Below are 56,128 nucleotides of genomic sequence, written 5' to 3'. Positions count from 1 at the left end.
GCAGACGACCCGGTCGGCCGGGAGCAGGGCCAGCGCCGCCCCGCCCGCGCCCTCCCCCAGCAGCAGGCACACGGTCGGCGCGTCGAGCATGACGAGGTCGGCCAGGCAGCGGGCGATCTCGGCGGCGAGGCCGCCCTCCTCGGCCGCCCTCGACAGCGCCGCCCCGGCCGTGTCGACGACCGTGACCAGGGGAAGGCCCAGTTCGCTGGCCAGGCGCATGCCGCGCCGGGCCACCCGCAGACCGGCGGGGCCGAGCCCGCTGCCCCCGCGCCGCCGCCGGTCCTGGCCCAGGACGACGGCGGGCGCCGAGCCGAACCTGGCCAGCGCGAGCAGCAGGCCGGGGTCGCGCTCGCCGGTGCCGGTGCCCTGCAGCGGGGTCACGTCGCGCGCCCCGTGTCTCAGCAGTTCGCGGATGCCGGGCCGGTCGTCGCGGCGGGAGCGGGTCACCGCCTCCCACGCCGGGACCGGCTCGGCCGCCTCCTCGGGCTCCGGGCCCGGCGACAGCCCCGAGCGGGGCGCGCAGAGCACGGCCAGCGCCCTGATGGCGATCTCCCGGGCGTCCCCGGCCGAGACCACGGCGTCGACCAGCCCGTGGGCGTGGAGGTTCTCCGCGACCTGGACGCCCTCGGGGAACGGGTAGCCGTGCAGCGACTCGAACACTCTTGGCCCGAGGAAGCCGATCAGCGCGCCAGGCTCGGCCGCGGTCACGTGCCCGAGCGACCCCCACGACGCGAACACCCCGCCCGTGGTCGGGTGGCGCAGGTAGACGACGTACGGCAGCCCCGCGGCCCGGTGCGCGCCGACCGCGGCGGTGATCTTCACCATCTGGGTGAAGGCCAGGGCGCCCTCCTGCATCCGGGTGCCGCCGCTGGCCGGGGCGGCGAGCAGCGGCAGCCGTTCGGAGGTGGCCCGCTCGACGGCCCGGACGAGCCGTTCGGCCGCCGCCACCCCGATCGAACCGGCCAGGAAGGAGAACTCGCAGGCCATCACGGCGACCCGGCGGCCGTCGAGGGTCCCCTCCCCGGTGACGACCGACTCGTCGTATCCCGTCCTGGCCCGCACCCGGGCGAGTTCGGCCGCGTACTCCGAGCCCGGCGCGGCCCGGTCGAGCGGCGGCCCGTCCCACGACTTCCACGAGTGCGGGTCGAGCACCCGCGCGATCAGGGCGCGCGCGCCCGGCCTGGTCACGACGGCCGCCGCCCCGGCGCCACGCGCCGGTGCCCGTGCGCCGCAGGCGGCTTCTCCATCTCGGCGATCAGCTCTTCCCGATACGCGAACTATCCCTTGTGCCGCATATTTTCGGTACTAGGGGGCCGGTGTCCAGCTGATCATCCCCACCGGCCCCGCCGCTCCGCCGTACGGGCCGCGCCGCCGGGGCCGGGGAGCCCCGCGCCCGCCGTACGGCCGGGACGCCTCAGCGCGGCGTACGGTGACCGCGCACCTGGTCCATCAGGCGGCGCAGCCGCTGCCGGTTCTCGGGATCGCGGGCCATCGTCTTGGCCTTCTCCATGTTCTCGCGGCCCTTGGGGGTCTGCAGGTACTCCCTGATGCGCTGGACGATATTCGCCATTTCGAACTCACCATCCTGTTTGTGCCGTCACTGAACGGCTACCCAACGGCACCGCCGCCAATCCCGGACGGCTCCGGGCGTCGCCGGCGTTCACACGATGTCGACCTCGGCGTGCGGGAGGCCGCCGGAGAGCCGGGGATAGCCGGGGCCGCGGTCGAAGAAGGCCGCGGGCGGCGCCTCCCGCAGCCGCTCCCGCAGGCGCGCGGTCGCCTCGGCGTCCACGACGACGTCGTCCCGGGTGCCGGTCAGGACGACGCCGTAGTCGTCGCGCGCGCCCTCGAAGGAGACCTTCCCGTCGCGGACGTCGTCGGCCACACGCTCGGCCGGCCGGTCGTACGGCGAGCCCCAGCCGCCTCCCCCGGTCGTTCGAATGCGGATGACCTGCCCGGCGCGCACGGGGAAGTCGTCGACCAGGCCCTCCATCTCCACCCCGTCGACCGTGACCTGGAAGGGACGGCCCGCCCGGCCACCGTTGACGCCCCAGCACGACAGGATCGAGCGGTCGGCGATCGACATGAAGGAGGCGTCCCGCAGCATCCGGATGTGCTTGTCGTAGCCGAGGCCGCCGCGGAACTCCCCCGGCCCGCCGCTGTCCACGGCCAGGCCCAGCCGCTCGACCCGGAACGGCCAGCGTGCCTCGGCGAACTCCGCGGGGATGTTGCGGCTGTCGGGCACGACGTGGATGGTGTCCTCCCCGTCGGCGTACCAGCGCCCGCCCGACCCGCCGCCGAGCACCTCGCGCATGAGGTACGGCCCGTCGTCCGACTCGCCGTACACGCCGGTGTAGCGGATCGTCTCCTGGTCGGCCGGCATCCGGCCGCCGGTGGCCTTGGCCAGCACGCCCGCCAGCACGCCGAGCAGGCGGAGGATCACGAACGTGCGGGCGTTGGTGGGCGCGGGAAAGATCGGCGTGAGCAGGGTGCCCTTCTCCGGGAAGACCATCCTGATCAGCGGTACGACGCCCTCGTTGACGTCGAGCTCGGCCATCCGCTCGGGGGTGTCGGCGAGGTTGCGCAGGATCGGCGCCAGCCACTTCTTCAGGAAGACGCCCTCGGCGTAGTCGCCGGCGTGGTTGATCGGCCCCTTGGCCTGAGCCGAGGTGCCGGTGAAGTCGATGGTCAGCGGGGTGCCGGCGGAGTGGTCGACGGTCAGCGTGATGCGCTGGGTGTGCAGCCGCGGCTCGTCCACGCCGTCGTGCTCGGCGTAGTCCTCCCAGACGTGGACCCCCTCGGGGATCTTCGCGAGCAGCTCCCGCCGGAAGGTCTCGGTCGTTTTGGAGATGATCGCGTCGAAGCAGGCCTCGACCGCCTCCCGGCCGTACCGGCCGAACAGCTCGCCGAGCCGCCGGGCGCCCATGAGGCAGGCCGAGCACTCGGCGTCGAGGTCCCCGGCCAGCGAGTCGGGCATGCGCGAGTTGCGCGTCATGATCGTGAGGGCGGCCCGGTTGGGCACCCCCTCGTCCCACAACCTGATCGGCGGGACCATGAGGCCCTCCTCGAACGCGCTGCGCGCGTGCGACGGCATCGATCCCGGCACCGCGCCGCCGATGTCGTCGTGGTGGCCGAAGGCCTGGACGAACGCGACGACCTCACCCTCGTGGAAGACGGGGACCGTCACGCACAGGTCGGGCAGGTGGCCGATGCCGCCCTCGGAGAGGTAGACGTCGTTGTGGAAGAACACGTCGCCGGGCCGCATCGTCTCGATCGGGAAGTCGCGGACGACCGGCTGCACCAGCGCCGAATAGGAACGGCCGGTCAGCTTGCGCAGCCGCGCGTCGTGGATGCCGGCCCGGAAGTCGTGCGCGTCGCGGATCATCGGCGAGCGGGCGGTGCGCGCGATCGCCGTCTCCACCTCCGTCTCGACCGAGGCGAGCGTGCCCTCCACGATCTCCACGAGCACGGGGTCGGCGGTCCTACCGGTCATCGCTCACCACCACGAGGTTGCCGTAGTCGTCCATGGTCGCCGTGAAGCCGGGATGCACCGGCAGGGTCGAGCCGTACTCCTCGACGACGGCGGGGCCGCGCACCATGGCGCCCGCGCCGAGGTCGTCGCGGCGGTAGACCACGGTCCTGCCCCACCGCTCGTAGTACACGTCACGGGTCCCGACCGGGCTCGGCTCGTCCGCCTGGCACGGCCTGCGCGCGAGCTTCGGCCGGGTGATCGGGCCGATGCCGGACACCCGGAGGTTGACCCACTCGACGGCGTGACGGGGATCGTCGCGGTAGCCGTACCCGTAGAGCCTCTCGTGCTCGGCGTGGAACCGGTCCGCGACCACGGCGAGCCACGCCTCGTCCACCGGGCCGTCCGGCGCGGGCACCCGCACCTCGTACGCCTGGCCGTAGTAGCGCAGGTCGGCGGTGCGCGCGTACACGTGCTCGGCGAAGCCCTCGCGGCCGAGCGCGTCCGCCGCCTCGGCCTCCAGGCCGGCGAGGATCTCGCCGAGCGCCCGCGGCGACGGCTCACGGGTGACGTGCGTGCGGACGTAGTCGTTCTTCACGTCCACCGTGAGCAGGCCGAACGCGGACACGTTCCCCGGGTCGGGCGGGATGATCGCGGCGGGCAGCCCGAGGACGTCGATCAGCCTGCAGGCCAGCAGCGGGCCGGAGCCGCCGAACGCGACCAGCGGGAAGTCCCGCACGTCGAGGCCGCGCTGCACGGTGATCTGCCGGATCGCGTTCGACTGGTTGAACGCGCTGATCTCCAGGATCCCGGTGGCGCAGTGCTCGGGGGTCAGCCCGAGCCGGGCGGCGAGCGCCTCGACGCCCGCCCGCGCCGCGGCGACGTCGAGGCGGATCTCCCCGCCGAGCAGGTGCGGCGGCACCCGGCCGAGGAAGACGTGCGCGTCGGTCACCGTCACCTCGGCGCCGCCCGCCCCGTAACAGATCGGCCCGGGGTCCGCGCCCGCGGACCGGGGGCCCACCTTCAGCGTCCCCTCCGGGGAGACCCAGGCGATGGACCCGCCGCCCGCCCCGACCGTGACGATGTCGATCATCGGGATCTTGCAGGGATAGCGGCCGATCCTGCCCTCGGTCGTCAGCGAGGGCTCTCCGTCCACCACCACGGCCACGTCGGTCGAGGTGCCGCCGCCGTCGAGGGTGATCGCGCTCGGATGCCCGGCGGCGCCGGCCACCAGCGCGGCGCCGAGCGCGCCCGCCGCCGGGCCGGACAGGACGGTCGTGATCGGCTGGTGCACCACCTCGGCCGCCGACAGCACGCCGCCGTTGCTCTTCATGACGGAGAAGGGCCGGCCGAGCCGCTCGGACAGGTTCTCGATGTACCGCCGCATGATCGGCTTGACCGCCGCGTCCACCAGCGTGGTCACCGACCGCTCGTACTCCCGGTACTCCCGCAGCACGTCGCTCGACAGCGAGACGACGGCCTCCGGGTGCTCGCGCTCCAGCACCTCGCGCATCCGCCGCTCGTGGGCGGGGTTGGCGTAGGAGTGCAGGAAGCACACGCCGATCGCGGTGACGCCCCGCTCCCTGAACCACCGCGCGGCGGCCGCGGCCTGTTCCTCGTCGAACGGCCGGACCTCGCGGCCGAGGTGGTCGAGCCGTCCCCCCACGGCACGCACCCGGTGGACGGGCACGATCCGCGGCGGCTTCACCCAGAAGTAGGAGTTGCCGTAGCCGTCCGGCACGCTCTGCCGGGCGATCTCCAGTACGGACTCGAAGCCCTCGGTGGTGACGAACCCCAGATGGGCGGTGCCGTCCGGGCGGTCCTCCAGCAACTGGTTGGTGGCGACGGTCGTGCCGTGGACGAGGGCGGCGACGGCATCGAGGTCGCGGGACCCCCCATGGGTCTCCAGCACCTTGTGCACGCCTGCCATGAAACCATCGGCCGGGTTGGCAGGAGTGGAGGGAGTCTTGGTCGTGACGACGCGGCCGGACTCCTCGTCGACGAGAACGACGTCGGTGAAGGTGCCGCCGGTGTCTACCCCGATGCGGATGGACATGCTCAGTGTCTATCGAGCGCCGCCACCGGGAAGAACCGGCGCACTCTGCCGAAGAATCAGGACACCGTCGTCACACCCTGCCTACCCGGACCGCCTACGGGATCAGACCGCGCACGCGTCGCCGTCGCAGCCTTCACCCGCCTTCTCCTGGGTCGCCCTCTCCTGGGCCGTACGGGCCTCGACCTCCCGCAGCGCGGCCACGAGCGTCTCGACGGGCTGCGCGCCCGAGACGGCGTACTTCTCCTCGAACAGGAACAGCGGGACGGAGCGCACGCCCAGCGCGTGGGCGCGGGCCAGATCGGCGCGCACCTGCTCCGCGCCCTCCCCGGTGTCCTCGACGCCGGTCTCGGCGGCGAGCCCGGCCAGCGTGCCGGGGTCCCCCACGTCGAGGCCGTCGGTGAAGTGGGCCCGGAACAGCCGCTCGGCCATCGCCGCTCCGCGCCCGGCCCGCCCGGCCAGCGAGATCAGCCGGTGCGCCTCGAAGGTGCCGGCCTGCAGCGCCCGGTCGAAGCGGAGGTCCAGCCCGTCCTCCGCGGCCACACCCGCGACTCGGGCGGTCATCTGCGCCACCTGCCCGGCGCCGCCGAACTTGCGCTCCAGCGCGCGCAGCAGCGGCTCACCGGTGGAGACGCCGTCCGGGTCGAGCTGGAAGGGGCGGTGCGCCACCTCGACGTCCCCCTCGAAGAGGCGTACGGCCTGCTGGAGCCGGTGGTGCCCGATGTAGCACCAGGGACACACGACATCAGAGAAGATCTCGACTTTCACGACATGTCCCAACCGGCGCGCCCTCCGGCCGATTCCCCCGGACCCAGGAGAAGTCGCCTAGGGCGCGTATCGGGTTGTGATCAAGAGGTGACCCGGGTGGGGTCTTTGATTCAGATCATGGCGGCGCGGAGGCCAAGACCGAGGTGACGGCCGCCAGGTTCGTCGAGCGCTGGGAGGAGCGCCGGGCACGCGCCGCGGCGGCACGCTGAGCCTTCCAGCGCGCCGCGGGCGGCGAGGTGGGGCGCCGTCGCCGTGGAATGATCCTCACCTATGGATCTCGCCGCGCAGCTACTTCTTGGCGTCTTCACGCTCCTGACGATCATGGTGCTGGCCACGGCCGCGCAGCGCCTGCTGAACGTCAGGTTCGGCAGGCTGCGCACGTTCCTGGCCGCGCTGGCCGCCTTCGGGCTGGCGCGGCCGGTGCTAGAGCCGATCCTGGGCTCGCTCGGCGGGGTCGACGCGCAGCACCCACCCGCCGCGGCGGCCCTGGCGCTCCTGCTGCTCATCGTCATGTGCGTGGTGCTCATCCCCATGGTGATCCTCGTGCTGGCCGAGGCGCTGGTGCCGCCCGGCTCGGTTCCGGGGCCGCTGGAGCTGATCAGGTCCGTCCGCGGCCGCGTCTCCCGATCCAGGCGCTACTCGCAGATCACCAGGATCGCGATCAGGCACGGCCTCGGCCCCTACCTGCGCGGCCGGGGCGAGCGGCTGGAAGACCGTTCGGGCAAGGTACGGCTGGCCAGGTCGCTGCGCGAGGCGCTCGAGGACGGCGGGGTCACGTTCGTCAAGCTCGGCCAGATCCTGTCCACCCGGCGTGACCTGCTGCCCGCCGAGTTCGTCGAGGAGCTGGGAGGGCTGCAGGACCAGGTCGCCCCGGCGCGCTGGGAGCATATCGAGCCGGTGCTCAGGGCCGAGTTGGGCGGGCCGGTGGAGGAGGTGTTCGCCGAGTTCGGCAGGACGCCGCTGGCCGCCGCCTCCATCGGGCAGGTCCACACCGCCCGCCTGCACACCGGCGAGAGCGTCGTGGTCAAGGTGCGGCGGCCGGGGATCCAGTCGGTCGTCGCGAAGGACCTCGACATCGTCAGGCGGCTGGCGGCCACACTGGAGTCGCGCACCCGCTGGGGCCGCTCGCTCGGCCTGGGCGACCTGGCCGAGGGGTTCGCGACCGCCATCCGCGAGGAGCTCGACTTCCGCGTGGAGGCGGCCAACATGGCGGCAGTCGCGGCCTCCGACGGCGGCGGCGTCACCTACCCCGCCCCGATCAGCGCCATGTGCACCGAACACGTGCTCGTCATGCGCCGCCTGTCGGGCAGTCCGGTCACCACGGCCACACCCGAGCAGGGGCCGCGGCTGGCCCGCGACCTGCTCGACTGCCTGCTCAGGCAGATCCTCGTCGAGGGCGTCTTCCACGCCGACCCGCATCCCGGCAATCTCATGCTGCTCGAGGACGGCACCCTAGGGCTGCTCGACTTCGGCTCCGTCGGCCGGCTCGACGGCTCGGTGCGCTCGGCGCTGCAGCGCTTCCTGCTCGCCATGAACCGGCAGGACCCCCTCGGCGTCACCGACGCGCTGCTGGAGGTGGTGCCCAGGCCGGAGGACATCGACGAGGCCGCGTTAGAGCGTGCGCTCGGCCAGTTCATGGCCAGGCATCTGGCGCCCGGCATGAACAGCGTGCAGCTGTTCACCGACCTGTTCAAGATCGTCTCCGCGTACGGGCTGTCGATCCCGCCGGAGGTCGCCGCCGTGTTCCGCGCGCTGGCCACGCTGGAGGGCACGCTCGTACGCCTCTCCCCCGGGTTCGACCTGATCGGCGAGGCGCGCGCGTTCGCGGGCCGTTACCTCGCCGAGCGGGTCGGCCCTGAGACGGTCAGGGAGACCGTCACCCAGGAGCTGGCCGCGCTGCTGCCGATGCTGCGCCGCCTGCCGCGCCGCGTCGAGCGCATCGCGAGCGCCGCGGAGCACGGCAGGTTCACCCTGAACGTCCGGCTGCTCGCCGACGACCGCGACCGCAGCTACGTGACGGGCCTGCTCCACCAGGTGCTCCTGACGGTGCTCGGCGCCACGGCCGGGGTGATGGCGGTCATCCTCCTCGGGACGGACGGCGGCCCGCAGGTGCTGTCGAACACCTCGTTGTTCCAGCTCATCGGCTACAACCTGCTGGGGATCTCCGCCATCCTGGTGCTGCGCGTCCTGGCCGTGATCTTCCGCCGCCCGCGCGCCTCGGACGATCATCACTCGTAGCCGAGCGGCTCGCGAGCTGGTAGGACGCCTCCAGCACGGCCGTTTCGCCGGCGGCCCACCTAGACCCCACCCGGGCCACCTCTTGATCACAACCCGATACGCGCCCTAACGGCGGCGGGAGTTGCGGCCTAGTAGCCAGCCGATGACGGCGCTGCCGAGGGCCACCCCGGCGCCCGTGCCGAAGGCCGCGAGCATCGTCCAGGCCGGCACGCCCTGGCGGGGCGCGGCCGGAGCCTCACGGGTGAACACGCGCGGCGCCGTCTCCCCGGCCGCGGCCGTCGCCGCCGGAACGGCCTCGGACACGGCGGGAGCGGTTCCGGACACGGCGACGGGAACGGCGGAGGCGGACAGCAGGTGCCGCTCGACGGCGGAGAAGAACTCCCCGGCGGTCTTCTTGGCCACCGAGGCGAGCATCCGCTGCCCCACGCCGCCGATCATGCCGCCGACCACGGCCTCGGCGTCGAAGTCGACCCGGGTGCCGCCCTCGGCGTCGCTCAGCCGTACGGCCACGGTGGCCTCGACGGTGCCGGGGGCGCCCTGGCCGCGCGCGCCGAGCGTGAACCGGTGCGGCTCCTCCTGGTCGCGCAGGGCCACCTCACCCTGGTAGACGCCCCTGACCGAGGCGACCCCCGCCGTGACCGTCATCGCGTACACGTTCTCGCCGACCGTCTCCAGGCGCTCGCAGCCGGGGATCGTCCGCACCAGGACGCCGGGGTCCTGGAGGGCGTCCCAGACCCGCTTGCGCTCCGCCGCGACCACCGCGCTGCCCGAGACCTTCATGGCCACCTCCGATGCCGAGCACCCTAGAGAATCACCCGTACGGCGGGAACGGCAAGACATGCCCGGCCACGGCGCGGCGGTACGGCCGGGCTACCGGGAGGCCGCGACCGTGGCGGGAGGATCCGCTTCACGAAGCCCCGTCCCGGGGAGCTCCGCCGCGGGAAGCGGGGACGGCGCGGTCTCACGGCAGACGTTGCGGCGGACCACCCCCAGCAGGGAGCGGAGGGTCTCGACCTGCTCCGGCGTCAGGCCGTCGGACAGCCGCCGGTGAAGCTCCTCCTCCACCCGGCGGACCTCGGCACGCAGCGTGTCGCCCTTCGGCGTCGTGCTCACCACGCTGATCCGCCGGTTGCGGGGGGACGGAGCGCGGCTCACGAACCCGCTGCGCTCCAGCCGTTGCAGGCTCTTGGTCATCGTCGACATGTCGATGCCCACCGCCGCGGCGAGCCTGTTCTGGGACATGGGGCCGTTGGCCCACAGCGCGTTGAGCACCCGGTCCTGACCGGGATAGAGGCCGATCTCCGCGAGCAGCGCGGCGAGCAGGACGCGGTGCCCCAGGGCCGCCTGGGCCATCAGGCAGCTCAGGCTGTCGGGGTCCTCTCCGGGCGCCCCTCCGCACCCCGCCCCGGCCGCGGACGTCGTCCCGCAGGCCTCCACGCCGTCCGTCCATGCTTCCCTCATCACGCCGCCTCCTCTGCGACGAGCCTACCGCTTGCATATTGGTCGGCCAAGTTGTATGAGTATCTATGGCCGACCAAGTTGGCCGACCAAGTAAATTCGGGAGGTCTTGACCATGCTGTTCACACCCCACACCCTGGGCTCCCTTCGCCTGCCGAACCGTCTCGTCATGGCACCCATGACGCGGTCACGTGCGTACGTCGCGGGGATCCCCTCGCCGTTGACCGCGCTCTACTACGCCCAGCGCGCCTCGGCCGGCCTGATCGTCACGGAGGGCGTCCAGCCCAGCGTGGTGGGACAGGGCTACATGAACACCCCGGGGCTGCACACCGACGAGCAGGTCGCCGGGTGGCGGGAGGTGACCGACGCCGTCCACGCGGCGGGCGGCCGGATCGTGGCCCAGATCATGCACACGGGCGGAGTGGGCCACCCCGACAACACGGGCCACCTCCCGGTCGCCCCCTCCGCCGTACGGCTCGGCGAGCAGATCTTCACGCCCGCGGGCCTTCAGGACACGCCGGTGGCCGTGGAGCTGTCCACCGCCGAGGTGGAGGCCACGGTCGGCGACTTCGCCGCCGCCGCCCGGCGCGCGGTGGACGCCGGGTTCGACGGCGTCGAGCTGCACGGCGCCAACGGCTACCTGATCCACCAGTTCCTGTCGCAGAACGCCAACCTCCGCGACGACCGGTACGGCGGGTCGGTGGAGGGCCGGATCCGGTTCGCGGTGGAGACGGCGAAGGCCGTCGCGGACGAGATCGGCCCCTCCCGGGTGGGAATCCGGCTGTCCCCCCGCAACGGCGCCCAGGGACTGGTGGAGGAGGACGCCCACGAGGTCTATCCCGCGCTGGTGTCCGAGCTCGCCGGTCTCGACCTGGTCTACCTGCACCTGCTGGCGACCGGCGGCGCCGAGCTGGACGCGCGCATCCGGGACCTGTGGCCGAACACCCTGATCGTCAACGACCCCACGGCGACCGACCCGGCGGCCTCCGCCGAGGAACGGCTGCGCTGGGGCGCCGATCTCGTCGCACTGGGCAAGTCCTTCCTGGCCAACCCCGACCTGCCGGTGCGTCTGCGCGTCGGCGCGCAGCTGAACGAGGCGGACCTGAGCACGGCCTTCGGCGGCGACCACCGCGGCTACACCGACTACCCCACCCTGGCCCTCCACCCCGCCGTCGCCTGACCCCGGGGAACCTGACCCCGGGGAAAGCGCCGGAAGGAGCGCGGGAAGGACCACGGAAGACCAGGCGAGGACCTCCGGTTCGCGGAACCGGAGGTCCTCGCCGTTCCCACGCGCGTCTCCGCGACGGCCGGAGGGCTCGCGACGTCAACCGCGCGGCGTACGGGGGAATCAGCCGCACGGCGGACGCCGCCCGTGCCGCCGTCGGGCCACTCTTGGTCATGTGCCCGAGCCGGGCACGCCCGGCGGGACGGGACACCTGTCCCTGTTCACCGGGACCGTCCGACCGGCATCGTCCGTACTGCAAGGAACGGGGATCCGGCACCGCGAACCGGGCCGCTTCGGCGTGCCTCCCGGCTGTGACGAAGATCGCACCTCGCGGGGCCCTAATGCTCTACAGCTTGTAGTACTACTGAATATAGAACTACAAGTCGTAGAGCTCGGCGTGAGGAAGACATGGACGCGCTTGACCTGGCACGGTGGCAGTTCGGGGTGACCACCGTCTACCACTTTCTCTTCGTGCCCCTGACGATCGGGCTCGGCGTCTACGTGGCCGGCCTGCAGACCGCCTGGCACCGTACGGGCCGGGAGCACTACCTGCGGCTCACCAGGTTCTTCGGCAAGCTCTTCCTGATCAACTTCGCCATGGGCGTGGTCACCGGCATCGTGCAGGAGTTCCAGTTCGGGATGAACTGGAGCGAGTACTCGACCTTCGTCGGCGACGTGTTCGGCGCGCCGCTGGCGCTGGAGGCGCTGCTCGCCTTCTTCCTGGAGTCGACGTTCCTCGGCCTGTGGATCTTCGGCTGGGACCGGCTGCCCAAGCGGGTCCACCTCGCCTGCCTGTGGGCGGCGGTCATCGGCTCCAACCTGTCGGCCTACTTCATCCTCGCGGCCAACGCCTGGATGAAGCACCCGGTCGGCTACGAGGTCGTGGACGGCCGGGCCCGGATGACCGACCTCTGGGCCGTGCTGACCAACTCGACCGCGCTCGCCCAGGTGCCGCACGTCGTGGCCGCCTCGTTCGTCGTGGCCGGCGGGTTCGTCCTCGCCGTCATCGGCTACCGCGTCCTGCGCGAGCGCGGCCTCGGCGTGCTGCCCGGCCGCCGGGCCCGCACGGTCACCGCGGAGGACGCCACGACGCCGATGCGCCGCCTCCCGGACATGTGGCGTACCGCCCTGCGCGCCGCCCTCGTGATGACCGCGATCGCGGGAGCCGTGGTCGCGGGCACCGGCGACCTGTCCGGCCGGCTCCTGCACGAGCAGCAGCCGATGAAGCTGGCCGCGGCCGAGGGCCTGCGTCACGACACGGCCGGCGCGCCGTTCTCGATCGCGCCCGGCGTCGAGGTGCCCGGCCTGCTCAGCCTGCTCGCCGCGCACGACCCCGCCGCGACCGTCCAGGGCGTGGACGACATCCAGGCGAGGTACGAGAAGGCCTTTGGCCCGGCCGACTACACCCCGAACCTGCCGGTCGTCTTCTGGTCGTTCCGCGTGATGATCAACTTCGGCATGGCCACGGTGGGCCTCTCCGTGCTCGGCCTCTGGCTGACCAGGAAGCGCCGCGGGCGGCGGGCCGGCCGGCGCGCCGGGCAGAGCGAGCCCCTGCCCGCCTGGTTCGCGCGCCTCTGCGTGCTGGCGCTCCCGCTCCCGGCCACCGCGATCATCGCCGGCTGGCTGCTCAGCGAGATCGGCCGCCAGCCGTGGACCGTGCAGGGCGAGCTCATGACGGCCGCGAGCGTGTCGCCCGGCGTCTCGCTCACCGAGGTCGCGATCACGCTGGCCGTCTTCACGGTCCTGTACGGCGTGCTCGCGCTGGCCGAGGGCGCCCTGCTGCTGCGGCACGTCAAGGCCGGCCCCGAACTGCCCGCCCCGGCCCCCGGGCCCGCCGCCGCGGTTCCGCCGGCGCGGGCGGAGGAGACCCGGCTCACCCCGACCCTCATGTACTGAGGAGCCACGAGATGACGACCTTCTGGTTCATCGTGATCGCCTTCCTCTGGACGGGCTACTTCGTCCTGGAGGGGTTCGACTTCGGCGTGGGCGCGCTGCTGCCGCTGCTGTCGCGCTCGGAGGCGGACCGCAGGCAGGTGCTCGGCACGATCGGCCCGGTGTGGGACGGCAACGAGGTCTGGCTGATCACCGCGATCGGGGCGATGTTCGCCGCCTTCCCCGCGTGGTACTCCGGCCTGCTGAGCGGCTTCTACCTGCCGGTCTTCCTGGTGATCACCGGCCTGATCGTGCGCGGCGTCGGCCTGGAGTGGCGCGGCAAGGTCCACTCCCGGCGCGAGGTCGCCCTGTGCGACGCCGGGATCGTCACCGGCAGCGTGCTGCCCGCGTTCCTGTGGGGCGCGATCTTCGGCAACCTGCTGTTCGGCACGGCCCTCGCGACCGTGCTCGGCGGGGCCCTGTCCCTGTCGGTGGCCGTGCTGCACGGCGCGGTGTTCGTGGCACTCAAGACGACCGGCGGGGTGCGGGCCCGCGCCCGCCGCGCCGCCCTGCTGGCGGCGGTCGGCGCGATGCCGGTCGCGCTCAGCACGCTGCCGTCCGTGCCCGGCAGGGGGCCGCTGTGGACGCTGGGGACGGCCCTGCTCGCCGCCGCCGCGCTCGCGGCCGGGGTCACGCTGGTGTGGGGCCGCCGGGAGGGCTGGGCCTTCGCGGCGACCGCCACGGCGATCACCGCGACGACCGCCACCGTCTTCGGCGTGCTGTCGGCGGCGCCGCTGCCCGGCCTGACCCTGGCCGAGGCGGCCTCCGCGCCGTACACGCTGACGCTCCTCACCTGGATCGGCCTGATCGCCCTGCCGGGCGTCCTCGCCTACCAGGCGTGGACCTACTGGGTGTTCCGCAAGCGCCTCACCGCCGAGGCCTCCTGAGTTTCTCCAAGCCGACGAACAGACGAATACGCAGAGCAGTCAATCTTTCACGGATCGTCGCGAAGGCCTGCGGGAGACCGTGTCGTACGCTGAGAATATGAGCGTGGTTACCTTTCAGGCCGATCCGCGCACCGAAGCCGCGCTGGCCGAACTCACCGCCGACGGTCAGGCTACCGACGAGGTGATCCGCGAGGCGATCGTGATGGCTTGGCGGCTACGGCGCGCGGAAACGGCGCGGCGCGAGGCCCTCGCTCTCGCGGATGATCCAGAGGACCGCGAGGAAGCCCGTGCGATCATGCCTGACATGGAATCCCTCCGTGCGTGGTGATGTCTACCGTCTCCGCTCTCCCCGGGACGGAGCGACTCGGTTCCTTCACCGGTCGGCTCTCCCCCGCCGAACTGCTCGAAATCGACGAAGCGCTCCATCTCCTGCTCGGTCTGGTTCGCTGAAGGCGCCCGGCTCTCGGGCCGCCGCCGTACTCAGCGCGTGAGGCGCAGGGTGTGGAGGTCGGAGGGGGAGATGGGCATCCGGTCGATCGGGATGCCCTCGGCGTCCTCGATCGCGGCGGCGACGACGGCGGAGACCGGGATGACCCCGGCCTCCCCGGCGCCCTTGATCCCCAGGGGGTTGAGCGGCGAGGGGGTCTCCAGGTGGGCCGTCTCGATGCGCGGCACCTCCGTGGCGTACGGCATCAGGAAGTCCATGAACGAGGCGTTCAGCAACTGGCCGTGCTCGTCGTAGACCATCTTCTCGTACAGCGCGCCGCCGACGCCCTGGGCGACCCCGCCGTGGATCTGCCCCTCGACGATCATCGGGTTGATCAGCCTGCCGCAGTCGTGCACGACGGCGTACCGCAGGATCCTGATCTCGGCGGTGTCCGGGTCGGTCTCCACGATCGCGGCGTGCATGCCGGCCGCGAAGGTCGACCTGACCGGCGAGTAGTAGTCGCGGCCCTCCAGGCCGGGCTCCTCCCCCTCCGCCACCGGCGGCCGGTCGTCCGAGGCCGGCCCGGCGAACTGGGTGGCCCGCTTGGCCTCCTCGTCGAAGGCGTACCGCAGCGGGTTGGACAGCACGGCGACGGTCGCCAGCGGGATCGACGCCGACGGCGCGCCCGCCACGTGGACCATCCCGTCGGTGATCTCCAGGTCGCGCGGGTCGGCCTCCAGCGCCTCGGCCGCGATCCGCAGCGCCTTCTCCCTGACCTTGCGGCAGGCCAGCGCGATCGCGTTGCCGCTCATCACGGCCGCGCGTGAGGCGAAGGTGCCCACGGCGTAGCCGAAGCGCCGGGTGTCGCCGGTGACGACCGACACCTTCTCGATCGGCACGCCGAGCTCGGTCGCCGCGATCTGCGCGAACACCGTCTCGTGGCCCTGCCCCTGGGAGGTGAGGCCGGTCGACACGTGCACCCGGCCGTCGGAGGTGATCTGCACGTGACCGCCCTCGTACGGCCCGACGCCGGTGCCCTCGACGTAGCAGCCGACGCCGATGCCGATCCTGCGGCCCTCGGCCGCCGCCCGCGCCTTCTCCTCCGGGAAGGAGTCCCAGCCGATCAGCTCCTTGAGCATGCGCAGGGCCTCGGGGTAGTCGCCGCTGTCGTAGATCAGCGGGCGCCCGTCCTGGAACGTCAGGCCCTGGTCGTAGGGGAACTCGTCCGGCTGGATGAAGTTGGCCGCCCTGACCTCCGTACGGTCCCGGCCGAGGTAGGCGGCGATCTTGTCCATGGTGCGCTCCATGCAGAAGACGCCCTGCGGGCGGCCCGCGCCCCGGTACGGCGTGACCTGCACGGTGTTGGTGTAGACCGAGGAGAACTCGACCCGGTAGGCGCCCACCCGGTACGGCCCGAGCAGCTGGGTCGAGGTGATGATCGGCACGATGATCCCGTACGGCGTGTACGCGCCGTGGTCGTGCAGGATCTCCACCTCCAGCCCGAGGAGGCGGCCGTCGTCGTCGAAGCCCACCCGGACGTGCTGCACCTGCCCGCGCTCGTGGGAGGAGGAGACGAAGTGCTCGCGCCGGTCCTCGGTCCACTTCACCTCCCGGTTCAGCAGCCGGGCCGCCCACGGGACGAGGATCTCCTCGGGCCAGGGATGGACGATCTTGACGCCGAAGCCGCCGCCGACGTCGGGCGCGACGACCTCCACCTTGGGCAGCGGCAGCCCCAGCTTGGCCGCGATGGCCATCCGGACGCTGGTGGAGGTCTGTGTGGAGGAGTAGACGCGCAGCGACTCGTCGTCGGCGTCCCAGCGGGCGTACACGCCCTTCCCCTCCAGCGGCGTGCAGGCGCTGCGCTCGACGTCGAGGCGGAACTCCAGCCGGTGGGGGGCCGCGTCGACCGCCTCCCGCGCCGTCACGCCGCCGGGGCCGGGCACCTCCTGCACGAGGTGCGCGCCGATGTTGCCCGGCACGTCCTCGTGCACCAGGTGCGCGCCTCCGGCGGCCTCCTCCAGGCTCACGACCGGCTTGAGGACCTCGTAGTCCACCCGGATCAGCGCGCACGCGTCCTCGGCGAGGTATCGGTCGCGGGCGACGACCATCACGACCGGCTCCCCCACGTGCCGCACGACCTCCCGGGCCAGCGCGTACGCCGTGCGGCCGTGGGTGAGGGCCGGGTGCGGGATCAGCAGCGGCAGCGGCTCGGCCAGCGCGCCCGGCAGGTCCTCCCACGTGTAGATCGCGACCAGGCCGTCCACGTCGAGCGCGCCGGACACGTCGACGTCGAGGATCCGCGCGTGGGCGTGCGGCGACCTGACGAAGGCGGCGGCCAGCGCGCCCGCGCCCAGGTCGTCGAGGTAGCGCCCCTGACCGGTTATCAGCCGGGGGTCCTCGCGCCGCCGGACCGGCTCGCCGAACAGCCTGGTCGTCATGCCCCGCCCTCTTCCGCCTGGATCTCGGCGGCGCGGTGGACCGCCTTGAGGATGTTCTGGTAGCCGGTGCACCGGCACAGGTTGCCCGCCACGGCCTCCAGCGCCTCCTCCTCCGTCGGCGCGGGGTTGTCCCGCAGGAACGCGGTGACCGTGCACAGGAACCCCGGCGTGCAGAACCCGCACTGCAGGGCGTGGCACTCGGTGAAGGCCCGCTGGACCGGGGACAGCGCGCCGTCGCGGGCCAGCCCCTCCACCGTCGTGATCTCCTGACCGTCCACCGTGACGGCGAACGTCAGGCACGACCGCACCGGCTCGCCGTCCAGCAGCACCGTGCACGCGCCGCAGACGCCGTGCTCGCAGCCGACGTGAGTGCCGGTGAGGCCGAGATCGTGGCGCAGGCAGTCGGACAGCAGCCGCCGCCCGGGCACCGTCGCCTCCCGCACGACCCCGTTGACCGTCAGCGTCACGTGATGGTGTGTCTCGTTCACGATTCCTCCCCGTGGGCCGCGGAAGCGGCGTCCCGCAGCGCCCGTACGGCGAGCACGCCCGTGAGGTGGCGGCGGTAGTCCGCCGTCGCGTGGATGTCGCCCTCCGGCTCGACCAGGTCCCGTACGGCCGCCGCCACCGCGTCCCAGGCCACCGAGGCCGCCGGGCGCGGGCCGCAGGCGGCGGTCACGTCCGCGACCACCGGAACCGGTCCCACGCTCACGCAGGCGACGCGGGCGGCGGCGATCCGGAGGTCCTCGTCCAGGGTGACGGCGGCGGCGACCCCGGCCACCGCGTAGTCGCCGTGCCGCCGGGCCACCTCGTGGAAGGCCGTGCCCGACCGCGCCGGCAGCGCCGGGAAGAACGCCGACACGGCCAGCTCGCCGGGCCGCACCGCCGACTCCATCGGGCCGGTGAAGAACGCCGCGGCCGGCACCTCCCGCTCCCCGCCCCGGCTCGCCAGCCGTACGGACCCGCCGAGCAGGGCGAGAACGGCGGGCATCTCGGCGGCGGGGTCGGCGTGGACGAGGCTGCCCACCACGGTGCCCCGGTTGCGGATCACGGGGTGGGCCACCAGGCGCAGCGCCTGCCGCAGCAGCGGCTGGGCCGCCGCGGCCCCGGGCGAGCGCTCGACGGCGGCGTGGCGGGCGAGGGCCCCGACGCGTACGCCGGACGGCCCGGCCTCGATCCCGTCCAGGCCGGGCACGCGGTTGACGTCCACGACGCGGGCGGGCGCGGCGAGGCGCATGTTGAGCAGCGGGATCAGGCTCTGGCCGCCCGCCAGGACCTTCCCGCCGGAGCCCGCCTCGGCGAGGAGGCCGAGCGCCTCGCCGAGGGTGGCCGGGCGGCGGTAGTCGAACGGAGGCGGCTTCACCGCGTCGTCCGGGACACGCGCCGATCAGACGGCCGGGTCGCGTTCGAGCCCGATCTCCCCACCTGTGACCTCCTTCGCGGGCCTGCCCGCGATGGCGCGGAGCAGGTGATAGCCGGCGAGTACCACGATCGTGCCCAGCGCGATCCCGGCGAGCGAGAAGTCCCCGGTGATCTGGTGGGTGACCGGCCCGATCGCGAGGATGATCCCCGCGCCGATCGGCACCATGTTGACCGGATCGGCGAAGTCCACCCGGTTCTCCACCCAGATCTTCGCGCCGAGCAGCCCGATCATGCCGTACAGGATGACCGTGACGCCGCCGAGCACGCCACCGGGCGTGGCGGCGACCAGCGCGCCGAACTTCGGGCACAGGCCGAACAGGATCGCGATGACCGCGGCGATGTAGTACGCCGCCGTCGAGTAGACCCTGGTTGCCGCCATGACGCCGATGTTCTCCGCGTACGTCGTGGTGGGCGAGCCGCCGACGGCGGTCGCGACCGCGGTGCCGACGCCGTCGGCGGCGATCGCCCGGCCCATCAGGGGGTCGACGTCGGCGCCGGTCATCTGTCCGACCGCCTTGACGTGGCCGACGTTCTCCGCGATCAGGGCGATCACGGCGGGCAGCACGACCAGCACGGCCGACGCCTGGAACGACGGCGCGTGGAAGTGCGGCAGCCCGATCCAGCCGGCGTCGGCGACGGCCTGGAAGCTCACCCGGGGATGGGTGTCGACCGCCCCGGTGCCCGCGTTGTAGGCGGTGATGTTCCCGAACACCCTGTCGGCGAGCCAGGACAGGACGAACCCGAAGACCAGCCCCAGCAGCACGCCGATCCGGCCGAGGAAGCCGCGGAACAGCACGATGAACACGAACGTCGCGATCATGGTGATCAGCGCGATCCACGGGTCCTGCGGCCAGTACACGTCGGCCACGACGTACGCCAGGCCGAACCCGATCAGCATGACCACCGCTCCGGTCACGACCGGCGGGAAGATCCGGTGGATCACCCGCACGCCGAGGACGTGGACGACCACGCCGCACACCGCGAGCACGAGACCCGCGACGAGGATCGCCCCGGTGACGACCCGGTCGGCCCCCGGGGTGTCGCCGCCGAACGCCGCGCGCACCGCCACCACGCCGCCGACGAACGACGCCGAGGTGCCGAGATAGCTGGGCACCCTGCCGCGGGTGATCAGCAGGAACAGGATCGTCGCGACGCCGGACATCATCACCGCGGTGTTCGGGTCGAGCCCCATCACGAGGGGGAACACGAAGGTCGCGCCGAACATGGCGATCACGTGCTGCGCGCCGATGCCGGCCATCCGCGGCCAGCTCAGCCTCTCATCGGGTTTGACGACCTCGCCGGGTGCCAGCCCTCTGCCGTCTCCGTGCACCGTCCATCTGAAAGCCATGTACGTCCCTCCAGCTGGGCCGTGGGCTCGGCCACCCCGCAGGCGTCCCGCGTACTTCCTTGACCGTTTGGGGCACTTTAGGACCGGCGTGCGCGACAGACATGGGCATGATCTGCCAAAACGACGACCACCGGGGCGTCTACACCACGCGGATCGTGTAGTCGTCGCCGGTGACGACCTGGCCCGCCCTGATTTTGCAGGCCTTGCGCAGTTCCACCTGCCCGTCCACGCGGACCAGGCCCTCGGCGACGAGGTGTTTGGCCGCGCCGCCGCTGTCGGCGATCTGGCAGAACTTGAGGAGATCGCAGAGCGGGATGTGGTCGCCGTCGAGCTCGAAGGTTATGGCCTCGTTCACGGCGCCAGCTTAAGGACTCAGATGCCCCGCATGCGCAGCACGTGCAGGGCGAGGGTGAGGTTGAGCCGCAGATGCGCGTCCTCGGTGAAGTTGCCGAGCAGGCGCTCCAGCTTGCCGATGCGGTAGCGCAGGGTGTTGTAGTGGAAGTGCAGCCGCCTCGCGGTCTCGGCGACGTTGAGGTTGGTCTCCAGCAGCGCCTGCAGGGTGCGGCGCAGGTCGGCGTTCTCGGCGTCGTCGTCCCCCGCGAGCGGGCCCAGGGTCTCCCGTACGAAGGAGTGCAGCTCGTCGGTGTCGCTGACGAGCGACAGCAGCCGGTAGACCCCCAGCTCGTCGAAGTGGGCGACCGCGCCCGCCCCGTGCAGCTGGCGGCCCACCCGGGCGGCCTTCAGCGCCTGGTTGTACGCGCCGGGCAGGGCGTCCACCCCGGAGGCGACCCGGCTGAGCCCGGTGGAGAACGTTCCGTCGGAGATCCCCGCGAGCGCGTCCCGCGCCACCCGCGCGGGGTCCGCGGACGCCCCGACGATCGCCACCACCTCGTGCGAGAAACCCGCCACCGCGCCGCGCGGGTCGTGCTTGCGCACCGACGCCTGCCAGGCCGCGCACATGCGGTCCTGGAGGGGCCGCTCCTCGGCGTCCGGGTCGATCTCCGCCACCATCACGCTCACCGGGCGCTCCAGGTCCCAGCCGAACGCCCGGGCGCGCTCGGCCACCCGCAGCCCGCCCCGGCCGGTCAGCACGTCCCGCAGGAAGTCGGCCCGGTACTTGCTCTCGACGGCGGTGACCGCCTCCTGCTTGGTGATCACCAGCGCGGCCACGGTCGCGGCCCGCTCCAGGATGCCGACGTCGCTCGGGGTGAGCGTGCCGTGGGCGCTGTAGGCGGCGATCCTCCCGTGGTGGTGGCCGCCCGCGACGATCGGCACGCTCGCGTGGTGCCCGTTCCCGGCGGCCTTCCCGGGCGTCCGTCCCGGACCGGCGGGCGTCCGCACGGGGGCGGCGTCGATCTCCCGCAGCCGCGCCACCTGCGCCGCCTCCCCGGCCGCCGCGAGGAAGTGCCCGGAGGCGTCGATCGCGCCCACCGCCACCCGGAGCAGGCCGGCCACCTCCGCGGTGACCTCCCGCATCCCGCCCCCGGCCAGCACGATCTGCACGAGCGCCCGGTGGGCCTCCTCCGTCCTGGCGAGGATCGCGGCCTGCCGGTTGAGGATGTCGGTGAGCACCTGGTTGAGGATGTCGTCGAACCCCACGTCGTTGGGGAGCAGGATCAGCGGGAAGCCCAGCCGGTCGGCCTGCTCGACCATCTCCCCCGGCAGTTCGTCCAGGTAGCGCCCGAGTTTGATCGCCAGGGCGGCGAGGCCCCGCTCGTCCAGGTCGGTCACGAGCCGGTCCAGCGACTGCGGGGTGTTGCGCAGCGGGTAGCCCGTGGTGAGCAGCAGTTCGTGCGGCTTCACCCAGGCGAGGATGTCGGGGACCTCCATCACGTTGAGGCGCTGCACGATGCGGCCGAGCCCGTCCCCGCCGGCGATCAGGCGGGCGTCCGCGAGCGTGGACACGCCGAGCACCTCGCCCACCGACACCCCGTGCAGGATCGTGCCGGTGCTGGCCAGCCGCATCGCGGGCGGAGCCGGGTCGTTGCGCAAGGGCGTCTCCGGGGAGTGTCGACGTACTCGGGACGTCTCACGGAGATTCTGCCCGACGCCGGTCCTGTCAGGAAGAGCCAAGCATTCGGCCGACTGTTGGCATCTTTCTCCGTACGGAGGGGGGAAGGCGGGCCTTAGCGTCGGCAACGACTGGCGAGGGAGGTCCCGGTGAGTGTTGGCACGCGCCAGAAAGGGCGGCGGGCGGCGGCGCCCGCCCCTCGCCCCCCTGCGGCCCCGGCCTACGTGAGCGGCGCGGCGAGCGTCGCCGTACGCCCGGCCCTGGAGTCTCCCCGCCGCCCGGCACGGGTGCTCGCGGCCTTCCCGCTCGCGCTCTACCTGGAGGTCAGGAGCGAGTGCGAGCCGCACGTCATCGCCGTGGTCACGGGTGAGGGCGTCCGCCTGCCCAACGCGGTGGTGCTCGCCGAGTCCCTCGACGGGGTGTCGGCCGGCGACGACGGCTGGGTCGGCGACGGCTCCATCGAGATCGGCGGCCTGTGCGTCGGCGTCCGCCGCTGGTGGGACCCCGCTCCCCCGCTCGCGCCCGCCGACCCCGCGCGGCTGGCGTCCGCCCCCGCGGCGCTGGCCGGGATCCGCGCGGCGTCGCCCCGGCAGCCGGGGCTGGACGCGGCCGGGGCCCCGGCGCTGCTGGAGCGGGGCTGCCTGCGCGGCTCGCTGGTGGAGAGCATCACGGCGGCCGAGCGGCTCATCGGCCTCGGCCCCGGGCTCACGCCGAGCGGCGACGACATGCTGGCGGGGCTGCTGGTCGCGCTGCGCCACCTCGGCCGGGCCGCCGGGGTCCCGCGCGCGGTGTGGCTGGCGGACTGGCTGGCCGCCGCGGTCACCTTCGACGCCCGCACCAGGACCACCTCCATCTCGGCGACCCTGCTGCACTGCGCGGCCAGGGGCGAGGCGAGCCCGGAGGTCCTCGGCGTGCTGCGGGCGGCGGCCGGGCACCAGCCGCTGGAACCCGCGGTCAACCGCCTGCTCCGCCTCGGCCACACCTCCGGCGCCGACCTGGCGTGGGGGGTGCAGATCGGCGTGTCCGCGGTCCTGTCCCTCCTCGGCGCGGGTCCCGCCGTCGCGGGCGCCCCGTCCCGCCGGGAGCGGCCGTGACCGACCTCGTCGAGGTCCGCCCCGGCGTCTACCACGACTCGGTGACGCTGATGCGGGTGAGCCAGGCGCTCACCGCCCGGCCGGAGGTGGCCGTCGCCGTCGTCGCGATGGGCACGGACCTCAACGCCGGCCTCGCCCGCGATCTCGGCTTCGAGGTCCCGCCCACGACGCCCGGCGACCTGCTGGTGGCGATCAGGGCGGCCTCGGCCGCCGATCTCGGCGAGGCCGCCGCCGAACTGGAGCGGCAGCTCGCCACGACCGGGACGGCGGGCGGGACCACCCGCGACGAGGCGCCGCCCCGCACCGTCCGGTCGGCCGCGCGGTCGTGGGATGCGACCGTGGCGCTGGTGAGCGTGCCCGGCGAGCACGCCTTCGCCGAGGCGCTGGACGCCGTGGAGGCCGGGCTCTCCGTCATGATCTTCAGTGACAACGTGCCGGTCGAGCAGGAGATCCTGCTCAAGGACCGGGCGCGGGCCAGGGGCGTGCTCGTCATGGGGCCCGACTGCGGCACCGCCGTCGTGGGCGGGGCCGGTCTGGGCTTCGCCAACGTGCTGCGGCCGGGCCCGGTGGGGGTCGTGGCCGCCTCGGGGACCGGGGCCCAGCAGGTGACGTGCCTGCTCGACATCGCCGGCGTCGGCGTGTCGCACGTGCTCGGCGTGGGCGGCCGGGACCTGTCCGCCGAGGTGGGCGGGCGCTCGGCCGTGCAGGCGCTGCGCGCGCTGGACGAGGACCCGGCGACCGAACTGATCGTGCTGATCTCCAAGCCGCCCGCCCCCGAGGCGGCCCGGGCCGTACGGGACCTCGACCTGGCCACCCCGGTCGTCGCAGCGCTGCTCGGGCCGGGGCAGGACGACCTGACCGCCGTCGCGGAGAAGGCGCTGCGCGCCCTCGGCCGGGACGTGCCCGAGTGGCCGTCCTGGCCCGCCGGCGACGCGCCCGCGCGCGAGGGGCGGCGTCCGCTGCGGGGGCTCTACTCCGGGGGCACGCTGTGCGCCGAGGCGGCCCTGATCGCCGGCGCCGTGGAGCCGGGCGGCGAGGCGTGGTTCGTCGACTACGGGGACGACGCGTACACGCGGGGGCGGGCCCACCCCATGATCGACCCGTCGCTGCGCCGGGAGGCGCTGCGCGGCGTCGACTCGGGCGTCGTGCTGCTCGACGTGGTGCTCGGGCACGGCGCCGACCCCGATCCGTCCTCCTGGCTCGCGCCCGAGGTCCGCGACGCCACCGCCAGGGGCGTGGACGTGGTGGTCGCCCTGGTCGGCGCCGACGGCGACCCGCAGGGGCCGCGCGCCCAGGCCGCGCGCCTGAACGAGGCGGGCGCGGCCGTCTTCACCTCCAACGCGGCGGCGGCGCGGCACGCCCGCCGCCTGGCCGGCGGCTGACGGCTGTGCGGCCGAGTAGTCCCACCCGGCTCACCGGAGGCAGCCGATGACCCTCTCCATGCTGTACGGCGAACCGCGCGTCATCACCGTGGGCGCCGAGGTGCTCGCCGAGGCGCTGGACCGGCAGGCCGTGCCGCAGCGGCGGGTCGACTGGCGCCCGCCGGCCCCGGGCGTCTCCGCCGCGCTCGCCGGGATGCTCGCCAAGGTGCTCGCCGATCCCCGGCGTGAGCGGGCCAACGCGACGGCCGTGGGGAGGATGCTGTCCGCGCGGCCCATGCTCTCAGGCGTGCGGCCGGCCCGCGAGGCGCTGGGCCTGGAGGCCGGGTCGTTCTTCCACGCCGGCCCGCCGATCACGTGGGAGCGGGCGTCCGGGCCGATGCGGGGGGCGCTCGTCGGCGCCATGCTGTTCGAGGGCCTGGCCGCCACCCCGGAGGAGGCGGCGGAGCGCCTCGCCTCCGGCGCGGGGATCACCCTGGACTCCTGCCACCACCACCGCACGGTCGGCCCGATGGCGGGGGTGGTCAGCCCGTCCATGTGGATGCTGGAGGTCACCGACGCCGAGCACGGCGGCACGGCCTACTGCTCGCTCAACGAGGGGCTGGGCAAGGTCCTGCGGTACGGCGCGTACGGACCCGAGGTGATCGAGCGGCTGCGCTGGATGGGCGAGGTGCTCGGTCCGGTGCTCGCCGCGGCCCTGGAGCGGTGCGGGCCCCTCGACCTGCGCACCCTGATCGCGCAGGCCCTGCAGATGGGCGACGAGCTGCACAACCGGAACCGGGCGGCGACGTCCCTGCTGGTGCGGGAGATCGCCCCCGCGGTCGTGGAGGCCGCCCCGGGCCGCGCGGCCGAGGTGCTGCGTTTCATCAATGGGAACGATCATTTCTTCCTGAACGCGGGAATGGCGGCGGCGAAAGCCGCGGCCGACGCCGCGCGCGGCGTGCCGGGGTCGAGCCTGGTCGTGGCGATGGCCCGCAACGGAACGGATTTCGGAATACAGGTGTCGGGGCTCGGCGACCGGTGGTTCACCGGCCCGGCCGGGGTGCCCGACGGCCTCTACCTCGGCGGTTACGGTCCGGACGACGCCAATCCCGACATCGGCGACTCCACGATCACCGAGACCACCGGGCTCGGCGGCTTCGCGATGGCGGCGGCCCCGGCGATCGTCAGGTTCGTCGGCGGCGAGGTGGCCGACGCCGTCGCGGCCACGACCTCGATGTACGAGATCACGCTGGCCGAGCACCCGGCGTTCCAGATCCCGGGGCTGGGCTTCCGCGGCACGCCCGCCGGCATCGACGTCGCCCTCGTGGCGAGGACCGGTGTGCTGCCCGTCGTGAACACCGGCATCGCGGGCCGCGTCGCCGGAACGGGGCAGGTGGGGGCGGGGCTGGTCAGCCCGCCCGCCGGGGTCTTCACGGCCGCCCTCGACGCGCTGGCCGCCGCATGAATTCCCTTTGACCGTCATCAGACCGTAATATCGTCGTCAGTCTCAGATATCCGGAGCAATTCGCACGGTCCGGACGGGGGATCCTGCGGATCGAGCGTGAATTGGGGACCTTTTCTATGACGACCGATCGCCTGCTCGGTATGGTCCCCCCTATGCCAGAGGGTCAGGGACCCGCGGGGCGCCCCCCGGCCGGCGTTCCCGACGGGCAGGGCCGTCTCGTCGGGAGGCGTTACCGGCTGCTGTCCCCGGTGGGCCGCGGCGGCATGGGGATGGTGTGGCACGCCCACGACGTGCTGCTCGACCGCGACGTCGCGGTGAAGGAACTGCTCCTGCCGTTCGGGCTCGACCAGGCGGGCGCCCAGTCGGCGCACCGGCGCATGCTGCGCGAGGCGCGGTCGGCGGCCCGCCTCAGCCACCCCGGCATCGTCACCGTCCACGACGTGGTCGAGGAGGACGGGCGGCCGTGGATCGTCATGGAACTGGTCCGCGCCTGGTCCCTCGAACAGGCCGTGCGGCAGGGCGGGCCGCTGCCCGTCGTGCAGGCGGCCGAGATCGGCGTCCGGGTGCTCGACGCCCTGCGCCACGCCCACGCCGCCGGCATCCTGCACCGGGACGTGAAGCCCGGCAACGTGCTGCTCACCGCCGACCGGGTGGTGCTCACCGACTTCGGCATCGCCGCCATCGAGGGCGACGTCACGATCACCCAGACCGGCCTGCTGATGGGCTCGCCCGCCTACATCCCGCCGGAGCGCCTGCAGGGCCGCACGATCACCCACGCCGCCGACCTGTGGTCCTTCGGGGCCACCCTGTACGCCGCCGTGGAGGGCCGCCCGCCGTACGAGGGCCCCGACGCGGTCGCCGTCCTCGGCGCGGTGCTGACCCAGGAGCCCAGCCGGCCCCGCCGGGCGGGCGCGCTGCTGCCGGTCATCGAGGGACTGCTCCGCAAGAACCCGGCCGACCGCCTCCCGGCCGCGCAGGTCGCGGAGATGCTGGAGCGGATCCTGCACAGCCACGGGGCCGGGGTGCCGGGACGGGCGGGCACGCCGTCCTCGGTGCCGACCCCGCAGAACTCCATGCCGGCGGGGCTGCTGCCGCCGCTCGACATCCCCTCGGGGCCGCTGCCCTCGCGCATCGTCGAGACGCCCTCGGGCCCGGTCCGCGTGCCGCTCGCCCACAACGGGCTCCCCGGCGGCGCGCCGCCCGGTCCCACCGTCGAGCCCGCCGCGGAACCCGCATTCGAGCCTTTCGCCGCCTTCGGGCCCGTCACGCCCTTCGGCCAGGCCCCGGCGTTCGACCCGCTGTCGTCGCCGTCCGGGTCGTCGTACGCGCCGGAGCGGCGGAAGGAGGGCATGTGGCCGGCCCCCGCGCCGGGCGACATGCCCGGCGACCTGGGCGGCGGCCTCGGCACCGTTCAGGGCCCGGGATCGGGTCCGGCCTCGCCCGGCGCCGGTCCTGGCGCCGGTCCGCCCGAGACGGACACGCGGAACGGCCGGAGGTCCGGCCGGGCCGCGGACGCCGTCACCACGGGCCCGAACCGCCCCCGGGTGGGGCGCAGGCGCAAGGAGCAGACCCAGCGGGGGGCGGACCGCGACCCCCGCGCCAGGCTGCTGCTCGTCGTGGCCGGCGTCGCCGTCCTCGCGGTGATCGTCACGATCGCGCTCGTGCTGCTGCCGGGAGGCTCCGGCGACCAGGGGGAGACGACCTCCGGGGCACGTGGCCTGGCGACCGGAGCGGCCGGGGCGTCCACGGGCGGCGCCAGGGCGGCCGGGCGCTCCCTTCCCGCCGTACGCGTGCCCGAGGGCTACCGGCTCGTGACCGAGGGCGGGGTCTCGATCGCGGTGCCCCAGGCGTGGACCGCGACGACCGACGACGGCGGGGCCGTCAGGCTCCTCGGCCCCAAGGACAGCGGGCAGAGCATCACCGTCAGGAGGATCCCCGACGGCGGCCTGGAGGCGCTGCGGGCCGCGGAGCAGAACCTGAACATCAAGGACTACCCGGACTACACGCAGATCCAGTTGCGGGAGGCGGACTACCACTACCCCGCCGCCGACTGGGAGTACACCTACACCAACTCCAGCCAGGTCACCGTCCACGCGGTCATCCGCTACCTGGAGGCGGACGGGCGAGCGTACGCGGTCATGTTCGCCTCGCCCGACTTCGACTGGACCGAGGCCGCCGCGCCGGTGCGGCAGGCCCTCTGGAACACCTTCCGCCCCGCCTGAGCCGCCCGCCCGGCCGGCGCCGCCCGACCGGGCGCGTCACTTGGCGTCGGCGTAGCAGGCGACCGCGACCGCCTCCATCGGGAAGCGGACCGGGGTGTCGCCGAACAGCAGGCGGGTCGCCTCGTCCGCCGCCCGCCCGACCGCCTCCCGGACCTCGGCGGCCAGGCCGAGCGGGCAGTGCACCATCACCTCGTCGTGCTGGAAGAACACCAGACGCGCCGGGTCCGGAAGCAGCCCGCGCAGCACCGCGAGCAGCGTCAGCGCCCACTCGGCCGCGGTCGCCTGCACGACGAAGTTGCGGGTGAACCTCCCCCGGTCCCGGGCCGCCCGCGCGCCCTCCGGCCCGGCCACCAGGCGGCGCCACCGCTCCGACGGCGGCGGGCAGGTGCGGCCGAGCCACGACCGGACCAGCCGCCCCTCCTCCCCCGCGCGGGCGGCGTCCTCCACGAACGCGTACGCCTTCGGGAAGCGCCGCCGCATGACGGGCAGCAGCTTGGAGGCGTCGCCGCTGGTCCCGCCGTACATCGCGGACAGCATGGCCACCTTGGCCGAGTCGCGCACGCCGCCGAAGGCCCCGGCCAGCGCGGCGTACAGGTCGATCTCCCCGGCCGCCCGCGCGAGCCCCCGGTCGCCGGACAGCGCCGCCAGCACCCGGGGTTCGAGTTGCGCGGCGTCGGCGACCACGAGCGTCCAGCCGTCGTCGGCCACCACCACCCGGCGCATCACCTTGGGGATCTGCAGCGCGCCGCCGCCGCTGGTGGCCCACCGGCCGCTCACCACCCCGCCGACGACGTACTCGGGGCGCAGGCGGCCGCCGCCGACCCACTGCGCGGCCCAGGCCCAGCCGTGGGCGCTGTGCAGGCGGGCCAGTTCCTTGTACGCGAGCAGCGGCGCGACGGCCGGGTGATCGACCGCCTTGAGCACGTGCGACCGGGTCGACGGGACCTCGATCCCCACGGCCTTGAACGCCCGGACGATCTGCTGCGGGGAGTCGGGGTTCACCGGCTGGCCGAAGGCGGCCGCCACCTCGTCGGCCAGCGCCTGGAGCTTCCCGGGCCGCATGCCGTGGGCGGGGCGCGGCCCGAGCAGGCCGGTCAGCAACTCGTCGTGGACGTCCTCGCGCCACGGCATGCCGTCGTGCCGCATCTCGGCCGCGACCAGCGCCCCCGCCGACTCGGCGGCGACGAGCAGGCGGAACCGCCCCGGATCGGGCGTGCGGGCGACGCGGCGGAGCTGGTCCTCGAACACCTCGGCGACCATGCCGGCCTCGGACGCGGGGTCCTCGGCCGGCGCGGGCTCGAACAGGCTCGCCTGCGTGCCGCCCGGCTGGTGCCCCTCCGCGGCCTCGTGCGGGTCCTCGGGCACCGGGAGGCCGTGCAGGCGCGCGAAGGCCGCCCGCGCCTGCCTGGGCTCCCCGTAACGGGCGTCGGCCGCCAGCAGCAGGCCCTCGGTCAGCGCGACGTCGTGGCACCTCGACAGCCGTACACCGGCCGCGAGGAGGGCCGGGTAGACGCGGCGCGCGTCGGCCCAGACCCAGCGGGGCCGCTCGGCGGCCTCCAGCGACCGGACGGCCGCGGCGAGGTCGGGCACCCGGGCCGCCGTCCCGCCGAGCGGCCGGATCGTCCCGCCCCCCTCGGCGCCGGCCGCGACCACGACGTGCATCCCCCCAGCGTGCCAGCCCGCACCGACAATCCCGTCAGAGGGGGATCTCGACCTCGTCCTCCAGTGGGGGCTCCTGCTCCTGGGGGAGGCAGCCGGTGGCGGCGAAGCAGCGCAGCCGCAGCGTGTCCCCGGTCACCGACATGTGCAGGAAGCTCTTGAAGAAGGGCGGGGTGTCCCAGTCGGACAGCTCCGAGATGTACCGGTGGAAGACCCGCCCGACCGGCAGGCGGAACGGCATCGGCCAGCCGCCGAGCAGCCGGGCCGCCCACCTCACCCGCGCGCCGATCGGCGCCCCGGGCGTGGGCCGGGGCGGGGTGTTCCCGATCTGCCGGGACATCAGGGCCAGGCCCTCCTCCGGGGTGACGTACAGCCCGCGCAGCCGCAGCCGCCTGCTGTAGAGCAGGCTGTAGAACGACAGCGAGTCGCCGCGCAGCGGATAGCACTTGAAGTCGTCCTCGTGGACCCCCGCCACGTCCACCCGGGGGATGGTGTGCGTGGCGTGCATGAACGCCCCACCGCCCCCGGAGACCACGTACTGGATGAGCCGGCCGTCCACCCGTACGGGATAGCGCTGGTAGTTGTGGACGTCGCCGCCGACGGCGGCCACGTAGTTGTTCGCCGGGTCGCGGACGACGTCGTCCACCGTGCCGCCGCCCTCGATCTCGCACGGGTGGTAGGCGTTGTTGACGTAGATCGGCTTGCCGGTGACCAGGACCTTCGGCCTGGGGTCGGCGGAGACCCGGCGCAGCCACTCGCCCTGTTCGCGGTCGAGGGTGCCCTTGATCCCGGTGTCGATGCCGACCAGCAGCAGGCGGCCGGTGTCGATCACCCAGTACGGCCCCGGCAGGGCGGGCCCGGGGTCCGGGCGCATCTTCCTCGCCTCGGCCAGGGCGTTCTCGTCGATCGTCTCCGGCTTCTTCCACAGCAGCCCGCGCAGCCCGCCGGGCGACAGGCGGAAGCCGCGCCGTTCGGCGGACAGGGGGCGGGCGTCGCAGAAGACCCGCATGAAGCCGCCGAGCCCGTCGTACCAGTCGTGGTTGCCGGGAATCGCGAAGATCGGGGCCGGGTAGTCCTTGTAGGGCCGGAAGAACTTGTCGCAGTACTCGTTGCCCGAGCCGGTCGGGTAGATCACGTCGCTGGCGACGACGGCGAAGGACGTGCCCTCGCCGAGCCTGAGCAGCCCGGGCACCACCGCGTACTGCGAGGCGTCGCCCTCGCCGGTGTCGCCAAGCAGCAGGAACGAGAACTCCTCCCCGAGGTCGAGCCTGACCCGGAAGTCGGGGTCGGCGCCGCGGTCGCGCTGGGCCGCCACCCAGCGGCGGCGCACCTGGGGCGAGGGATCGCCGAAGAGCTGGGCGATCACCTCGTTGCGCGACCGCCAGAGCGTCGCCGGGCTCAGCCAGCTGAAGGAGTCCTGGTTGGGGCGCAGCGCCTGGAACGTGCCGATCTGCGAGCAGGCCCAGCCCGCTCCCGCCTCCGACACCCGTGACGAGACCTGCTTTCCCCGCGCCGCCGCCGCGCCCACATCGACCATGGGGACAATCTTGGCGTTTTCCGGGGATCAGTACACCGGGATCAGCACACCCGGGTTGAGGATCCCGGCCGGATCGAGCCGTTCCTTGATCCCGCGCAGGATCTCGCCGCCCAGGTCGCCGATCTCCGCGGCGTACGCCTCCAGGTGGTCGCGGCCGACGCCGTGGTGGTGCGAGATCGTGCCGCCCGCCGCGACGATCGCCTCCCCGGCGGCGCGCTTGGCCGCCGCCCACTGCGCCAGCGGGTCGCCGGTCTGCGCCGTCACCACCGTGAAGTACAGCGACGCCCCCGTGGCGTACACGTGGGAGATGTGGCACATGACCAGCGGTGCGCCCCCCGACGGCAAGCGCAGCGCGCCGAGCAGGGCCAGCCGTACGGCGTCGTACAGGCGCGGCAGGTCCGACCAGAAGCAGGCGGTCTCCAGCGTCTCCACGGTCGCCCCGGCGGCCAGCAGGGAGTCGCGCAGGTAAGGGGCCGAGAACCGGCCCCGCGCCCACTTCTCCCCCGGCTCCGGCCCGAGGTGCACCCCGCCGGCCTCCACGAGCAGCGCGGCGGCGTGCTCCCGGCGGTGGGCCACGTCGCCCGGGGCGCCCTCGAAGCCCGCCACGACCAGGCAGCCCGAGTCGCCCCCGGGCGTTCCGAGGTCCGTGGGCTTCGCCAGCCCGACCATCGTCTCGGTCTCGTCCGACAGGCGCAGCACGGTGGGCGGCGCGCCCTCCTGCGCGAGCCGCCGCAGGGCGGCCGTCCCCGCCGCGAAGGTCTCGAACCGCCAGCCCTCGTACGCCCGGACGGCCGGGGCCCGGTGGACCCGCAGCCGCAGCGAGGTGATCACCCCGAAGGCCCCCTCGGAGCCCAGGAACACCTGGCGCAGGTCGGGCCCGGCGGCCGACTTGGGGGCACGGCCGATCTCCAGCGTGCCGCGCGGCGTCGCCACGGTCATGCCCACGACCATGTCGTCGAACCTGCCGTAGCCGGCCGAGGCCTGCCCGCTGGACCGGGCCGCCGCGAACCCGCCGAGCGTCGCGTACTCGTACGACTGGGGGAAGTGCCCGAGCGTCAGCCCGTGCCCGGCGAGCAGCCGCTCCGCCTGCGGCGCGCGCAGTCCCGGCTCCAGGTCGGCGGTCATCGAGACGGGGTCGACGGACCGCAGGCGGTCGAGCCTGCCGAGGTCGAGGGCGACCACTCCCGCGTAGCCCCGCCGCGCGGGGGTGAGCCCGCCGACCACCGACGTGCCCCCGCCGAACGGCACCACCGCCACCCGGTGCTCCGCGCACAGGCGCAGCACCTCCACGACCTCCTCGTGCGAGCCGGGGAGCACGACGGCGTCGGGCGCGTCGGAGGCGTCCCCCGCGCGCATCAGCAGCAGGTCGGGCGTGGACTTGCCCCGGGTGTGCCGGATGCGGGCGTCGTCGTCGGCCCGCACGTGCTCCTCCCCGGTCACGGCGGCCAGCGCGGCGAGGACGGCCTGCGGCAGCGCCGCCGGGGGCAGCCGCACCTCGCCGAACGTCGCGGCCGGGGCGGCGGGCGGGCGCACGCCGAGAAGCTCCGTGAGCAGTTCGCGCACCGGCGCGGGCAGCTCGGCGGCCCTGGCGGGGTCGCCCCAGCCCGACCAGAGCATGGGTTCCGCGGGCAGGAGAGGGGATTCCATGACCGGTGCGCCTCCAGATAGGTTACTCAAGGGTAACGCGACCATAGAGGCGGGGTCATGGAATCCTCACTGAACGCCGCCCGGCGGGCCCGGGAACTCGACGAGGTGCGCACGGGCGTCGTCGACGTGCTCGTGGTGGGTCTGGGCGTGACCGGGGCCGGGGCCGCGCTCGACGCCGCCTCACGCGGGCTGTCGGTGGCCGCGGTGGACGCCCACGACCTGGCCTTCGGCACCTCCCGGTGGAGTTCCAAGCTGGTCCACGGCGGGCTGCGCTACCTCGCGAGCGGCCAGGTCGGCGTGGCCTGGGAGAGCGCCGTGGAACGCGGCGTCCTGCTCCGCCGCACCGCCCCCCACCTCGTGGCCGCGCACCCGTACCTGCTGCCGCTGACGTCCGATGTCGGCCCGGGTGAGGCCGCGACGGTGATGACCGGTTACCGGCTGGGCGACGCGCTGCGGGCCGCCGCGGGCACGCCGAGGAGCCTGCTGCCCGGGCCGTCCCGCCTGACCGCCGCGCGGGCGCTCGCCCTCGCCCCGTCCCTGCGCCCGCACGGCCTGCGCGGCGCGCTCCTGTCCTGGGACGGCCGGGTGGTGGACGACGCCCGCCTGGTGGTCGCGATCGCCCGTACGGCCGCCGCCCACGGCGCGCGGGTGCTCACCCGGTGCCGCGCGCTGGCGCTCGCCGGGGACGGCGCCCGGGTGCGCGACGAGCTGACCGGCGCGGAGTTCGACATCCGGGCACGGGCGGTGGTCAACGCGACCGGCGTGTGGGCCGGGGGGCTGGTGCCCTCGGTGGCGCTGCGGCCGTCGCGGGGCACCCACCTCGTGCTGCGGCCGGGAGCCCTGGGCGCGCTGCGCGCGGGGCTGCACGTGCCGATCCCGGGCGAGCGCGCCCGCTTCGCGCTGGTGCTCCCCCAGGCCGACGGGCGGATCTACGTGGGGCTGACGGACGAGCCGCTGGACGGCGCGGTCCCGGACGTCCCCGAGGCGCCCGAGAGCGACGTGGCCTTCCTGCTGGAGGTCCTCGGCGGCGTGCTGGACCGTCCCCTGGGCCGCGACCAGGTGGCGGGCGCCTTCGCCGGCCTGCGGCCGCTGGTCGACGGCCCGGGCGGGGCGGGCGGGGCGGGCCGGGTGGGCGGGGCCACCGCGGACCTGTCCCGCCGGCACGCCGTGCTGCGCTCGCCGGACGGCGTGGTCACCGTCGTCGGCGGCAAGCTCACCACCTACCGCCGGATGGCCGAGGACGCCGTCGGCGCCGCCTGCCCCCACGCGCCCGCGAGCCGTACGGCGCGGCTGCCGCTGGCCGGGGCCGGACCGGTGCGGCCGGGCCTCCCCCGGCGGCTGGTCCTGCGGTACGGCGCGGAGGCCGGGGCGGTGCTGGACCTGATGCGGCGCGAGCCGGAGCTGGCCGAGCCGGTGGCGGCGGGGATCACCCTGGCCGATTTGGTCTGGGCGGTCCGCCACGAGGGCGCGCTCGACGCCGGCGACCTGCTGGACCGGCGGACCAGGATCGGCCTGGTGGCGGAGGATTGGGCGGCCGCCCTTCCCGCCGCCGAGGCCGCCCTTTATCGCACCTGACCCCACCGCGAAGGCGTTTGTTCCTGATTCGTCGGGGAAGTCACCCGATTCTTGACTGCATTGGATAAGGTTAGTCTTACCTAAGAAACGTACGGGAGGGACGGGACCTGATGGCCAACGGGTGCGAGCACCCCGCCGCGTGCCACACGGGGGAGGCTCCCGTCCTGGCGAGCGCGACCAAGAAGGGCCGGTTCTGGCTGCTCATCGAGCACGCGGGGCCCTGGGCCGCGGAGATCGAGGAGTGCCGGCTGCCGGACGACGCCCGCACGCTGATCTCCCGCGCGCGCGAACTCGGGATCCGGCCGCAGCTCATCCGCCGCCCCGGCCGCAGGGAGGCCCGGAGCGGCCCGCTGCACGTCTACCTCGCCGCCGCCGCGGTGAACGAGCCGTGGCTCGCGGAGGCGTTCCCGGAGAGCCCGGACGATCTTGACCTGCGGTCTCTCGTGCACGGAGTGGTTCCGGAGTCCTGCATACTGGTGAACGAGCCGATGTTCCTGGTCTGCACCCACGGCAAGCACAACGCCTGCTGCGCTCGGCTCGGACTGCCGCTGGCCCGGTTCCTCAGCGAGAACCTGCCCGGCGAAGTGTGGGAAACCACACATGTTGGCGGCGATCGATACGCCGCCAACCTCGTATGCTTGCCACACGGGCTCTACTACGGCAGCATGTCTCAGGCTGCTGCGATCGCGGCGGCAAACGCGTACCGGCACGGCGAGGTCGTCCTCGACCGTTTCCGGGGACGCGCGGGTATCCCTGAGCCACTCCAGGCCGCCGAGCACTTCGTCCGCGCTCATACGGGCGAGATCTCGGTCGGCGGGGTGGCCGTGGAATCCTCCCGGTCGGTCGGCGACTCCACCGTCTGCGTCGTGCGGTGCACGACGGGGCGTGGGACGTCGCGATTCCGGGTCGTGGTCGAACCCACGGTGTTCTCGGCGCCGTGCGGGATGACCTGCGCCGACGGAATCCCGACCTACAGGTTGGCCGAACTGAGTCCGCTCATGCCGGTATCGACCTGAGGGCTTCGCGAGAAGCCGGGAACACCACGGCCTATCCCGGCGTTGGCACAAGGGACGCCACAAGCGTCCAAAGCGGCACAAACACTGAAATACCTCTCACCAAAGGTGGTTTCTCATGTCTCAGGTACGTCGGCAGCTCGCCCGCCCGCGCCCCAGCTGGGGTTGGCAGGATGATGCCGCGTGCCGGGGAGAGGACCTGGTGCTGTTCTTCGGTCCTGACGGCGAGCGTCAGCCCGAGCGCGACATCCGGGAGCGCAAGGCCAAGGCCATCTGTGCTCAGTGTCCTGTGCGCGCGGAGTGCCTCGACTACGCGCTCTCGCGGCCCGAGAAGTACGGCACCTGGGGCGGTCTCAACGAGGACGAGCGCGCTTCCGAGCGTCGCCGCCGCATGCGCCGCGCCGCCAGCGCCGGCATCAGCGCCGTCGCCTGAGCGATTTTCCCCTTCCCCGACACGCGTCACCACGGTTCCACCACAGCGTCATCACAGTGTCACCACAGGGCGTTCCACGTCCCGCCCCTGTCCCCCCGGACAGGCGGCAGGCGTGAAACGCCCTTCTGGTGTCCGGCCCGTTGTCGCGCGGGCCGCTACGGGCGGCCCATGCCGCGCATCTGCCGGTGGATCGACTTCCACTTACGGGTCTCCTCGGCGCGCAGCCGCGCGTCGGTGCGGCGGGCCATCCAGGCCGCCTCCCGCTGAAGCCGGCGCCAGCTCTCCAGCCGCCGCTCGGGCAGCTCGCCCGACTCCACCGCCGCGATCACGGCGCAGCCCGGCTCCTGGCCGTGCCCGCAGTCGGAGAACCGGCAGCCGCCGGCCAGTTCGTCGATCTCGGCGAAGACCAGGTCCACGCCCTCGCTCGTCTCGTACAGTCCCACCCGGCGGATGCCGGGGGTGTCGATGATCAGCCCGCCGCCGGGCAGCGGGATGAGCTGCCGGTGGACGGTCGTGTGCCTGCCCCGCCCGTCGCCGGCCCTGACGCGCTGGGTCTCCATCACCTCCGCGCCGGCGAGGGCGTTGACGAGCGTGGACTTGCCCGCGCCCGAGGGACCGAGGATCACCGCGGTGCCGGATTCGCCGAGATGGGCCCGCACCAGGTCCACACCGTCGCCGGTGAGCGAGCAGACCGGGTGGACCTCGACCCCGGGCACCGCCGCCTCGACGTCGGCGAGCAGGTCGCCGAGCACCCGGTCCTGCAGATCGGCGAACAGGTCGGCCTTGGTGACGAGCACGACCGGCCGGGCGCCGCTCTCCCAGGCCAGCGCCACGAGGCGCTCGATCCTGCCGAGATCGGCGAAGTCGTCGGCGTGCATGGACGGCTCGGCCACGAAGACGACGTCGACGTTCGCGGCCAGCACCTGCCCCTGGCCGTCGCCGGACAGGCCGCCGCGCGAGTCGCGGCTCACGCCGCCCCGGACGAAGGCCGTACGGCGCGGCAGCACCTCCGCCAGTTCGTGCCGGCCCTCGGCGAGGGGGGTGAGCGCGACCCAGTCCCCCACGCACGGAAGCGCGAGCGGGTCGGCCGCCGCGGCCCTCCGTACACGGGCGGACAGCCGCGCGTGGTGGGTCCCGCCGGCGGCGACGACCTCGGCGGCGCCGCGGTCGACCCGCGCGACCCGGCCGGGCACGGCCCCGCCGGGAAGGTCGGGAAGCGACTCGGCGAGGTCGTCGTGCCAGCCGAGAAGCGAGAGTTCGAACGACATTGCTGTGGACACCCTTCGGAAAGACCGGGTGTCCCCGCGGAAAAGGGTTATGCGGACACCCGGGAGATGACGGACGGCATGGTCGTCAGAAAGACCCGCATGGTCCTCACCTCCCCGGTGTCAGGCCGCCAACCGGCGGCCACCCTCATGACGCACGAGCGGCGTCGGATGCGGGAACGTTAGCAGCACCGCCGCCACCTCCCGCAACCCTTTTTTCCCAGGAATCAGGAAAGGCCGGGAGCCGGGAACCGGCTCGTCAGCTCCGTGACCTCGCCGTGCACCCGCGCGACGACGTCCTCCGCGTCGCCCTTGGCCACCGCGGTGACGACCTCGTCCATCCAGGCGGCGATCTGCCGCATCTCGGCCTCGCCCATCCCGCGCGATGTGACCGAGGGCGTGCCGATCCGGATGCCCGACGGGTCGAACGGCTTGCGCGGGTCGAACGGCACGGTGTTGTAGTTGGTCTCCAGGCCCGCCCGGTCGAGCGCCTGCGCCGCCGGCTTGCCCCCGACGCCCTTGGACGTGAGGTCCATCAGGATCAGGTGGTTGTCGGTGCCGCCGGAGACGAGGTCGAAGCCGCGGTTCAGGAGCTCGTCGGCGAGCGCCTGGGCGTTCTTCACGATCTGCGCGGCGTACGCCCTGAACTCCGGCCGGGCGGCCTCGTGCAGGGCGACGGCGATGGCGGCGGTGGTGTGGTTGTGCGGGCCGCCCTGGAGGCCGGGGAAGACGGCCTTGTTGAGCGCGGTGGCGACCTCGTCCGAGTTCGCCATGAGCATCGCGCCGCGGGGGCCGCGCAGGGTCTTGTGGGTGGTCGTGGAGATCACGTCCGCGTGCCCGACGGGCGAGGGGTGGGCGCCGCCCGCGACGAGGCCCGCGATGTGGGCGATGTCGGCCGCCAGCACGGCGCCGACCTCCCTGGCGATCTCGGCGAAGGCCGGGAAGTCGATCGTGCGCGGGATCGCGGTGCCGCCGCAGAAGATCAGCTTGGGCCGGTGCTCCAGCGCCAGGGCGCGCACCTCGTCCATGTCGATGCGGCCCGTGTCGCGGCGCACGCCGTACTTCACGGAGTTGAACCACTTGCCGGTGGCCGACACCGACCAGCCGTGGGTGAGGTGGCCGCCGAACGGCAGGCCCATGCCGAGGACGGTGTCGCCCGGGTTCAGGAACGCCAGGTAGACGGCGAGGTTCGCGGGCGAGCCCGAGTACGGCTGGACGTTGGCGTGGTTCACGCCGAAGACCGACTTCGCCCGCTCGACGGCCAGCGTCTCGATCTGGTCGATGACCTGCTGGCCCTCGTAGTAGCGCTTGCCCGGGTAGCCCTCGGAGTACTTGTTGGTGAGAACGGTGCCGGTCGCCTCCAGGACGGCCCTGGACACGTAGTTCTCGGACGCGATCAGCTTGACGGTGTCGGCCTGCCGCCGCTCCTCCGCCCTGATCAGTTCGGCGATCTCGGGATCGACGACGTTCAGCGAGTGCTCAGCCATGGCGCCTTCCTTCTCCACGTCGACAGCGGCGGCGACCCAGGCGCACGGCCTCCGCTGATTCGCTCCCCGGTGGTGCCCCACCTAGCGACGCTCCCCTGCCGGGCTCGTCAGCGCCAGTCGCGACCCTCCCCACCTTATCGGGACGCGGCGGTGCCCTCACTCATCGGCGATGGGGCCAGATCACGCCTTGCCGGACTTGCGGTGATGGTGCTCGTGCCGGGGGGCGCCGCCCAGCGGCCACAGCCGGTCGATCTCCGCGTTCAGGGTCGCCCCGATGAGCACGGCGAGCGCGGTGATGTAGAGCCACAGCAGCACGGCGATGGGCGCGGCCAGCGAGCCGTAGATCGACAGCGGGGTGAACCACGCGGCCAGCACCTCGCGCAGGAACGCCGCGCACACGATCCAGATCACCAGCGCGAGCACGGCCCCCGGCGTCTCCCGCCACCAGCGCGTACGGTGCGGCACGCTCACGTGGTAGAGCAGCGTGAGCATCAGCACCGAGCCGACGACGAGCACGGGCCAGTAGAGGATCGTCACCAGCGCGGCGTACCGGGGCAGAGCGTTGGACATCAGCGTGGGGCCGATCACCAGGACCGGCATGACGACCAGGCCCATCAGCAGCGCGGCGACATAGAGGCCGAACGACAGGACGCGGGTGCGGATGATCCCCCGGGTCTCCCCCAGCCCGTACGCGATGGAGATGAGGTCGACGTACACGAACAGGGCGCGCGAGCCCGACCACAGCGACAGCAGGAAACCGACGGAGATCAGCGAGACCTGGCCGCCGCTCAGCACGTCGGACAGCAGCGGCTGCACGACCCGTTCCACCGTGTTGTGCGTGAACAACAACTCGGACTGGTCCACCACCCAGCGCCTGATCTCGGCGACGCCGGCGTCGCCCAGCAGCCCGCTCAGATGACCCATGACCCCGAGCAACCCCAGCACGAACGGCGGCAGCGACAGCAGGGCGAAGAACGCCGCCTCGCCCGCCAGCCCGGTCACCCGGTAGTTGACCCCCGCCATCGTGGTCGCCTTGACCAGGGCCCATATAGTCGTCTCGCGTACCCAGCTCAGGCGCGCGCGGGCGACGGCCATGCCTTTGCGCGTGATGCGCCGCGGCCTGCGCGCCCGCGCGTCCGTGGAGGTCATGGCACCCAACCGGTCATGAGAACTGGGCTCTACCCGCCGGCGTGGCTCTTATCACGTGACGTGCGAGCGGATCGTCGCCGCCCAGAATAGGGGCCCCCGCCCCCCTCTCGCGATAATCACGACTCTCACCTGGGTCCGCGCGGGTGTCATCCGGCTGTCATGGGAGGGGAACAATGAAGACATGATCTGCCGGGCGTGCGGGGAACACAGGCACGAGGAGTGCCGTGGCGGGTCCTGGTGCGACTGCCAGCACAAGGAGCCGGCCGAGCAGGACCGCGAGGCGGAGCCGCCGGAGAACTGGGTCCGCAAGGGCTGACAACCTCCCGTCATTATGCCGTTACAATCCCGCATCCTGGACACGAACTTGGACATCCAGGATCTCGGGGGTATCGTTTGGGACATGCCAGCGGACCCGTTGCTCGTCGTGCGACGCCACGTCGATCTCCTGCGCGTCCGTAGCGCGATCTGTATCGACGCCGGCTGACCGTCGCCCTCCGTTACCCGGGCGCTCGGCCAGGCGTCGTTTTCGTATGCCCTCATACTCGGCCGCGCAATGCCGCCGGCGAGGTGAGAGGCCGCCTGCGCCGGTGTCCGCCGAAGACCGATCTCGACCCGAGCCTCGGAGAAGGACGTGTGCCCATGAGCACCCCGGCCCGCCCGGCGAACCGCCACCACAGACGCCCGCGCGGCGAAGGTCAGTGGGCTCTCGGTTACCGTGAGCCACTGAACAAGAACGAGGAGAACAAGAAGAACGACGACGGGCTCAACGTCCGCCAGCGGATCATCGACATCTACTCCAAGGGCGGGTTCGACTCGATCGACCCCGCCGACCTGCGCGGGCGCTTCCGCTGGTTCGGGCTCTACACCCAGCGCAAGCCCGGCATCGACGGCGGCAAGACCGCGATCCTGCCGGACGAGGAGCTGGACGACCGCTACTTCATGCTGCGGGTCCGCATCGACGGCGGGCAGCTCAGCCTGGAGCAGCTGCGCACCATCGCCGACATCTCCAACGACTACGGCCGGGGCACCGCCGACGTCACCGACCGGCAGAACATCCAGCTCCACTGGATCGAGATCGAGTCGGTCCCGGACATCTGGCGGCGGCTGGAGGCGGTCGGCCTGTCCACCACCGAGGCGTGCGGCGACACCCCCCGCGTCATCCTGGGCTGCCCCCTGGCCGGGATCGACGCCGGTGAGGTGATCGACGGCACGCCGCAGATCCACGAGATCTACGACCGGTACGTCGGGGACAAGGCGTTCTCCAACCTGCCGCGCAAGTTCAAGACGGCGATCAGCGGCTGCACCGCCCACTGCACCGTCCACGAGATCAACGACGTCGCGTTCGTCGGCGTGGTGAACGAGCAGGGCGAGCCCGGCTTCGACGTCTGGGTGGGCGGCGGCCTGTCGACCAACCCGATGTTCGCCCAGCGGCTCGGCGCGTTCGTCCGGCCCGACCAGGTCCACGAGGTGTGGGCCGGGGTCACCGGCATCTTCCGCGACTACGGCTACCGCCGCCTGCGCCACCGGGCGCGGATCAAGTTCCTCGTCAACGACTGGGGCGCGGAGAAGTTCCGCCAGGTCCTGGAGACCGAGTACCTGCGGTACGCCCTGCCCGACGGCCCGGCTCCGGAGGCGCCGCAGAGCGGCCGGCGCGACCACGTCGGGGTCCACCCGCAGCGGGACGGCAACTTCTACGTCGGCTTCGCCCCGCGCGTGGGCCGGCTGGACGGCGACACGCTGCACCGCATCGCCGACATCGCCGAACGGCACGGTTCCGCCCGGATCCGCACGACGGTCGAGCAGAAGATGGTCATCCTCGACGTCGCCCCCGACCAGGTGGAGTCGATCGTCAGCGAGCTGGAGGCCGCCGACCTCCAGGTCAACCCGTCCACGTTCCGCCGCCAGACGATGGCCTGCACCGGCATCGAGTACTGCAAGATCGCGATCGTCGAGACCAAGGCCACCGCGTCGGCCCTGATCGACGAGCTGGAGCGGCGCCTGCCGGACTTCGCCGAGCCGCTGACGATCAACGTCAACGGCTGCCCGAACTCCTGCGCCCGCATCCAGGTCGCCGACATCGGCCTCAAGGGCCAGCTCGTGGCCAACGACAAGGGTGAGCAGGTCGAGGGCTTCCAGGTGCACCTGGGCGGCTCGATCGGGCTCAACCCGACCTTCGGCCGGAAGGTGCGCGGGCTCAAGACCACGGCGGAGGAACTGCCCGACTACGTCGAGCGGGTCGCCCGCAACTTCGAGAAGCAGCGGAACGAGGGCGAGACCTTCGCCGAGTGGGTCCAGCGCGCCGACGATAGCGACCTCAAGTGAGCGAGCGGGCGGCGCCGTTCTACTGCCCGTACTGCGGCGACGAGGACCTGGAGCCGTACGTGACCGAGGAGGAGAGCCACGGATGGTACTGCAGGGCCTGCGCCCGTGCCTTCCGGGTGAAATTCCTCGGCGTCGGCGTGCGTTCGTGATTGTTCGAAGGCTTGTCGTCCGATCATCCGATGAACCAGTGAACGACGTGTGAGGAGTAACGATGTCGGTGGCAGAGATAGAGGCTGGCCTGGAGCGGCAGCGGGCGACGCTGGACCTCCAGGGGATCGTGGAGTCCGCGGCGCGCTTCCTTGAGGACGCCCCCGCCCGGGAGATCATCCGGTGGGCCGCGGCCACGTTCGGCGACCGCCTCTGTCTCACCTCGTCGATGAGCGACGCCCTGCTGATCGACCTGGTCAGCAGGGTGAAGCCGGGCGTCGACGTGTTGTTCATCGACACCGGCTACCACTTCGCCGAGACCATCGGCACCCGCGACGCGGTCGAGACCGTCTACAAGGTCAACGTGATCAACGTGAAGCCGTCCAGGACGGTCGAGGAGCAGGACCGCGACCTCGGCCCGCGCCTGTACGGGCGCAACCCCGACCTGTGCTGCTACCTGCGGAAGGTCGAGCCGCTGAACCGGGCGCTGGAGCCGTACCTCGCCTGGGTGTCGGGCATCCGCCGCGACGAGTCGCCCACCCGCGCGAACACCAAGGTCGTCGAGTGGGACGCCAAGCGGCAGATGGTGAAGGTCAACCCCATCGCCCGGTGGACCCAGGAGGACGTCGACAACTACATCGCCGACAACGGCGTGCTGATCAACCCGTTGCACTACGACGACTACCCGTCGATCGGCTGCGCCCCCTGCACCCGCCGCGTGGCGCCGGGCGAGGACCCGCGCAGCGGGCGCTGGTCCGGCCTCGGCAAGATCGAGTGCGGCATCCACCTGTGACGAGTGCTCCACACGGGAACGCGCCGCTGATCGCGGTGGCGCACGGGTCCCGCGACCCGCGCGCCACCGCGACGGTGGAGGCCCTGCTCGACGGCGTACGGCGGGCCCGGCCCGGCCTCGACGTCCGCGCCGCCTACCTCGACCACGCCCCGCCGTCGCTGCCTCGGGCGCTGTCGGGCCTGGACGAGGCGGTCGTGCTCCCCCTCCTGCTCACCGCCGCCTACCACAGCCGGGTGGACATCCCGGCGGCACTGCGGGAGGCGTCGGCCCGCGCGCCGCGCCTGCGGGCCGTCTGCGGCCCCACGCTCGGCCCGCACCCGCTGCTGGTCCGGGCCCTCGAACGCCGCCTCACCGAGGCCGGGGTGGGGATCGGCGACCCGGAGACCGCCGTGGTGCTGGTCTCGGCCGGGTCCAGTGACGGCCGGGCGAACGCGACGATCGCCGCCGTCGCCCGCGCGTGGGCGCGGGAGCGCCCCTGGTGGTCGGTGACCGCCGCCTACGCCTCCGCCGCCGCGCCCAGGCCCCGGGAGGAGGTCGAACGGCTCAGACGGGCGGGCGCGCCCAGGGTCGTCGTCGCGCCGTACCTGCTGGCCCCCGGCCACTTCGCCGACGCCGTGCGGCGCGACGCCCTGGACGCGGGGGCGCACGCCGTGGGCGGCGTCCTCGGCGCCGCCCCCGAACTGGTCGCGCTCCTGCTCGAACGCCACGCCCAGGCCGTCCGGGCCGCCCGCCAAGCGGCCTAGCCGACGGTTCCCCGGGCCGTTTCCAGGTCCGGCAGGGACCACCTCCGCGACCCCGGCCACGGCGTGGCGGCGGGGTCCCCGCACGCGGAGGAGAGGATCTCCTGCCCGTTGGGCCTGCGGATCACGATGTCCTGGTCGCAGGCGATCGGCGTCGGCCCCGCGACGAAAGGCAACGCCTCCCTGATCGTGAGCCGTCCGCCGGTGCGGTACTCGCCGGTCTCCTCGATGACGCGCCCGGCCTCCCGCTCGCCGAGCGCGGGGATCGGCGCCCCCGGTTCGAGGCCCGCCGCGACCCGCTGGACCGGCACCAGCGCGACGTCCACGTCGTTGCGTCCCCTCAGATCCCCGCCGGACTCGTCGGTCCACGACAGCGGGTGATCGACGTGGTCGCTCTGGATGCCGCACACGCCCTGCGTCACCAGACGGCCGTTCAGCCAGACGAGCGCGTACGACGGGTCCCGGCAGTCGACCCGCACGTTCACCGACTCGCTGATGCCCGTGTAGGGGAATCTCAGGACCCGCCCGCCCGTCTCGATCGCTCCGTTGAGGAACACCCGCTCCCCCGTCAGGTAAAAGCCCTCGGAGGGAACGGCCGCCAGGACGGCCGGCCCGCCGTCTCCGGGGGGCGCGATCGTGACCGTGCGCGGCGCGGTCGCGACCATCACCGCGGCGGCCAGACCGGTGGCCAGCGCCGCCCCTGCGCCGGCCCGCCGGCGGCGGACGCGGCGGACGCGCCGGTCCACGTCGGCCAGAGCGACGCCCCCGCCCCGTCCCCCGCCCTGTCCCGTGGCGGCGTCCCCGGCGAGAAGCTCGCGGAGCTCTGTCTCGGTCAGTGTCATCGTCAGCTCTCCAGGCTCATCGCGGAGCGGGCGGCGGGATCGACGCGCAGCCTGGCCAGGGCCCTGCTCGCCTGGCTGCGCACGGTCCCCGCCGAGCAGCCGAGGATCTCCGCGATCCGGTCGTCGCCGAGGTCGGCGAAGTAGCGCAGCACGATCACGGCGCGCTGTTTCGGCGGCAGTCCCGCGAGGGCCCGCCGTACGGCGTCCCGGAAGCCGAACAGGTCGGCGGCGTCGCCGACCGCCGGCTCCGGCAGCACCTCGGTCGGCTGCTCGCCGCGCCAGCGCCTGCGCCACCAGCTGGCATGGGTGTTGGTCAGGATGCGGTAGACGTACGGGTCGGGATTGTCACCGACCCTCCGCCAGGCCAGCCACGCCTTGGCCAGCGCCGTCTGGACCAGGTCCTCTGCCGTGCCCCAGTCGCGGCAGAGGAGGTAGGCCGTCCGCAGCATGCGGTCCGAGCGCTGCTCGACGTAGCGCTCGAAGTCGGCCCGGTCGCGCATGTGCGGCCCCCAGTGATCGGTGCGGTCCTCGGTGGACGGTCACCGATGACTACGCCCTGGGAGCGCCGCGCCGTTGCCTCGGACGGCGATCGGGTTCCCCTGCGGCGTACGACCGCGCGCTCGGGGGCCGTTCAGCGGGAGTCGCGCCGGCGGTCGCGGAGCCGGGGAGGACGAGGCGGGCGGGGCGGGCGGAGCCCGTGCATGCCGTGTAGCCCGTGCAGCCCGTGCATGCCGTCCAGGCCGTGCAGGCCGTGCTCGGAGCCCTCGTACCCCTCGGTGAGGGAGGCGCGGCGCTCCTGCCACCACTCGCTCCAGGCGAACCAGCCGCGCTTGATCGGCTGCGCCCGGGAGTCCCCGATGATCTTCACGTCGCCCAGCAGGACGTACGCCCTGACCCTGACGACGGGGGCGGCCTGCCCGGCGGGAGCCTCGATCACCTGGACCTTCTTGTCGCCCAGGACGGTGACGCCGGAGAGCTCCACGTCGATCCCGTCCGGCACGATGATCTTGAGATCGCCCAGCACGCAGACGGCGACGACGTCGACCTCACGCCCGCGCACCTCGGCCTCCCGCAGGTCGAGGGTCACGTCGCCCAGCACGCTGACCGCGCCGATGCCGTCGTCGATCCGCCACGAGCCGGTCCTCTTGGCGTCGCCCAGCACCGCCACGATCCACTTGCGCATCCTGCCCTGCGGGGCGGCCGGAGCCGCGGGCCCGGGGGCCGGGGCCGGGGCGCCGCCCGGCAGGTCGGCGATGATCTGGGCGAGCTCGCCGTGCGTCTGGGCCAGATAGGCGGCCTCGGTCCGCTCGGTCAGCTCGGCCAGCGTCAGCCGCCCCTCGGCGGACGCCACCCTCAGCCGCTCCACCACGGACTCGCGCTCGGCGTCGGACGCCCGCATGCCACCCGGATCGTTCACGTCCCCCACCGTAACCCCGACCGGCCCCGCTCCCCATCCTCCCTGGGGACGATCCCTGCGGGGTCCTCCAGAAGGGGTTGTGTGAGCATGGAGACGTGACCCGCAGCAGGTTGTTGGAGGCGATCGCGGAGGGGGACGCCGCGCGGGTGGCGGAGATGCTGCACCCGGAGGCCCCGGTATCCCCTGTGTCCTCCCCTGTGTCCCCCGCCGTCGACCCCGCCCAGGGGACGACGCCGCTCTACCGGGCCGCCGCCGGAGGCCACCACGAGATCGTCCGGCTGCTGCTGGACCACGGCGCGGACCCCGACCGGCCGAGCGGCGGGCCCGAGGAGGGGCTGCCGCTGTGCGCCGCGGCCTGCTGGGACCACGCCGAGACCGTGCAGGCGCTGCTGGACGGAGGCGCCGACCCCGACGCGGCGGAGGAGGGCGGCTGGACGGCCCTGCTGTGGGCGGCCGCCAACGGCAACCTCGAGTCGGCCGACGTGCTGCTCGACGCCGGGGCCGATCCCGGCCTGGCCGACGAGGACGGCGACACGCCGCTGACACTGGCCGCGCTGTTCGGGGCGTACGGGATCGTCTGGTCCCTGCTGGAGCACGGCGCGGACCCGGCGGCGCCCGGCTGGGACGGCGCGACCCCGCTGGAGATCGCCGCCCGTCTGGCGGGGGCCGATCTGGAGGCGGTCCTCCGGGACGACGCCGCCGCGCGGCTGGGCGGCGAGCACACGGTGCTGGTGGCGCACTCCGCCGCGCCGGACGGCACCCGGCGGGTCACGGTCGAGGCGCGCGGCGAGGGCGCCCGCACCGGCACACACACCGGCGTCTACACCGTGGCCCGCCAGTACGGGCACGCGGCCGCCGCCACGGTCCTGGAGGCGGCGCTCGGCCTCCGGCCGCCGCCCGAGGAGCTGCTCCGCCGCGTCCTGCCCTACCGCGACCTGGACGAGGACGACGAGACGTGGTGGGCGGCCGTCCACGCGCTGCGGGGGCGCCACGACGAGGAGACGTTCCGGGCGGTGACACGGTTGTGCGAGAGCGACGACCCGGTGCGGCGGGAGTTCGGCGTCGACGTCCTCGCCCAGTTCGGCCGCGACACGGGCCACCTCCCGGGACAGGACACGGGCCACGACGACCGGCAGGACGAGGTCCTCGGCATCCTGCGCGACCTGGCCCGCCGGGAGACCGAGCCCGCGGTGGTCGAGGCCCTGCTCGCGGCGTTCGGCCACCGGGCCGACGAGCGGGCCCTGCCCGAGGTGCTGGCGATCGTGGGCGGCCCGGGGCGCGAGCCCACCGTCAACGACGCGGTCGCGCTCGCCGCGGTCCTGCCGTCCGGCGACGAGGACGCCCTCGCCGCCCTGATCCGGCTGACCGAGTGCGGGGACGACGAGGTGCGCGACTGGGCGACCATGGGCCTCGCCGGCCTGCCGGCCGACACCGCCCGGATCAGGGAGGCGCTGGCCGCCCGGCTGGCCGACCGTGACGTGACGACCGTGGCCGAGGCGGCCCGCGGCCTGGCCGCGCGCGGCGACAGGCGGGCGCTCACGGGCGTCCACCGGGTGCTGTGCGAGGCGGGCGCCGGTCAGGGCTACGCGCGTGATCTCGCCCTTGAGGCGGCCCAGGAGCTGGGCCTGGACATCTCCGGCGCCTGAGCGCGGCGGCGGGTGTTTGTCCCGGCGGGCCCGAGTGCTGAGATGGAGTTCCGGCCTCGCCCGGTTCCCGGCGCCGAGGACCCGGCATCACCCGAGGAGGACCCTGTGACCCGCGACGCGACTCACGACGTGACCAACCAGGCGCCCCCGCTGGCCGGGCACGACGTCTCGGCCGACCAGGCGCTGCTGGAGGGGCTCGCCAGGGAGGGGGCGGACTGGGCGACCGGGGAGCTGCGCCGGCTCGGCCTGCTGGCCGGATCCGAGAAGGCGCAGGAGTGGGGGCGGCTGGCCAACGAGCACCCGCCCGTCCTGCGTACCCACGACCGGTATGGCAACCGGATCGACGAGGTCGAGTTCCACCCCGCCTGGCACGAGCTGATGTCGGTCGCGGTCGGCAACGGGCTGCACGCCTCCCCCTGGACCTCGGCCCGGCCGGGGGCGCACGTCGCCAGGGCCGCGAAGTTCTTCGTCTGGTCCCAGGTGGAGGCCGGGCACGGCTGCCCGATCTCCATGACGTACGCCGCCGTGGCCGCGCTGCGGCACTCGCCGTCGCTGCGGGCGGAGTGGGAGCCCCTGCTGGCCTCCCGCACGTACGACTTCGGGCTGCGCCCGCCGCTGGAGAAGCGGGGCGTGCTGGCGGGGATGGCCATGACCGAGAAGCAGGGCGGCTCCGACGTGCGGGCCGGCACCACCCGGGCCGAACCCCTCGGCGACGGGAGCTTCGCCCTGATCGGGCACAAGTGGTTCAACTCCGCCCCGATGTGCGACGCGTTCCTGGTGCTGGCCCAGGCCCCGCGCGGGCTGTCGTGCTTCCTGCTCCCCCGTGTGCTGCCCGACGGCACCCGCAACGCGATGCGCCTGATGCGGCTGAAGGACAAGCTCGGCAACCGGTCCAACGCCTCCGCGGAGGTCGAGTACGACGGCGCGACGGCCTTCCTCGTCGGCGAGGAGGGCAGGGGCGTCCGCACGATCATCGAGATGGTCAACATGACCAGGCTCGACTGCGTGACCGGCTCGGCCGCCGGCATGCGGCAGGGACTGTCGCAGGCCCTCCACCACGCCCGCCACCGGAGCGCGTTCGGCCGGCCGCTGGCCGACCAGCCGCTGATGCGCGCCGTGCTCGCCGACCTCGCGCTGGAGTCCGAGGCGGCGACCACGCTGATGACCCGCCTGGCCGGGGCGACCGACCGGGCGGTGGCGGGCGACGCCGCCGAGGGCCTGTTCCGCCGGGCCGCCCTCGCCGCCGCCAAGTACTGGATCTGCAAGCGGGCGCCGGTCCACGCCGCCGAGGCGCTGGAGTGCCTGGGCGGCAACGGGTACGTCGAGGAGTCGCAGATGCCCCGGCTGTTCCGGGAGTCCCCGCTGAACGGCATCTGGGAGGGCTCGGGCAACGTGGCCGCCCTCGACCTGATGCGGGTGCTCGCCCGGGAGCCGGAGGCGGTCGAGGCGTTCTTCGCCGAGGTCGCCCGCGCCGGGGACCACCGCGTCGGCGACGCGGCCGGGCGGGTGCTGAAGACGCTCGCCTCCGCCGGTGAGGCCGACGCCCGCCGGGTGGCCGAGGAGATGACGCTGGTCCTGCAGGCGTCCCTGCTCGTGCGGCACGCCCCGGCGCCGGTGGCCGACGCGTTCTGCGCCTCCCGCCTGGGCGGCGACTGGGGCCGCGCCTTCGGCACGCTCCCGGCCGGCCTCGACCTGGAGCCGATCCTGGAGCGCGCGGCGCCCGCGTGAGCAGGCGGTCACGGGACGGCTACCCCACGGAAATCCGGCGGAAACAGGCCGCCGCTGTCATGAAGGGGACTCACCGGCTCACCCCGGTGAGGCGCACCTAGGGTTCCGTTCGGCTGGTCCGAGAGGTGCAGGCGGCTCGGCGCGGAGCCGTTCCACGGCGGGACAAAAGCCCGGGAGGCTGCGACTTCGGCGTCTCCCCGGTCAACGGCGCGGCCGGGACCGGGGAGACGCCGCGGGTCGCGAATCCCGCCGCCCGCCGGGCGGCGGTGGACCAGCCGTCCCCCCGAGGAGTGCCGTGGGCCACCTCCATTCCCACTACGGTCCCGAAGCCCGTAACGCCGTCGAGCGTGAGGCCGAGATCCCCACCACCATGCACGAGCGGGAGATCGCCCGCGGGCTCGAACTCGGCCTGCAGGGCGCCGACTCGATCGTCGACCGCACCATTCCCACCTTCTCCCGCGGCGAACTGCCGCACTTCGCCGGGATCAACACCTTCCTCAAGGCGCCGTACGTCGAGGACGTGCGGCGCTGCGGGGAGTACGACGTGGCGGTGCTCGGCGCGCCCTTCGACGGGGGCACCACCTACCGCTCGGGCACCCGCTTCGGGCCGCAGGGCATCCGCAAGATCTCCGCGCTGTACGGCCCCTACAGCTTCGAGCTCGGCGTCGACCTCCGCGAGTCGATCACGATCTGCGACCTGGGCGACATCTTCACGATCCCGGGCAACATCGAGAAGACCTTCGACCAGATCAGCAAGGGCGTCGCGCACGTCTTCGAGAGCGGCGCCTTCCCGGTGATCCTCGGCGGGGACCACTCGATCGGCTACCCGACCGTGCGCGGGGTGGCCGAACACGTGCGGGGAAACGTCGGCATCATCCACTTCGACCGCCACGTCGACACCCAGGAGACCGACCTCGACGAGCGGATGCACACCACCCCCTGGTTCCACGCCACCGACATCCCGAACGTGCCGCCGAAGAACCTCGTGCAGATCGGCATCGGCGGCTGGCAGGCGCCCCGCCCGGGCGTGAAGGTGGGCCGCGAGCGGGGCACCACGATCATGACGGTCACCGACTGCGTCGAGATGGGCATCGAGGCCGCCGCCGAACGGGCCCTGGAGGTCGCCTGGGACGGCGCGGAGGCCGTCTGGCTGTCCTTCGACGTCGACTGCCTCGACGCGGCCTTCGTGCCCGGAACCGGCTGGCCCGAGCCCGGCGGGTTCCTCCCCCGCGAGGTGCTCAAGTTCATCCAGCTCATCGCCGACGCCCGGCCGCTCGCCGGGATCGAGGTGGTGGAGTGCTCCCCGCCGTACGACAACGCGGAGATCACCTCGCTCATCGCCACCCGGGTCATCTGCGACACCCTCGGGTGCCTGGTGCGCTCGGGACACCTGCCGAAGAGGAAGAAGGAGGCCGTCCAATGACGCGCCGACACCTCGCCGCCGTTCTCGTTCTGCTCCTGCTCGCGGGCTGCGCCTCCCCCGGGGAGCGGCAGGCCGCCGCCCCGGCCGGCTCGACGATCACCCTGGGCTTCAGCGCCTGGCCGGGCTGGTTCCCCTGGCAGGTCGCCGGCGAGCAGGGCCTGTTCCGCAAGAACGGCGTGGACGTCGAGCTCAAGTACTTCGACAGCTACACGGACTCGCTCAACGCGCTGGCCACGGGAACCATCGACGCCAACAGCCAGACGCTCAACGACACCCTGGCGTCCGTGGCCGGCGGGGCGAAGCAGAGCGTCGTGCTGGTCAACGACAACTCCAGCGGCAACGACCAGATCATCGCGGGGCCGGGCATCTCGTCGCTGTCCGGTCTGAAGGGCAGGACCGTCGCCGCCGAGCAGGGCACGGTCGACCACTACCTGCTCCTGCTCGCGCTGCGGAAGGCCGGTCTCACCGAGGCGGACGTGCAGTTCCGGCCGATGCCGACCGACGCCGCCGCGGCGGCCTTCGCCGCCGGGCAGGTGGACGCCGTCGGGGTGTTCGCCCCCTTCACCACGACCGCGCTCAAGCGGAAGGGCAGCCGGGCGATCGCGACGTCGGCCGACTTCCCCGGGGCGATCCCCGACCACCTGGTGGTCACCCGTGACCTCGTCTCCCGCGACCCGAAGGCCGTGCAGGGGCTCGTGTCGGCCTGGTTCGACGCGCTCACCTGGATCGGCGAGCACCGGCCGGAGGCCCTGGAGATCATGGCGAAGCGGGCGGGGGTGAGCGTGTCCGACTACGAGTCGTACGACAAGGGCACGACGATCTTCACGCTGGAGCGCAACCGGACGGCCTTCTCCGGCGAGCTGGACGGCCGCGCCAAGGAGATCGCGGAGTTCCTGGTCTCGGCGAAGCTGGTGGACAGGGCCCCGCCGCTGGAGGGACTGTTCGCGCCCCAGTTCGTCCGCGCGGTGCAGCCGTGACCGCGGCCGAGGCGATGCCGAGACAGGACGCCGGGACGGTCCCGGCGGCGGAAGAGCCCGCGCCGCGCCGGGCGAAGCTCAGAACCGGGCCGCTCACGACCAAGGCGCTCACGACCTCGGTCTCCGCACGTACGGCCTGGCTCCTGCGGTGCCTGTCGATCCTCGTGCCGCTGGCGGTCTGGCAGGCGGTCAGCGCGAGCGGCCGGGTGGACCCCGCGTTCCTGCCCTCCCCGTCGGCGGTCTGGGCGGCCGGGGTGGACATGGCGGCCGGCGGCGAACTGGCCGCCGACCTCGCGGCGAGCCTCGGCCGGATCGCGGCGGGCTTCGGCCTGGCCGTCCTGATCTCGGTGCCGCTGGGGTTCGCGATGGGGACGCTCGGCTGGGCGCAGCCGCTGCTCGAACCGGCCGTCGGCATCCTGCGCTACCTGCCCGCGTCGGCCTTCATCCCGCTGCTGATCATCTGGCTGGGCATCGGCGAGGCGTCGAAGGTGGCGCTGCTCGTCCTCGGCGTGGTGTTCTTCAACACGCTCATGACCGCCGACGCCGTACGGCAGGTGCCGCACCGGCTGCTGGAGGTGTCGGCGACCCTCGGGGCGTCCCGGCCGCGGGTGGCCGCCCGGGTGGTGTTCCCGTACGCGCTGCCGGGGATCATCGACGCGATGCGGGTCAACGCCGCCGCGGCGTGGAACTTCGTGGTCGTCGCCGAACTGGTCGCGGCCACCTCGGGACTCGGTTACCGGATCACCCGCGCCCAGCGGTTCCTGCAGACCGACCGCATCTTCGCGATCCTCGTGGTGATCGGCCTGATCGGCCTGGCCATCGACGTCACGCTGCGCCTGCTGCGCGCCCGGGTGGGGAGGTGGGCCCGTTGACGAGCGCACCGAGCGGTCTTCGGCTGGAGGGCGTGGGCAAGGAGTTCGTCCCGGGCCGGCCGGTGCTCCAGGACGTGGACCTGTCCGTGGCGTCCGGCGACTTCGTCTGCGTGGTGGGGGCGAGCGGCTCGGGCAAGTCGACCCTGCTGGGCATGGTCGCGGGCCTCGTCCCGCCCACGTCCGGCCGGGTGCTGCTGGACGGCCGTGAGGTCGCGGGTCCCGGCCCGGACCGCGGCCTGGTGTTCCAGACCGCCTCGCTGTATCCCTGGCGGACCGTGGCCCAGAACGTCGCGTTCGGCCTGGAGGCGCTCGGCGTGCCGCGCGCCGCCCGGCGGGAGCGGGTGCGGTGGCTGCTCGACGAGGTGGGCCTCGGCCACCTGGCCGGGGCCCTGCCCGGACGCCTGTCGGGCGGGCAGCAGCAGCGGGTGGCGATCGCCCGCGCGCTGGCCTGCGCGCCGCGCGTGCTGCTGCTCGACGAGCCCTTCGGCGCGCTCGACGTGCAGACCAAGGAGGACATGCAGCTGTTCGTACGGCAGGTCTGGCAGGACGTGACACCGGCCGGGGAACGCCCGACGGTCGTCATGGTGACCCACGACACGGAGGAGGCCGTGTTCCTCGCGCGCCGGGTGATCGTGCTGTCCAGCGATCCCGGCCGGATCAGCCAGGAGATCGTCATCGGCCTGCCGGAGCCCCGCCCGCTGGAGATCAAGCGCTCCGCGGAGTTCCTGCGGATCAGGGCGGAGGTCGAGGACCTGGTCCGGGCCGAGCACCGCGCCCACCAGGCGCGTGTCGCCGCCGCGCCGGCGTGATCGTGGGTTTGCGGGAGGGTCGCGGGACGACCGGCGGCGCGGGTGGCGTTAAGGTCGCTGCTGAATGGATTAAGACTCGCTAGTGAAGGGATATCGCCATGGCGACCACTCGTACCGCGACGACGCAGTGGAAGGGCGCCCTGCTCGACGGTTCGGGCGTTGTCTCGCTCGACACCTCCGGCGTCGGCACCTTCGACGTCTCCTGGCCCTCCCGGGCCGAGCAGGCGAACGGCAAGACGAGCCCGGAGGAGCTCATCGCGGCCGCCCACTCCTCGTGCTTCTCGATGGCCCTGTCCCACGGCCTGGCCCAGGCGGGCACCCCGCCGCAGTCGGTCGAGACCCGGGCCGACGTGACCTTCCAGCCCGGAGAGGGCATCACCGGCATCGTGCTCTCCGTACGGGCCCAGGTGCCCGGCCTGTCCGCCGAGGACTTCCAGCAGGCGGCCGAGACCGCCAAGGCGAACTGCCCGGTGAGCAAGGCGCTGGCCGGCACGACGATCACCCTGAACGCCGAACTCGTCGGCTGAACCACCAGTGGGGCCCCCGCCGGACCGGTCCGGCGGGGGCCTCCGCGTGCGCGGACCGGGAGCAGGGGTACCGCCCCAGGTGCACGAATCGTCCGGGCAGTGGAGAATGAGGTTACATGCGCGAGGTTTGGCCTGGAGAGCCCTACCCACTCGGCGCCACCTGGGACGGTGTGGGCACCAATTTCTCGGTGTTCTCGGAGGTGGCCGAGCGGGTCGAGCTGTGCCTGTTCGACGACGACGGCGCGGAGACCCGCGTCGACCTGCCGGAGGTCGACGGCTTCGTCTGGCACGGCTACCTGCCGGGGATCATGCCCGGCCAGCGGTACGGCTTCCGCGTGCACGGCCCCTACCGGCCCGAGCACGGCCACCGGTGCAACCCGGCCAAGCTGCTGCTCGATCCGTACGCGAAGGCGATCGAGGGCTCGGTGCGGTGGAACGAGTCGCTGTTCTCCTACCACTTCGCCGACCCCGCCCGGCTGAACGTCGAGGACTCCGGGCCGCACATGCCGAAGAACGTGGTGGTCAACCCGTTCTTCGAGTGGGGCAACGACCGGCCGCCCCGCACGCCGTACCACGAGACGGTGATCTACGAGGCGCACGTGCGCGGGCTCACCATGCGGCACCCCGCCGTGCCCGAGGAGCAGCGGGGCACCTACGCCGGGCTCGCGCACCCGGCCGTGATCGACCACTTGCGGTCGCTCGGCGTGACGGCGGTCGAGCTCATGCCCGTCCACCAGTTCGTGCCCGAGCACTTCCTGGTCGCCCGGGGGCTGACCAACTACTGGGGCTACAACACGATCGCCTACCTCGCGCCGCACAACGCGTACTCCTGCGCGGGACAGCGCGGCCAGCAGGTCCAGGAGTTCAAGGCGATGGTCCGGGCCCTGCACGACGCGGGGATCGAGGTGATCCTCGACGTGGTCTACAACCACACGGCCGAGGGCGACCACATGGGCCCCACGCTCGGGTTCCGGGGCCTCGACAACGTCGCCTACTACCGGCTGCGCGAGGAGGACCGCCGCTACTACCTCGACTACACCGGCTGCGGCAACTCGCTGAACGTCCGCTCGCCCCACGCGCTCCAGCTGATCATGGATTCGCTGCGTTACTGGGTGCTCGACATGCACGTGGACGGCTTCCGCTTCGACCTCGCCGCCGCGCTCGCCCGCGAGCTGCACGACGTCGACCGGCTCAGCGCGTTCTTCGACCTCATCCAGCAGGACCCGGTGATCTCCCAGGTCAAGCTGATCGCCGAGCCGTGGGACGTCGGTCCCGGCGGCTACCAGGTCGGCAACTTCCCGCCCCTGTGGACCGAGTGGAACGGCAAGTACCGCGACGCCGTACGGGACTTCTGGCGGGGCGACTCCCGGACGCTGCCCGAGTTCGCCTCGCGCCTCGCCGGGTCGAGCGACCTGTACGCGACCAGCGGCCGCCGCCCGGTCGCATCGATCAACTTCGTCACCGCCCACGACGGGTTCACGCTCAACGACCTCGTGTCGTACGACCACAAGCACAACGAGGCCAACGGCGAGGGCAACCGCGACGGCACGGACGACAACCGGTCGTGGAACTGCGGCGCCGAAGGGCCGGTCGACGACCCGGCGATCAACCGGCTGCGGCGGCGCCAGCGGCGCAACCTCCTCACCACCCTGTTCGTGTCCCAGGGCGTGCCGATGCTGCTGGCGGGCGACGAGTTCGGCCGCACCCAGCAGGGCAACAACAACGCCTACTGCCAGGACAACGAGACGTCCTGGATCGACTGGTCCCTGGTCGGGCAGGAACCCGGCCTGCTGGACTTCGTCCGCCGCCTGGGCGCGTTACGGCGGGCCCACCCCGTCTTCCGGCGCCGCCGGTTCTTCCTGGGCCGCACGGTCGGGGACGACAGCAGGGACATCGTCTGGCTCACGCCGTCGGGCACCGAGATGACCGACGCCGACTGGCAGACCGGCTACGCCAAGTCGCTGGGCGTCTACGTCAACGGCGACGCGATCAGCGAGCCCGGCGCGCGGGGCGAGCGGATCACCGACGCGACGTTCCTGCTGCTGATCAACGCGCACCACGAGAGCCTGACCTTCGCCCTCCCCGGCCCGGAGCTGGGCGCGGCCTGGCGTCCCGTGCTCGACACCGCCGACGAGGATCCGCCGGACGACCCGGACGCGGCGGAGACGCTGGTCGCCGGGTCCAAGGTCACCGTCACCGACCGGTCCATGCGCGTCCTCGTGTGCGCCGGCGGCCCGAGCCGCCGGTTACCCTCGGTCGGGTGACTACGGCACCACCACAAAAGCCGCATTCCGGCCTGCCGACG

General features: G+C 73.4%; 49 protein-coding genes and 1 riboswitch (2 of these 50 cut by a window edge). Of the genes, 27 read left to right on the top strand and 22 right to left on the bottom strand.

All coding sequences use genetic code 11. From position 1 onward, the window contains the following. From HHX40_RS08535 to HHX40_RS08515, 5 genes are all read right to left on the bottom strand, one after another. Positions 1 to 1,188, bottom strand: partial view of a carboxyl transferase domain-containing protein gene (locus HHX40_RS08535; RefSeq protein ID WP_182880095.1) — the 5' portion only. The gene continues 297 nt to the left of window position 1, outside the view; the window shows 1,188 of its 1,485 coding nt (coding positions 1-1,188); its start codon is at positions 1,186 to 1,188; the stop codon falls past the left edge of the window. Between the two features lie 226 nt (positions 1,189 to 1,414). After that, positions 1,415 to 1,570: a hypothetical protein gene (locus HHX40_RS08530; RefSeq protein ID WP_165900867.1), complete on the bottom strand. Its 156-nt coding sequence runs from the start codon at positions 1,568 to 1,570 to the stop codon at positions 1,415 to 1,417. A gap of 90 nt (positions 1,571 to 1,660) precedes the next feature. Next, positions 1,661 to 3,493: a hydantoinase B/oxoprolinase family protein gene (locus tag HHX40_RS08525; RefSeq protein WP_182880094.1), complete on the bottom strand. Its 1,833-nt coding sequence runs from the start codon at positions 3,491 to 3,493 to the stop codon at positions 1,661 to 1,663. Continuing rightward, on the bottom strand, positions 3,483 to 5,525 hold the full coding sequence (locus HHX40_RS08520) for a hydantoinase/oxoprolinase family protein (protein WP_182880093.1): 2,043 nt from the start codon (positions 5,523 to 5,525) through the stop codon (positions 3,483 to 3,485). The genes HHX40_RS08525 and HHX40_RS08520 overlap by 11 nt, the downstream gene beginning before the upstream one ends. Before the next feature lie 102 nt (positions 5,526 to 5,627). Next, the gene (locus HHX40_RS08515) at positions 5,628 to 6,290 is read right to left on the bottom strand and encodes a DsbA family oxidoreductase (protein WP_182880092.1); all 663 of its coding nucleotides are present in this window, start codon (positions 6,288 to 6,290) and stop codon (positions 5,628 to 5,630) included. Between the two features lie 270 nt (positions 6,291 to 6,560). Here HHX40_RS08515 and HHX40_RS08510 point away from each other — a divergent pair, with 270 nt between their 5' ends. Further along, positions 6,561 to 8,528, top strand: a complete 1,968-nt coding sequence (locus tag HHX40_RS08510) for an ABC1 kinase family protein (RefSeq protein ID WP_182880091.1) — start codon at positions 6,561 to 6,563, stop codon at positions 8,526 to 8,528. Between the two features lie 105 nt (positions 8,529 to 8,633). Here HHX40_RS08510 and HHX40_RS08505 read toward each other — a convergent pair whose 3' ends face one another. Further along, on the bottom strand, positions 8,634 to 9,308 hold the full coding sequence (locus tag HHX40_RS08505; protein WP_182880090.1) for an SRPBCC family protein: 675 nt from the start codon (positions 9,306 to 9,308) through the stop codon (positions 8,634 to 8,636). Between the two features lie 90 nt (positions 9,309 to 9,398). Then, complete coding sequence (locus tag HHX40_RS08500; protein ID WP_182880089.1) at positions 9,399 to 9,989, bottom strand: MarR family winged helix-turn-helix transcriptional regulator; 591 nt, start codon at positions 9,987 to 9,989, stop codon at positions 9,399 to 9,401. Between the two features lie 112 nt (positions 9,990 to 10,101). Between HHX40_RS08500 and HHX40_RS08495 the strand changes: the two genes are divergently transcribed. The 4 genes from HHX40_RS08495 to HHX40_RS08480 all read left to right on the top strand — a co-directional run bounded on the left by HHX40_RS08495 (position 10,102) and on the right by HHX40_RS08480 (position 14,358). Continuing rightward, complete coding sequence (locus HHX40_RS08495; protein WP_182880088.1) at positions 10,102 to 11,166, top strand: alkene reductase; 1,065 nt, start codon at positions 10,102 to 10,104, stop codon at positions 11,164 to 11,166. 453 nt (positions 11,167 to 11,619) lie between these two features. Next, positions 11,620 to 13,107: a cytochrome ubiquinol oxidase subunit I gene (locus tag HHX40_RS08490; RefSeq protein WP_182880087.1), complete on the top strand. Its 1,488-nt coding sequence runs from the start codon at positions 11,620 to 11,622 to the stop codon at positions 13,105 to 13,107. A gap of 11 nt (positions 13,108 to 13,118) precedes the next feature. Next, complete coding sequence (gene cydB / locus HHX40_RS08485) at positions 13,119 to 14,030, top strand: cytochrome d ubiquinol oxidase subunit II (protein ID WP_182880086.1); 912 nt, start codon at positions 13,119 to 13,121, stop codon at positions 14,028 to 14,030. A gap of 97 nt (positions 14,031 to 14,127) precedes the next feature. Beyond that, the gene (locus tag HHX40_RS08480) at positions 14,128 to 14,358 is read left to right on the top strand and encodes a hypothetical protein (protein ID WP_182880085.1); all 231 of its coding nucleotides are present in this window, start codon (positions 14,128 to 14,130) and stop codon (positions 14,356 to 14,358) included. A 152-nt stretch (positions 14,359 to 14,510) separates the two neighbouring features. On the opposite strand, the gene cutA is transcribed toward HHX40_RS08480, so the two are convergent. The 6 genes from cutA to HHX40_RS08450 form a co-directional block, all read right to left on the bottom strand. After that, a complete protein-coding gene (cutA, locus tag HHX40_RS08475) occupies positions 14,511 to 16,895 on the bottom strand; it encodes an aerobic carbon-monoxide dehydrogenase large subunit (protein ID WP_182880084.1) in 2,385 nt (794 codons plus the stop codon). Next, entirely contained in the window at positions 16,892 to 17,383 is a 492-nt protein-coding gene (locus HHX40_RS08470; RefSeq protein WP_182880083.1) for a (2Fe-2S)-binding protein, read from the bottom strand. The genes cutA and HHX40_RS08470 overlap by 4 nt, the downstream gene beginning before the upstream one ends. Beyond that, positions 17,380 to 18,255 (bottom strand): FAD binding domain-containing protein, encoded by an 876-nt coding sequence (locus HHX40_RS37575; RefSeq protein WP_117409518.1) that lies wholly within the window; start codon positions 18,253 to 18,255, stop codon positions 17,380 to 17,382. Before HHX40_RS37575 ends, HHX40_RS08470 begins: the two co-directional genes overlap by 4 nt. 24 nt (positions 18,256 to 18,279) lie before the next feature. Next, complete coding sequence (locus HHX40_RS08460; protein WP_182880082.1) at positions 18,280 to 19,662, bottom strand: uracil-xanthine permease family protein; 1,383 nt, start codon at positions 19,660 to 19,662, stop codon at positions 18,280 to 18,282. A 139-nt stretch (positions 19,663 to 19,801) separates the two neighbouring features. After that, complete coding sequence (locus HHX40_RS08455; protein WP_117409520.1) at positions 19,802 to 20,017, bottom strand: RNA-binding S4 domain-containing protein; 216 nt, start codon at positions 20,015 to 20,017, stop codon at positions 19,802 to 19,804. A 17-nt stretch (positions 20,018 to 20,034) separates the two neighbouring features. Next, positions 20,035 to 21,627, bottom strand: coding sequence for a PucR family transcriptional regulator (locus tag HHX40_RS08450; protein ID WP_182880381.1), 1,593 nt, complete (start codon positions 21,625 to 21,627; stop codon positions 20,035 to 20,037). Between the two features lie 195 nt (positions 21,628 to 21,822). Between HHX40_RS08450 and HHX40_RS08445 the strand changes: the two genes are divergently transcribed. The 4 genes from HHX40_RS08445 (at position 21,823) to HHX40_RS08430 (ending at position 27,815) form a co-directional block, all read left to right on the top strand. Beyond that, positions 21,823 to 22,767 carry a DUF2877 domain-containing protein gene (locus HHX40_RS08445; RefSeq protein ID WP_182880081.1) on the top strand — a complete coding sequence of 315 codons (945 nt, stop codon included), beginning with the start codon at positions 21,823 to 21,825 and terminating at the stop codon, positions 22,765 to 22,767. Then, the gene (locus HHX40_RS08440; protein ID WP_182880080.1) at positions 22,764 to 24,149 is read left to right on the top strand and encodes an FdrA family protein; all 1,386 of its coding nucleotides are present in this window, start codon (positions 22,764 to 22,766) and stop codon (positions 24,147 to 24,149) included. Before HHX40_RS08445 ends, HHX40_RS08440 begins: the two co-directional genes overlap by 4 nt. 46 nt (positions 24,150 to 24,195) lie before the next feature. Then, positions 24,196 to 25,593, top strand: a complete 1,398-nt coding sequence (locus tag HHX40_RS08435) for a DUF1116 domain-containing protein (protein WP_182880079.1) — start codon at positions 24,196 to 24,198, stop codon at positions 25,591 to 25,593. Positions 25,594 to 25,745: 152 nt separating this feature from the next. Then, entirely contained in the window at positions 25,746 to 27,815 is a 2,070-nt protein-coding gene (locus tag HHX40_RS08430) for a serine/threonine-protein kinase (RefSeq protein WP_182880078.1), read from the top strand. A 36-nt stretch (positions 27,816 to 27,851) separates the two neighbouring features. Here the strand turns inward: HHX40_RS08430 and HHX40_RS08425 are convergent, their stop codons facing one another. Genes HHX40_RS08425 through HHX40_RS08415 form a run of 3 tightly spaced genes read right to left on the bottom strand, consistent with a single transcriptional unit; the run spans position 27,852 to position 32,658 of the window. Further along, complete coding sequence (locus HHX40_RS08425) at positions 27,852 to 29,477, bottom strand: bifunctional 3'-5' exonuclease/DNA polymerase (RefSeq protein WP_182880077.1); 1,626 nt, start codon at positions 29,475 to 29,477, stop codon at positions 27,852 to 27,854. Positions 29,478 to 29,511: 34 nt separating this feature from the next. Continuing rightward, positions 29,512 to 31,011, bottom strand: a complete 1,500-nt coding sequence (locus tag HHX40_RS08420) for a metallophosphoesterase family protein (RefSeq protein ID WP_182880076.1) — start codon at positions 31,009 to 31,011, stop codon at positions 29,512 to 29,514. 27 nt (positions 31,012 to 31,038) lie between these two features. Continuing rightward, positions 31,039 to 32,658, bottom strand: coding sequence for an FAD-binding oxidoreductase (locus tag HHX40_RS08415; RefSeq protein ID WP_259403390.1), 1,620 nt, complete (start codon positions 32,656 to 32,658; stop codon positions 31,039 to 31,041). A 57-nt stretch (positions 32,659 to 32,715) separates the two neighbouring features. Between HHX40_RS08415 and HHX40_RS08410 the strand changes: the two genes are divergently transcribed. The 3 genes from HHX40_RS08410 to HHX40_RS08400 all read left to right on the top strand — a co-directional run bounded on the left by HHX40_RS08410 (position 32,716) and on the right by HHX40_RS08400 (position 35,679). Next, positions 32,716 to 34,233 carry a glycerol-3-phosphate dehydrogenase/oxidase gene (locus HHX40_RS08410; protein WP_182880075.1) on the top strand — a complete coding sequence of 506 codons (1,518 nt, stop codon included), beginning with the start codon at positions 32,716 to 32,718 and terminating at the stop codon, positions 34,231 to 34,233. Positions 34,234 to 34,343: 110 nt separating this feature from the next. Then, the gene (locus HHX40_RS08405; RefSeq protein ID WP_111699553.1) at positions 34,344 to 35,249 is read left to right on the top strand and encodes a sucrase ferredoxin; all 906 of its coding nucleotides are present in this window, start codon (positions 34,344 to 34,346) and stop codon (positions 35,247 to 35,249) included. 115 nt (positions 35,250 to 35,364) lie between these two features. Continuing rightward, the gene (locus tag HHX40_RS08400) at positions 35,365 to 35,679 is read left to right on the top strand and encodes a WhiB family transcriptional regulator (protein ID WP_076434697.1); all 315 of its coding nucleotides are present in this window, start codon (positions 35,365 to 35,367) and stop codon (positions 35,677 to 35,679) included. A 155-nt stretch (positions 35,680 to 35,834) separates the two neighbouring features. Here the strand turns inward: HHX40_RS08400 and rsgA are convergent, their stop codons facing one another. The 3 genes from rsgA to HHX40_RS08385 all read right to left on the bottom strand — a co-directional run bounded on the left by rsgA (position 35,835) and on the right by HHX40_RS08385 (position 39,580). Further along, positions 35,835 to 36,947 (bottom strand): ribosome small subunit-dependent GTPase A, encoded by a 1,113-nt coding sequence (gene rsgA / locus HHX40_RS08395; protein ID WP_182880074.1) that lies wholly within the window; start codon positions 36,945 to 36,947, stop codon positions 35,835 to 35,837. Positions 36,948 to 37,171: 224 nt separating this feature from the next. Then, positions 37,172 to 38,431 carry a serine hydroxymethyltransferase gene (gene glyA, locus HHX40_RS08390; RefSeq protein WP_111699551.1) on the bottom strand — a complete coding sequence of 420 codons (1,260 nt, stop codon included), beginning with the start codon at positions 38,429 to 38,431 and terminating at the stop codon, positions 37,172 to 37,174. A gap of 180 nt (positions 38,432 to 38,611) precedes the next feature. Beyond that, positions 38,612 to 39,580, bottom strand: coding sequence for a YihY/virulence factor BrkB family protein (locus HHX40_RS08385; RefSeq protein ID WP_259403389.1), 969 nt, complete (start codon positions 39,578 to 39,580; stop codon positions 38,612 to 38,614). A 181-nt stretch (positions 39,581 to 39,761) separates the two neighbouring features. Between HHX40_RS08385 and HHX40_RS36395 the strand changes: the two genes are divergently transcribed. From HHX40_RS36395 to HHX40_RS08365, 6 genes are all read left to right on the top strand, one after another. Next, positions 39,762 to 39,896, top strand: coding sequence for a hypothetical protein (locus tag HHX40_RS36395; protein WP_259402300.1), 135 nt, complete (start codon positions 39,762 to 39,764; stop codon positions 39,894 to 39,896). A gap of 15 nt (positions 39,897 to 39,911) precedes the next feature. Beyond that, entirely contained in the window at positions 39,912 to 40,064 is a 153-nt protein-coding gene (locus tag HHX40_RS38135) for a putative leader peptide (protein ID WP_373868690.1), read from the top strand. Positions 40,065 to 40,219: 155 nt separating this feature from the next. Then, positions 40,220 to 41,902: a nitrite/sulfite reductase gene (locus HHX40_RS08380; protein ID WP_182880073.1), complete on the top strand. Its 1,683-nt coding sequence runs from the start codon at positions 40,220 to 40,222 to the stop codon at positions 41,900 to 41,902. Next, positions 41,899 to 42,051 carry an Insertion element protein gene (locus HHX40_RS08375; RefSeq protein ID WP_111699548.1) on the top strand — a complete coding sequence of 51 codons (153 nt, stop codon included), beginning with the start codon at positions 41,899 to 41,901 and terminating at the stop codon, positions 42,049 to 42,051. Before HHX40_RS08380 ends, HHX40_RS08375 begins: the two co-directional genes overlap by 4 nt. 62 nt (positions 42,052 to 42,113) lie before the next feature. Next, on the top strand, positions 42,114 to 42,842 hold the full coding sequence (locus tag HHX40_RS08370) for a phosphoadenylyl-sulfate reductase (RefSeq protein WP_111699547.1): 729 nt from the start codon (positions 42,114 to 42,116) through the stop codon (positions 42,840 to 42,842). After that, positions 42,839 to 43,585 (top strand): sirohydrochlorin chelatase, encoded by a 747-nt coding sequence (locus HHX40_RS08365; protein ID WP_182880072.1) that lies wholly within the window; start codon positions 42,839 to 42,841, stop codon positions 43,583 to 43,585. The genes HHX40_RS08370 and HHX40_RS08365 overlap by 4 nt, the downstream gene beginning before the upstream one ends. Here the strand turns inward: HHX40_RS08365 and HHX40_RS08360 are convergent. From HHX40_RS08360 to HHX40_RS08350, 3 genes are all read right to left on the bottom strand, one after another. Next, positions 43,582 to 44,424, bottom strand: a complete 843-nt coding sequence (locus HHX40_RS08360) for a hypothetical protein (RefSeq protein WP_182880071.1) — start codon at positions 44,422 to 44,424, stop codon at positions 43,582 to 43,584. The two genes, HHX40_RS08365 and HHX40_RS08360, sit on opposite strands and share 4 nt — an antisense overlap. A gap of 2 nt (positions 44,425 to 44,426) precedes the next feature. Beyond that, positions 44,427 to 44,924 carry a SigE family RNA polymerase sigma factor gene (locus HHX40_RS08355; protein WP_182874227.1) on the bottom strand — a complete coding sequence of 166 codons (498 nt, stop codon included), beginning with the start codon at positions 44,922 to 44,924 and terminating at the stop codon, positions 44,427 to 44,429. Between the two features lie 131 nt (positions 44,925 to 45,055). Further along, on the bottom strand, positions 45,056 to 45,841 hold the full coding sequence (locus HHX40_RS08350; protein WP_182880070.1) for a DUF1707 SHOCT-like domain-containing protein: 786 nt from the start codon (positions 45,839 to 45,841) through the stop codon (positions 45,056 to 45,058). A gap of 95 nt (positions 45,842 to 45,936) precedes the next feature. Between HHX40_RS08350 and HHX40_RS08345 the strand changes: the two genes are divergently transcribed. From HHX40_RS08345 to HHX40_RS08305, 9 genes are all read left to right on the top strand, one after another. Then, complete coding sequence (locus HHX40_RS08345) at positions 45,937 to 47,487, top strand: ankyrin repeat domain-containing protein (protein ID WP_310737995.1); 1,551 nt, start codon at positions 45,937 to 45,939, stop codon at positions 47,485 to 47,487. A gap of 105 nt (positions 47,488 to 47,592) precedes the next feature. After that, positions 47,593 to 49,215, top strand: coding sequence for an isovaleryl-CoA dehydrogenase (locus tag HHX40_RS08340; RefSeq protein WP_310737994.1), 1,623 nt, complete (start codon positions 47,593 to 47,595; stop codon positions 49,213 to 49,215). An 86-nt stretch (positions 49,216 to 49,301) separates the two neighbouring features. Then, positions 49,302 to 49,394: riboswitch (guanidine-I (ykkC/yxkD leader) on the top strand. A 116-nt stretch (positions 49,395 to 49,510) separates the two neighbouring features. Then, positions 49,511 to 50,638, top strand: coding sequence for an agmatinase family protein (locus HHX40_RS08335; RefSeq protein WP_111699544.1), 1,128 nt, complete (start codon positions 49,511 to 49,513; stop codon positions 50,636 to 50,638). Continuing rightward, on the top strand, positions 50,635 to 51,615 hold the full coding sequence (locus tag HHX40_RS08330; protein WP_182880068.1) for an ABC transporter substrate-binding protein: 981 nt from the start codon (positions 50,635 to 50,637) through the stop codon (positions 51,613 to 51,615). Before HHX40_RS08335 ends, HHX40_RS08330 begins: the two co-directional genes overlap by 4 nt. After that, positions 51,612 to 52,487, top strand: coding sequence for an ABC transporter permease (locus HHX40_RS08325; RefSeq protein WP_220498863.1), 876 nt, complete (start codon positions 51,612 to 51,614; stop codon positions 52,485 to 52,487). The genes HHX40_RS08330 and HHX40_RS08325 overlap by 4 nt, the downstream gene beginning before the upstream one ends. Continuing rightward, a complete protein-coding gene (locus HHX40_RS08320; RefSeq protein WP_182880067.1) occupies positions 52,484 to 53,296 on the top strand; it encodes an ABC transporter ATP-binding protein in 813 nt (270 codons plus the stop codon). The genes HHX40_RS08325 and HHX40_RS08320 overlap by 4 nt, the downstream gene beginning before the upstream one ends. A 98-nt stretch (positions 53,297 to 53,394) precedes the next feature. Beyond that, on the top strand, positions 53,395 to 53,823 hold the full coding sequence (locus HHX40_RS08315; RefSeq protein WP_111699541.1) for an OsmC family protein: 429 nt from the start codon (positions 53,395 to 53,397) through the stop codon (positions 53,821 to 53,823). A 116-nt stretch (positions 53,824 to 53,939) separates the two neighbouring features. Then, positions 53,940 to 56,087 (top strand): glycogen debranching protein GlgX, encoded by a 2,148-nt coding sequence (gene glgX / locus HHX40_RS08310; protein WP_182880066.1) that lies wholly within the window; start codon positions 53,940 to 53,942, stop codon positions 56,085 to 56,087. Further along, on the top strand, positions 56,084 to 56,128 hold the start of the coding sequence (locus HHX40_RS08305; RefSeq protein WP_182880065.1) for an AzlC family ABC transporter permease. It continues 816 nt past the right edge of the window; 45 of the gene's 861 nt are visible here — the first part of the coding sequence; it begins with the start codon at positions 56,084 to 56,086; its stop codon lies off the right edge, out of view. Before glgX ends, HHX40_RS08305 begins: the two co-directional genes overlap by 4 nt.

This window comes from Microbispora sp. H10949 (assembly GCF_014161435.1).
Taxonomy (GTDB): domain Bacteria; phylum Actinomycetota; class Actinomycetes; order Streptosporangiales; family Streptosporangiaceae; genus Microbispora; species Microbispora triticiradicis.
This window is presented reverse-complemented; position numbering and strand designations above follow the sequence as displayed.

What these genes read in the sequence shown, in the direction of transcription:
- HHX40_RS08460 (WP_182880082.1), bottom strand. Translation starts at nt 19,662, where the DNA reads ATGGCTTTCAGATGGACGGTGCACGGAGACGGCAGAGGGCTGGCACCC.
- HHX40_RS08430 (WP_182880078.1), top strand. Translation starts at nt 25,746, where the DNA reads ATGCCAGAGGGTCAGGGACCCGCGGGGCGCCCCCCGGCCGGCGTTCCC.
- HHX40_RS08435 (WP_182880079.1), top strand. Translation starts at nt 24,196, where the DNA reads ATGACCCTCTCCATGCTGTACGGCGAACCGCGCGTCATCACCGTGGGC.
- glgX (WP_182880066.1), top strand. Translation starts at nt 53,940, where the DNA reads ATGCGCGAGGTTTGGCCTGGAGAGCCCTACCCACTCGGCGCCACCTGG.
- HHX40_RS08405 (WP_111699553.1), top strand. Translation starts at nt 34,344, where the DNA reads ATGGCCAACGGGTGCGAGCACCCCGCCGCGTGCCACACGGGGGAGGCT.
- HHX40_RS08315 (WP_111699541.1), top strand. Translation starts at nt 53,395, where the DNA reads ATGGCGACCACTCGTACCGCGACGACGCAGTGGAAGGGCGCCCTGCTC.
- HHX40_RS08490 (WP_182880087.1), top strand. Translation starts at nt 11,620, where the DNA reads ATGGACGCGCTTGACCTGGCACGGTGGCAGTTCGGGGTGACCACCGTC.
- glyA (WP_111699551.1), bottom strand. Translation starts at nt 38,431, where the DNA reads ATGGCTGAGCACTCGCTGAACGTCGTCGATCCCGAGATCGCCGAACTG.
- HHX40_RS08520 (WP_182880093.1), bottom strand. Translation starts at nt 5,525, where the DNA reads ATGTCCATCCGCATCGGGGTAGACACCGGCGGCACCTTCACCGACGTC.
- HHX40_RS08370 (WP_111699547.1), top strand. Translation starts at nt 42,114, where the DNA reads ATGTCGGTGGCAGAGATAGAGGCTGGCCTGGAGCGGCAGCGGGCGACG.
- HHX40_RS08420 (WP_182880076.1), bottom strand. Translation starts at nt 31,011, where the DNA reads ATGGTCGATGTGGGCGCGGCGGCGGCGCGGGGAAAGCAGGTCTCGTCA.
- HHX40_RS08415 (WP_259403390.1), bottom strand. Translation starts at nt 32,658, where the DNA reads ATGGAATCCCCTCTCCTGCCCGCGGAACCCATGCTCTGGTCGGGCTGG.
- HHX40_RS08450 (WP_182880381.1), bottom strand. Translation starts at nt 21,627, where the DNA reads ATGCGGCTGGCCAGCACCGGCACGATCCTGCACGGGGTGTCGGTGGGC.
- HHX40_RS08425 (WP_182880077.1), bottom strand. Translation starts at nt 29,477, where the DNA reads ATGCACGTCGTGGTCGCGGCCGGCGCCGAGGGGGGCGGGACGATCCGG.
- cutA (WP_182880084.1), bottom strand. Translation starts at nt 16,895, where the DNA reads ATGACGACCAGGCTGTTCGGCGAGCCGGTCCGGCGGCGCGAGGACCCC.
- HHX40_RS08530 (WP_165900867.1), bottom strand. Translation starts at nt 1,570, where the DNA reads ATGGCGAATATCGTCCAGCGCATCAGGGAGTACCTGCAGACCCCCAAG.
- HHX40_RS08355 (WP_182874227.1), bottom strand. Translation starts at nt 44,924, where the DNA reads ATGCGCGACCGGGCCGACTTCGAGCGCTACGTCGAGCAGCGCTCGGAC.
- HHX40_RS08480 (WP_182880085.1), top strand. Translation starts at nt 14,128, where the DNA reads ATGAGCGTGGTTACCTTTCAGGCCGATCCGCGCACCGAAGCCGCGCTG.
- rsgA (WP_182880074.1), bottom strand. Translation starts at nt 36,947, where the DNA reads ATGTCGTTCGAACTCTCGCTTCTCGGCTGGCACGACGACCTCGCCGAG.
- HHX40_RS08385 (WP_259403389.1), bottom strand. Translation starts at nt 39,580, where the DNA reads ATGACCTCCACGGACGCGCGGGCGCGCAGGCCGCGGCGCATCACGCGC.
- cydB (WP_182880086.1), top strand. Translation starts at nt 13,119, where the DNA reads ATGACGACCTTCTGGTTCATCGTGATCGCCTTCCTCTGGACGGGCTAC.
- HHX40_RS38135 (WP_373868690.1), top strand. Translation starts at nt 39,912, where the DNA reads ATGCCGTTACAATCCCGCATCCTGGACACGAACTTGGACATCCAGGAT.
- HHX40_RS08380 (WP_182880073.1), top strand. Translation starts at nt 40,220, where the DNA reads ATGAGCACCCCGGCCCGCCCGGCGAACCGCCACCACAGACGCCCGCGC.
- HHX40_RS08400 (WP_076434697.1), top strand. Translation starts at nt 35,365, where the DNA reads ATGTCTCAGGTACGTCGGCAGCTCGCCCGCCCGCGCCCCAGCTGGGGT.
- HHX40_RS08360 (WP_182880071.1), bottom strand. Translation starts at nt 44,424, where the DNA reads ATGACACTGACCGAGACAGAGCTCCGCGAGCTTCTCGCCGGGGACGCC.
- HHX40_RS08410 (WP_182880075.1), top strand. Translation starts at nt 32,716, where the DNA reads ATGGAATCCTCACTGAACGCCGCCCGGCGGGCCCGGGAACTCGACGAG.
- HHX40_RS08525 (WP_182880094.1), bottom strand. Translation starts at nt 3,493, where the DNA reads ATGACCGGTAGGACCGCCGACCCCGTGCTCGTGGAGATCGTGGAGGGC.
- HHX40_RS08510 (WP_182880091.1), top strand. Translation starts at nt 6,561, where the DNA reads ATGGATCTCGCCGCGCAGCTACTTCTTGGCGTCTTCACGCTCCTGACG.
- HHX40_RS08330 (WP_182880068.1), top strand. Translation starts at nt 50,635, where the DNA reads ATGACGCGCCGACACCTCGCCGCCGTTCTCGTTCTGCTCCTGCTCGCG.
- HHX40_RS08500 (WP_182880089.1), bottom strand. Translation starts at nt 9,989, where the DNA reads ATGAGGGAAGCATGGACGGACGGCGTGGAGGCCTGCGGGACGACGTCC.
- HHX40_RS08495 (WP_182880088.1), top strand. Translation starts at nt 10,102, where the DNA reads ATGCTGTTCACACCCCACACCCTGGGCTCCCTTCGCCTGCCGAACCGT.
- HHX40_RS36395 (WP_259402300.1), top strand. Translation starts at nt 39,762, where the DNA reads ATGATCTGCCGGGCGTGCGGGGAACACAGGCACGAGGAGTGCCGTGGC.
- HHX40_RS08505 (WP_182880090.1), bottom strand. Translation starts at nt 9,308, where the DNA reads ATGAAGGTCTCGGGCAGCGCGGTGGTCGCGGCGGAGCGCAAGCGGGTC.